The sequence below is a fragment of the Coralloluteibacterium thermophilum genome, assembly GCF_042654365.1.
Taxonomy (GTDB): Bacteria; Pseudomonadota; Gammaproteobacteria; order Xanthomonadales; family Xanthomonadaceae; genus Coralloluteibacterium; species Coralloluteibacterium thermophilum.
Genome location: NZ_JBHSGG010000026.1, coordinates 1 through 56,294, shown reverse-complemented (window position 1 = coordinate 56,294; position 56,294 = coordinate 1). Strand labels below are relative to the sequence as shown.

Below are 56,294 nucleotides of genomic sequence, written 5' to 3'. Positions count from 1 at the left end.
GGCGAGGGGATCGACCCGGATGCCATCGCGCGCATCCGCGCGCCGCCGGTGTTCTCGCAGGAGGTCTACGACGCGCTGTCGCCCGGCGCGACGCTGCTGGTCACCGACGCCCCCGCCCGCGCGCGCGTGGCCGGCACGGAGCTGACCGTGCTGCGCGGCGACGCCATTCCCGGCGTCACGCCGGTGTCGTCCCCGGTGGAGGTCCGCGACGTGCTGGTGCCGCAGGAGTGAGCGTCGAGGCGGGTTCCCGTCGCCGCGTTCCACGCCTCTCCACTCACTCCTCGGACAGCCGGCAGAGCAGCCCGAACAGGCTGCGCAGGTCCTGTGCGTTGTGCTCCCCGACGCGGCGGAGGTCGCGGGCGCTGCCGCCGCGGAGGTAGTCGAGCCAGGCGCGCGGCGCCTCGGCGCCGGGCAGGTCGTCCTCGCGCACCACGCCGAGCAGGCTGCGTTCGGCGGTCGCCAGCCGGCAGTTGGGCCACACGCCGCGCCAGCGCCGGCGCACCGGGTGCAGCAGGTCGAGATGGGCGAGGCCGGCGAGCGGATTGGGCAGGCGCGCGAGCCGGTAGCGGGTCGCCAGCAGGGGGGCGTCGTAGCTGCGGCCGTTGTAGCTCACCACCACCGTGTCGGGACGCAGCCAGTCCGCGAAGGCGCGCAGCATCGCGGTCTCGGCGGCCAGGGTGGTGATGGTGAGCTGGCGCAGGCGCAGCATGCCCTCGTGCCAGTCGGCGGCGCCGATCATGAAGGCGCGCGTCCCGGTGCCGCCGGCGAGGCCGGTGGTCTCGGTGTCGAAGGACAGGAAGCGCGCGCAGTCCACCGGCCCGACCGGGTGCGGAGCGCTGTTGGCGCCGGGCGGCGGCGGCCGCGGCGTGCCGCGCACGCGGCAGGCGTCGATGTGGGGCGGCGGCGGAGCCCAGGCGAAGCGCTGTTCGAGATAGCGCAGCCCGGGCGCGATCTCCTCGCCGTGCAGGGTGCGGTCCGCTGCCCGCTGCGGCCGTTTCGCCGGCGCGAGCAGGCGGTCGCGCTGGACGAGCAGGCGGCGCAGTTCCTCGGGCACGGGCGGGCGTCGTGCCGGTGCAGGCGGGCGCGGCGGCGGCACGGCCTGCGGGCGCGGGACGTCCGCGGCCTGGAGGTCCGCGCCGGACGGCACGGTCGCGGCGACGCGCGGTGCCGGCGTCGCCGCCCGTTCGCCCAGCGCGCCGCCGCCCGCCTGCTGCCGCAAGGCCCGCAGCCGTCGTGCGAGTTCGCTCACGGGATCCTTCCCCTCAGGCCGCCAGCAGCGCCAGCACCTGGCCGGCCAGCGCCTTGGGCGTGGCCGCGGGATCGGCGCCGTCCTCGTCGGCCGCGAGCACCGGCCCCACGCAGCCCGGGCAGCCGGCGCGGCAGTCGCAGCGCGCGACCAGTTCGCGCGCGCGGGCGAGGATCTCGTCGCGGCGCAGGAACAGCGGTTCGGACAGGCCGACGCCGCCGGGGAAGTTGTCGTACAGGTAGGCGGTCGGCACGAAGCGCGCGTCGTCGTCCATCGCCAGCGCCTGGCCGTCGGCGTCCCGCAGCGTGCCGCGGCCCTGGCCGTCGCGGTCGGCGAACCAGGCGCCGTCGCCGCTGCCGACCGCCTTCTGCAGGTCGCGCGCCTCGGCCATCACCGACACCGTGGCGACCACGTGCAGCGCGTAGGCGGCGCCGAGGAAGCCGTCGAGCGCGCGCTGCCTGGAGGCGAAGGCCGCCTCGAGCACGTCCTGCGGCAGCGCCCACCACACCGCCGTGGTGTGCAGCTCCTGGTCGGGCAGGTTGACCGGTCCGTAGCCGATGTTCTCGTGGGTGTAGTAGCGGATCTTCTTGTAGCCCGACACGCGCCGCACCACGTGCACCTCGCCGTGGTGGGTGGTGCCGCGGCCGGACTTCGCACCGTCGAACTGCTCGAGCACCTTGAGCCGGGTGTAGTCGATGGCGTCGGTGTAGTAGTCGACGTTGGTGCGGGTGACGTAGGCCTTGCGACCCTCCCAGTCCAGCCGCTCCACCTGGAACGGCGCGCTCTGCACCATGTGGATGGCGCCCTCGTAGAGGGTCAGCGCGGCAGCGGAGTAGTCCACCTCGGCGATGATGGTCTGCCGCCCCTCGGTGCGGTCGACGACGACGAAGTTGCCGTCCGCCACCGAGCGCAGGCTGACCGCCTGCGCCGGGTAGCTGTCGGCGATCCACTCCCAGCGGTCGCCCTCCTGGTGCAGCACGCCGGACTCGCCCAGCACTTCGAGGAAGTCCTGCGGGTCCAGCGGACCGAAGCGCTCGCCGGCGAGGAAGGGCAGTTCGAAGGCCGCGCAGCGGATGTGGTCGAGCAGGATCAGCGCCTGGTCGGCGTGGATGCGCGCGTGCTCCGGCGGCGCGCCCTGGAAGAACTCCGGGTGGCGCACGAGGTACTGGTCCATCGGGTCGCTGGACGCGACCAGCACGCCCAGGGAGGGCTGCTGGCGGCGGCCGGCGCGACCGAAGCGCTGCCAGGTCGCGGCGATGGAGCCCGGATAGCCGTTGAGCACGACCACGTCCAGGCTGCCGATGTCCACGCCCAGCTCCAGCGCGGAGGTGCTGACGATGCCGTCGATGTTGCCGGCGCGCATCTCGCGCTCCGCCGCGCGGCGCTCGGTCGGGAGATAGCCGCCGCGATAGGCGCGGATGCGCGGCGGGCGCCGCGGGTCGTGGTCGAACACGTCCTTGAGGTACTTGGTCAGCACCTCGACCATCAGCCGGGTCTGGGCGAACACCAGGGTCTTGAGGCCCGCGCGGATCGCCAGCCGCGCGATGCGGTTGGACTGGGAGCGCGCCGAGGCGCGCAGGCCGAGATCGGGATTCACCACCGGCGGGTTCCACAGCAGCACGTGCCGGTCGCCGCTGGGCGCGCCGCTTTCGGTGACCGCCGCGCACTCGGCCTCGATCAGCGCCTCCGCGTGCGCCTGCGGATTGCCGATGGTGGCCGAGCACAGGATGAACTGCGGGTCCGCGCCGTAGAACGCGCACACCCGCTTGAGCCGGCGGATCACGTTGGCCACGTGCGAGCCGAACACGCCGCGGTAGGTGTGGACCTCGTCGATCACCACGTACCGGAGGTTCTCGAAGAACTGCGCCCACTTGGTGTGATGCGGCAGGATCGCCTGGTGCAGCATGTCGGGATTGCTGACCACGATGTCGCCGTGCAGGCGGATCGCCGCGCGCGCGTCGCCGGGCGTGTCGCCGTCGAAGGTGAAGGCCTTCACGCCCAGGTCGCCGGCGCGGTTGAGGTCGAGCAGCTCGGCCACCTGGTCCTGCGACAGCGCCTTGGTCGGGAACAGGTAGAGCGCCTTGCCCTCGCCGCGCATGGTCGCGGCCACCACCGGCAGCGTGTAGCAGAGCGACTTGCCGGAGGCGGTCGGCGTCACCACCACCACGTTGCGGCCGGCCTGCACCGCGTCCCAGGCCTCGGCCTGGTGGCTGTAGAGCCGGGTGATGCCGCGCGCCGCGAGCGCGGCGGCCAGCGCCGGCGGCAGGGCCTCCGGCAGCGGCGCGTAGCGGCCCTCCCGCCCCGGCGTCGAGATGACGCCGGTGATGCGGTCGGCGTACTTGCCCTGCAGCCGGTGCGCCAGGGCCCGGCCATCGAGACGGGCGTCGCGACGGGCCAGCGCCGCGTCGCGGTGGGGTGGGGCGGTGAGTGCGGACATCGGCGGCGGCGCGGCGGGAACGGCGCGCCGTTGTAGGGCATGGCCGTCTCAGGGCGTGAGACGGCTTCGTCGAGGAGTGCGTGGAGAGGAGTGAGAAACGAGGCGGACGGCCGTCCTGCTGTTCCGGGCGGACAGGGAGTGCGGTCCGAGGACGCGCCACCGGCTCATCCTCGTTTCTCACTCCTCACTCCTCACTCCTCACTCCTCACTCCTCACTCCTCACTCCTCACTCCTCACTTCTCACTCCTCACTCCTCACTTCTCACTTCTCACTTCTCACTTCTCACTTCTCACCTCCCACTCCCGCCCTCGCTCCTCCCCAAGGGCGTCACGCGACCGCAACCGGTCGCGCACGGCGGATTCACCGCCGATCCGTAGCCTGACGTCCACTTCGGGGCGCGCCCCGATCCCTCTTACGGAGCCACCTCTCATGACCGCATCCCGCGACGATCTTTCCAGGGAAGAGCGCAGGCAGGAGGCCCGGGACATGAACCGGGACCCCATCACCAAGGCGCCCGGCGCCCATCCCGTCGGCGTCGGCGTGGGCACGGCCGCGGGCGGTGCCGCGGCGGGCGCTGCGGCAGGTGCGTTCTTCGGACCGATCGGCGCACTGGTCGGCGTGGTCGCAGGCGGTCTTGCCGGCGCCGCGGCGGGCAAGGGCGTCGCAGAGCGCCTCGACCCCACCGCGGAGAAGGAATACTGGCGCGAGGCCCATCGCGACCGGCCCTACGTGGTCGAGCGCAAGGACGGCGACTACGACTACGACCGCGACTACGCCGCGGCCTACGGGCTCGGCCTGCAGGCGCGCGAGGCGGATCTCGACCGCAGCTGGGACGAGAGCCTCGAAGGCGACCTCGGCCGCCGCTGGGAGGCCGAGCGGGGCGAGTCGCGGCTGTCCTGGGACGAGGCGCGGCCGGCGGTGCGCGACTCCTGGGAGCGCAGCGACCGCACCTACCGGACCTACGACCTCGTCGACCGCTACCACGAGAGCCGCTACGCCGAGAGCGACTACTACGACAGCGCCTACGACTACGACGACTACCGCCCCGCCTATCGCTACGGCGCGGAGGCGGGCGGCCGCTACGGCGACCGCCAGTGGGACGACGATCTCGAGCGCGAGCTGGCGCAGAACTGGGAGTCGCGCCGCGGCAAGTCGCGGCTGACCTGGGACAAGGCCAGGGCGGCGGTCCGCGACGCCTTCAGCTCGCGCGAGAACTACAACTCCTATTCCTCGCCCGACTACAGCAAGCAGAGCGACTACCGGGCGGGCGACGAAGGCACGGTGCGCGATCCGCTCAGGGTCGGCGGCAACTTCGATCCGCGCCGCTAGGAACACACACGCCAACGCGCCGGGGCGGTAGCCGGCGCACCAAATACCGGCCGTGCCACGCACGGCCAGCGGAAGGGCCCGCCCGCCGTTTCGGGGGCGGGCGGGCCCGGCACCCCGGAGAGGGTGGGCGACGGGGAGACCATCGCCACCGCACAGGACACGCCAAGGCGTCGGGGCGGTAGCCGGCGCACCAATACCGGCCGTGCCATCCACACGGCCAGCGGAAGGGGCCCGCCCGCCGTTTCGGGGCGGGCGGGCCCGGCACCCCGGAGAGGGGTGGGCGACGGGGAGGTCATCGCCACCGCACAGAACACGCCAACGCGTCGGGGCGGTAGCCGGCGCACCAAATACCGGCCGTGCCGCGCACGGCCAGCGGAAGGGCCCGCCCGCCGTTTCGGGGGCGGGCGGGCCCGGCACCCGTCCACACATTGGCGTCGGACGGCGGTGCGGGGACGGACGCGCTCCAGCCATGTCCACCCGGCGTGCATCGCGCGCGGACAACGCGGTCAGCGGGTGGCGGGGCATCGCGGACATGGGGAGGCGTCGCACAAGCTGCAGGAACGGCGGACACGGCACGTCGCTGCTCGCGGATCGTCAGGCGTGCCCGATGCGCCCGCAGGTGCGATCAGCGGACCGCGTCGCGCGCTCCGCCGGCCGGAAGCGCCGCGTCGGATGGCCCCAGGCATACGGCCGTGGCGTTCGCCAGCACGTCCACCCGCCGCTGCCGCAAGGCGTCGATGCCCAGGATCGCCGCCGGCCGGTCGGCCAGGCCCAGCACCGCGAACACCGGCAGCGCGCTGATCCGCACCTCGGTCGGCGGCAGCTGCCAGTCGCCGATGGCCAGCGTGGGCAGGGTGTAGAGCCAGGTCTCGATCACCTGTTCGGCGATGCCGCGGGTGCCGGCCTCGCGACGGCGCAGGCGCCCATCGTCCTCGGCGACGCCCAGCGCGCGCGCCGCCGGCGGGTTGAGGACAGTCTGCGCGGCTCCGGTGTCGACCACGCCGATCACCGGCACGCGGTCTCCGCCATCGCGCAGCTGCGCCGGCACGAACGCGAAGCGCTGCAGGCCCGCCGCGCGCTGCGGCAGCGCGTTGTCCAGGCAGTCCGTGCGCGGCAGGCTGCCCGGCGGCGCCAACAGCACGTGCCCGGCCGGCAGGTCGAAGCGCAGGTCGAACCGGGCCATCAGGTCGTTGCCCAGGATGCCTTCGACCGGCGGCGCGTCGCCTTCGGCGACCTTCGACAGGTCCATCGCCAGCAGTTGCGCCTGCCACCGGAGATCGCCGGACGACAGCGCCTGCAGCGCGGTGACGTGGGTGGCCGCCGTGCTGCCGCCGGCGCCCTGCACCTGCATCCGGCGCGGCGTGGCATCGAGCAGGCCCAGGCGCTCGGCCAGCGCGGCATCGACGACGCTGGCGCCGGCGGCGGTGTCGACCACGAAACTCAGCGGGCGGTCGACGCCGTCGATGCGCACCTGTACGCGCGGATGCTTGCCCACCAGGTGCATCGGGATGCGGTGGCCTTCCGGCGCCGGCGTCGATGGCGACGGCGCGGCAGCGCAGACGGCGGCCTTCGACAGCGACAACAGGCAGATGGGCAGCGCGAGACGGAGCGACATGGCGGAACCTCGTGAAAGGGGCCGCCACTCCATCGCAGTCCGGTATCGGCACGATGTCGGCGCACGCGCCGTTGGTTGCGGCGCTGATACAAGCGCGATACATCCGCGGGCGACAATGGCGGCATGGCTCCCGAGACCGCCCGCATCGTCGTCGTCGACGACGACGCCAGCATCCGCGACGCGCTGTGCGACTACCTGGCCCGCCACGGCTATGCGGTGCGCGCCGCCGATGGCGCGGCCGCGCTCGACCGTCTGCTGGCGCAGGCGCCGGCAGACCTGGTGGTGCTGGACTGGATGATGCCGGGCGAGGACGGCCTGTCGGTGTGCCGGCGTCTGGCCGAGGCCGACGTCGCGGTGCTGATGCTCAGCGCACTGGATACCCCGCCGGACCGCGTGATCGGGCTGGAGGTGGGCGCCGACGACTACCTGGCCAAGCCGTTCGAGCCGCGCGAGTTGCTGGCTCGCGTGCGTGCACTGCTGCGGCGCGGCGCGCAGCTGCGCAGGCAGGCGGCGGCGCCGGCCGAGGGCTACGCCTTCGCCGGATGGACCCTGCAGATCGAGGCACGCGCACTGCGCGCGCCGGATGGCGCCGAGGTGACCCTGACCGCCGGCGAGTTCGCACTGCTGCGCGCCTTCGTGGAGCGCGCCGGCCGCGTGCTCGACCGCGAGCGCCTGATGGCGCTGACGCACGGCGACACGGCGGAGTCCTTCGACCGCGCCGTCGACCTCGCGATCAGCCGCCTGCGTCGCAAGCTCTCCCAGGCCCATCCCGGGGCGGACGCCCTGATCCAGACCCTGCGCGGCGAAGGCTATCGCTTCGCCGCCACGGTGCGGCGCCTGTGAGCCGGCCGCGCGGCATCCTGGCCTTGGTCGGCGGCCTGGCGCTGGCCACCCTGGTGCTGGCACAGGCGGTGGCCCTGGCGGTGGTCGGCTGGTGGCCGGCTCCCCCGGCACCGACCATGGTCCCGGCCGAGGCGGTCGCGGCCCTGGCCGGCACCGCGCCCCCGGCGCCGGGGCTGCGGGTATGGACGCAGGCCGACGCCCCCAGCGGCACGCCGGTGCCGTGGCTGGCGGACCTTGCCGCCGACCGCCTGCAGCGGCCCGCGCCGCAGGTGCGCGCGGTGTGGCAGCGGACGCCGGAGGTGGGCCTGCAGGTGATCGACAGCGGCCAGCTGACGCCCGCCGGGCGGATCGACGCCCAGCGCCAGACGCAGGTGCGCGCGGCCCTGCTGGCGGCCGGGCTGCAGGTGCCGGCGTTCCAGCTCGCGGCCGTGCAGCCCGACGGAACCTGGCGGGTGGTCGGCAGCGTGGACGCCGGGCGCGGGCAGTGGCGCCGGCAGGTGCTGCTGGCGCTGGCGCTGGGCGCACTGCTGATCGCGCCGCTGGCCTGGTGGATGGCGCGCAGGCTCACCGGGCCCCTGCGGCGCCTGGCCGAGGCCAGCGCCCGCATGGACCTGGGCGCCGACGCGCCGGCGGTCCCGGTGGAAGGCGCCGCCGAGGTGCGTGTGCTGGGCCGGGCGATCGCCGATGCGCGGCAGCGCCTGCGCGCGCAGGCCGACGACGTCACCGCGATGCTCGCCGCGGTCGCGCACGACCTGCGCACGCCGCTGACCGGCCTGCGCCTGCGCGCGGAGTCCGCGCCGCCGCCCGAGCGCGAACGCATGGTCGCCGACATCGAGCGCATGCAGGCGATGATCGCCCAGGTGCTGGCCTACGCCCGCGGCGAACTCGCCCCGCTGCAGCGCGAGACCGTCGACGTGGCCGCACTGGCGCAGGAGCTGGCCGCCTCCGCCACCGCGCTCGGCCAGGCGGTCCAGGTGCAGGCCGACGCGCCCGCCATCGTGCAGGGCGACGCGCTGGCCCTGCGGCGCGCGGTGTCCAACCTGATCGACAACGCCGTGCGGTACGCCGGTGCGGCCGAGATCGTCATCCACGGGGACGAGAGCCACGTGCGCATCGACGTGGCCGACCGCGGGCCCGGCATTCCCGCCGACGCGCGCGCGCGCCTGGTGCAGCCGTTCCAGCGCCTGGAGCGCTCGCGCAGCCGCGACACCGGCGGCACCGGGCTCGGCTTGGCCGTGGCCCGCTCGACCGCGCAGCGCCACGGTGGCCGCCTGGACCTGCACGACCGTGCAGGGGGCGGCCTGCTGGCGCGACTGACGTTGCCGCGGGACGCGCTGCGCGCAGGCTAGTCCCGCGGCTGCGCCCGCAGCCGGAGTGGCGCCGCTCCGGCCTCGCACCCCGTCCACACCGGCCCTGCACACTGGGGCGCCCGGCGCCCGGCGCCCGGGCATGGGACAATGCGCGGCCGCAGGTCGCTGCGACCGTCTCCCGCCCTACGCCCGTGGCCGATTCCCCGACGCCGGCGCCGCCCGCGCCGCCGCGTGCCCTGACCGACGCCGACAAGGACGCCATCCGCGCGTCCTACGCGCGCCTGCGCGAATCGCTGCCCGGCTACCGCGTGCGCGCCTCGCAGGGCCAGATGATCGCTGCGGTGGCGCGCGCCCTCGGCCGCGAGGGCGGGGTGGCCGCGATCGAGGCGCCGACCGGCACCGGCAAGTCCATGGCCTACCTGCTCGCCGGCCTGCCGCTGGCGCGGGCGGCGAAGAAGAAGCTCATCGTCGCCACCGCGACCGTCGCCCTGCAGGAGCAGCTCGTGCAGCGCGACATCCCGCAGTTCCTGCGGGTCACCGGCAACGACGCCAGGGTGGTGCTCGCCAAGGGCCGCCAGCGCTACGCCTGCGTGCGCAACCTGCAGGAACTGGCCTCCGGCGCGGACGCCCCGCAGGGCGGGCTGGACCTCGGCGCCTACGGCGAGGTCGCGGCCTGGAGCCGTCCGCCGCGGCCGGGCGAACCGGCCACCGTCGCCGCCCTGCTCGACGCCCTGGTCAAGGGCAGCTGGGACGGCGACATCGACCGCACGCCGCTGCCCGTCGAGGACGAGACCCGGCCGCTCATCACGACCACTGCCGGCGGCTGCGCCGGGCGCCGCTGCGCCTACCTCGCCCACTGCCCCTTCGTGCTCGCGCGCAACGCACTGCGCGAGGCGGACATCGTCGTCGCCAACCAGGACCTGGTGCTGGCCGACCTGATGATCGCCGGCGACGAGGAGGAATCCGGCGGCGTGCTGCTGCCGGCGCCGCAGGAGGCCTTCTACGTCTTCGACGAGGCCCATCACCTCGCCGGCAAGGCCATCGACCGCGGCGCGGCGGAGGTCCACATCGCCGATGCGCGCCGCCGGCTGGCGCGGCTGCGCGCGCAGCTCTCGCCGACCTACGCGCTGGTGGACAAGGACCGCATCGGCAAGCTGGCGCTCGACGAGATCGACCGCACCCTCGCCGAACTCGACGTCGCCCTGGACGACCTCGACCTGACCATCGACACCTCGTGGACGCCCTCGATGGACGAGGACCCGCCGAGCTGGCGCGCGCCGCTCGGGGTGCTGCCCGACGACTGGCGCCGGGCCGCGGAGCATCTGCGCGAACTCACCGCCAGGGTCGTGCGCTGGGTGTCGGCCGCCGCCCGGACCGTCGCCGAGAGCCGGCACGAATCGACCGGCAGCGAGGCCGTCGCACGCGAGCTGGGCCTGGCGCGCGAGCGCGTCGAGCGCCAGCACGCGGCCTGGTGGCTGTGGTCGCTGGAGGACAACCCGGACTACGCGCCGACCGCGCGCTGGGTCACCCGCGGGCGCGACGGCGGCCTGGTCTGCCACGCCTCGGCGGTCTCGGCGGCGCCCGTGCTCAAGCGCGCGCTGTGGCCGCAGGCCGCGGGCGTGGTGCTGACGTCGGCCACCCTCTCCGCCGGCGGCGACTTCCGCGCCTTCGCCGCGCAGGTGGGCCTGCCCGACCACGCCGAGACGCTGAGCCTGGCCTCGCCCTTCGATCTCGAGGCGCAGGCCCGCCTGGTGGTGCCGCGCCTCAAGACGATGCCGGACGACCGCGAGGGCCACGCGCGCGAGGTCGCCGCCTGGCTCGAGGACGGGCTCGACTGGCGCGCCGGCAACCTGGTGCTGTTCACCTCGCGGCGCAAGCTGGAGAGCGTCCTCGACCTGCTCCCGGCGGCGCGGCGCGCCACGGTGCGCGCGCAGGGCGCCAAGGCCAAGCAGGCCCTGCTCGACGAGCATGCCGAGGCCGTGGCGGCGGGCGAGGGCAGCACCCTGTTCGGACTGGCGAGCTTCGGCGAGGGCCTGGACCTGCCCGGCAGGCTCTGCGAGACCGTGGTGGTGACCCAGCTGCCGTTCGCGGTGCCCACCGACCCGGTGGACGCCACCTATGCCGAGTGGCTGGAGTCCAACGGACGCAACGCCTTCGTCGAGGTCAGCGTGCCCAATGCGATCCGCACCCTCACCCAGTACTGCGGGCGCCTGATCCGCAGCGAGGACGATGCCGGGCGCATCGTCATCCTCGACCGCCGCATCGTCGCCAAGCGCTACGGCGCGCAGATGCTGCGCGCGCTGCCGCCCTTCGCCCGCGAGATCGCGCGCTGAGCTGCGGAATCCGTCTCTGTGGGAGCGGCTTCAGCCGCGATGCTTCCCCTTCCGGAACGAAACGGGTCGCGGCTGAAGCCGCTCCCACGGGTATCCTTGCCATGATGTCCGACGCCGTCCTCCAGACCTTCGTCGAGCGCCATCGCCGCCTGTTCGTGCTGACCGGGGCGGGGTGCAGCACCGCCTCGGGCATTCCCGACTACCGCGCCGCCGACGGGAGCTGGAAGCGCACCCCGCCGGTGACCTTCCAGGCCTTCATGGCCGAAGCGCACACCCGCAGGCGCTACTGGGCACGGAGCCTGGTCGGCTGGCGCCGCTTCGGGCGCGCGCAGCCGAACGCCGTGCACCACGCGCTGGCGCGGCTGGAGGCCGACGGTCGCTGCGCGCTGCTCGTCACCCAGAACGTCGACCGCCTGCACCAGGCGGCCGGGAGCGTCGACGCGGTCGACTTGCACGGTCGGCTCGACCGGGTGCGCTGCATGGCCTGCGAGGCGCGTCTGCCGCGCGCGGCGTTCCAGGTGGAGCTGGAGGCGCGCAACCCGGCCTGGGCGGCGCTCGATGCCGCGGACGCGCCCGACGGCGATGCCGACCTCGAGGGCGTGGACTTCGACGGCTTCCGGGTGCCGGACTGCCCGCACTGCGGCGGCCTGCTCAAGCCCGACGTGGTGTTCTTCGGCGAGAACGTGCCGCGCGCGGACGTCGAGCGCGCCTTCGCCGGCCTGGGCCGCAGCGACGCCGTGCTCGTGGTCGGCTCGTCGCTGATGGTCTATTCCGGCTTCCGCTTCGTGAAGAAGGCCGTCGACCTCGGCCTGCCGGTGGCCGCGGTCAACCGCGGCCGCACCCGCGCCGACCCGCTGCTGTCGCTCAAGGTCGAGGACGACTGCGCGGCCGCGCTGGGCTTCCTCCTCGCCCACGCGGCGCCGGGGGCGTCCTCCGCGGCGTGAAGGGCGCGGCGCGGGACATCGGGAGCGGGACACGAGGCAGGACGCCGTCGCGTCCGCCTTTCCCGCACCGGCCTCGCGCCGGCGCGTCGCGGCTGGCAGACTGCGCGCCCCGCGCTCCGGCGCGCGCAGCGAATGGAGGTCCGGCATGAGCGACAGCGACATCGTCGTCCGCGACAGCAACGGCAACACCCTGGGCGACGGCGACGCGGTCACGCTCATCAAGGACCTGAAGGTGAAGGGCACCTCGGTCACGCTCAAGCGCGGCACCTTGGTGAAGAACATCCGCCTCACCGACGATCCCGACGAGATCGAGTGCAACGTCGAGAAGGTCAAGGGCCTGGTGCTGCGCACCGAGTTCCTCAAGAAGGCCTGACCGGCCCGCTGCGGACCGCGCCCGCTTGAAGTCCCACGCCCGCATCGCGACCTACCGCCGCCTGCGCGAGCAGCCGCTCTGGCGCCTGCTCGCGGCCGACCACGCGCCGGAGATCCTCGGCCTGCTGCAGAGCCTGCTGTTCGAGGGCGAACGCCGCCTGCCGGCCTCGGCCCTGCACGAGCGCCTGCAGCACGAGCTGGACGCGCTGGCGGGCGCCGATCTCCCGCGCGAGCTGGCGCGCACCGCCCAGGCCTACGTCGCCGACTGGCTGGCGCAGGGCTTCCTCGAACGGCGCCTGCCGGACGGTGCGGCGGAGGAGGAGTACGAGCTTTCCACCCAGGCGGTGCAGGCGCTGCGCTTCGTCGCCGGCATGGACGCACCGCGCGCGGCCGCGACCGAGAGCCGCCTGTCGCTGGTGATCGACGAGCTGGTCCAGCTCGCCGAGCAGACCGAGAGCGATCCCGCCGCGCGGCTGTCGGCGCTCTACGCCGAGCGCGACCGCATCGAGGCGGAGATCGCGCGCGCCGGCGAAGGCCGGGTCGCGCCGCTCGACGGCAAGCGCGCGCTGGAGCGCGCCCGCCAGGTCATCGCCCTGGCCGACGAGCTGACCGAGGACTTCCGCCGCGTGCGCGACGACTTCGAGCGGCTCAACCGCGAGTTCCGCGAACGCATCATCGACGACGAGGGCGAGCGCGGCGACGTGCTCGAACGCCTCTTCGCCGGCATCGACGTGATCGCCGAGAGCGACGCCGGGCGCAGCTTCGACGCGTTCTGGCGCCTGCTCAACGACCCGGAGCGCAGCGCGCGCCTGGACGCCGCGCTCGACGCGGTGCTCTCGCGCGGCTTCGCGCGCCGCCTGACCCGCGAGGAGCGCGCCTTCCTGCGCGGGCTGACGCGGGTGATGCTCGAACGCGGCGGCCACGTCCACGACGTGCTGCAGCACGTCGCGCGCAGCCTGCGCGGCTTCGTGCAGCACCGCGGCTACCTGGAGCAGCGCCGCCTCAACCAGCTCCTGCGCCAGGCCCAGGCCGAGGCCCTGCAACTGCGCGAGGTCCTGCCGCCGACCCGCGCCACCGGCCACACCCTCGCCCTGACCACCAGCCGCCTGCGCTCGCTGTCGCAGTGGCGCCTGCACGATCCGCGCGCCGCCGCCGTGGACGGCAGCGTGCAGGCCGGCGCCGGCGCCGCGATCTCCCTGGACAGCGTCGGGGAACTGGTCGCCGCCTCCGAGATCGACTTCCGCAGCCTGAAGGCCGACATCGCCGGCCTGCTCGAACGCCACGACCGGCTCTCCATCGCCGAGGTGTTCCGGCAGCGCCCGCCGGCCCAGGGCCTGGGCAGCGTGATCGGCTGCCTCTCGCTCGGCGTCCGCCATGGCGAGGTCGCGCCCGACGCCACCGAGACGGTGGCCTGGGAGGGCGCCGACGGCACCTGGCGGCAGGCGCGCATTCCCCTCCTGTGGTTCACCCGGGAAAAACGTCATGAACTGGTCTGACCTCGAAGACGCCGAACCGGCCTCCGCGCCGCAGGACGCGTCGCCGGCGGAGGCCGCGCGCGCGCTCTACCCCGGCGACCGCGGCGACCTCGCCCTCGACGCGCGCCGCGCCCTGTGCCAGCTGCTGGCCGGGCCCAGCGTCGATGCGCAGCGCCACCCGCAGCTCTGGCCGGCGCTGCTGGGCCACGAGGACGCGCTGCGCGCGCGCCTGTCGGAGCTGTTCCTGGAACTGGTGATCGACCGCGACACCGGCGTGGCCTTCACCCGCCAGGCCGACACCGGCGAACTCGACACGCCCATCCTGCTGCGCACCGCGCCGCTGACCTTCATCGACTCGGTGCTCCTGCTGCACCTGCGCCAGCAGCTCGCGGAGGCCGACGCGCAGGGGCACCGCGCGGTGGTCGCCGAGGCCGGGCTGGTCGAGGCGCTGACCGTGTACGAGAAGAACCTCTCCACCGACCGGGCCGGCTTCGAGCGCCGCGTCGGCGCCGCCATCGTCAAGATGAAGGAGAGCCACGTGCTCACCCGGCTGCGCGGCAGCGAGGACCGCTACGAGGTCTCGCCCGCCCTGAAGCTGCTGTTCCCGGCCGAGGACGTGCAGGCACTGACCGCGGTGTACCGGACCTTGCGCGAATCCGGCACGGCCGCCGGACAGGACCCCGACGCATGAAGAAGACGCGCACGCCCGCCGCGCCGGTCGAGGCGCTGTTCCTCGACGACCTGCCCGATCCGCGCGCCGAGCAGTTCCGCATGCGCCGCCTGCAGGTGCACAACTGGGGCACCTTCAGCGGCCTGCACACGGTGCCGATCGCCGAGCGCGGCTTCCTGTTCGTCGGCCGCTCGGGTTCCGGCAAGTCCACCCTGCTGGATGCGATGTCCGCCCTGCTGGTGCCGCCGGCCCTGGTGGACTTCAACGCGGCCGCGCGCGAGGCCGAGCGCAGCGGCCGCGACCGCAACCTCGTGTCCTACGTCCGCGGCGCCTGGGCCGACCGCACCGACGCCGACTCCGGCGAGATCGCCACCCAGTACCTGCGCCGCGGTGCGACCTGGAGCGCGCTGGTGCTGGAGTACCGCAACGCGCTCGGCCGCACGGTCAGCCTGGTGCGGCTGTTCTGGATCGCCGGCGCGGGCTCCGCCGCCGCCGACGTGCGCAAGCACTACATGGTGTGCGAGCGGCGCTTCGACATCGCCGGGGAGCTGGAGGGCTTCGACCTCGACCTGCGCCGCCTCAAGGCGCGGCTGGGCGAGGACGTGCACCACTTCGAGAACTTCGCCGGCTACGCCGAGCGCTTCCGCCGCGTGCTCGGCATCGGCAGCGAGATGGCGCTGAAGCTGCTGCACAAGACCCAGTCCGCCAAGAACCTCGGCGACCTCAACCATTTCCTGCGCAGCTTCATGCTGGAGGTGCCGGACTCCTTCGCGGCGGCGGACCGCCTCGTGGCCGACTTCGCCGACCTCGACGCCGCGCACCGCGCCGTGGTCGCCGCGCGCGAGCAGGTGGACGTGCTCGCGCCCGCGCGCGAGGACCACCAGGCCCTGCTGGCACTGCGCCGCGCCAGCGGCGAACTGCTCGAGCTGCGCGCCGGCATCGACGCCGTCCGCGAGCAGCGCCGCCTCGCCCTGCTCGACGCGCGGCTGCAGGACCTGGCCACGCGCGACGCCGCGCTGGAGGCCGAGGAAGGCCAGCGCGCGGCCACGCTCGCCAACCACGAGGCCCTGCTCGCCGACCTCGAACGCCAGCACCTGGAGCAGGGCGGCGACCGCATCGTGCGCCTGGAGCAGGAGCTGGCCCGGGTCGAGGCCGAGCGCGACGTGCGCACCGCGCGCCGGCGCAAGGCCGAGGACGCCTGCCGCGAACTCGACTGGGACCTGCCTGGCAGCGCGCAATCCTTCGCCGAGGCGGCCGCCCGCGCGCGCGACCTGCTGGAGACCGCCCGCGCCCGCACCGAGGCGCTCGACGAACGCATCGCCGAGCGGCGCATCGCCAAGCGCGACGACGAACGCCGCTTCGCCGAGGTGCGCGCCGAGATCGCCGCGCTCGAACAGTCGCCGTCCAACATTCCCTCGCGGATGCAGGCGCTGCGCGCGCGGCTGTGCGAGGCGCTCGGCCTCCAGCCCCAGGCGCTGCCCTTCGCCGGCGAGCTGATGCAGGTGCGCGAGGACGAGGCGAAGTGGCGCGGTGCCGCCGAGCGCCTGCTGCACGGCTTCGCGCTCTCGCTGCTGGTGGACGAGCGCCACCATGCGGCGGTCGCGCGCTGGGTGGACGAGACCCACCTGGGCACGCGCCTGGTCTACCACCGCATCGGCCGCGACGACGCGCTGATGCCGCGCCGGCCGGGCGAGCGCTCGCTGGTGCACAAGCTCGAACTGGCCGACCACCCGCACCGCGAGTGGCTGCAGGGCGAGCTGGCGCGCCGCTTCGACTACGCCTGCGTCGATTCGCCGCGCGCGCTGGCCCAGGCCGAGCGCGCGGTCACCCGCGAGGGACAGGTCAAGCACGGCGGCAGCCGCTACGAGAAGGACGACCGCCACGCCATCGGCGACCGCAGCCGCTGGGTGCTGGGCTTCGACAACCGCGAGAAGCGCGCGCTGTTCGAGAAGGAGGCGCGCGAACTCGCCCGCCGCATCGGCGCCTGCGAGAGCGAGGTCGCGGCGATCGGCGCCGAGCGCCAGCGCGACCTGCTGCAGGTGCGCGCGGCGCAGACCCTGGCCGATCTCGCCTGGGACGACATCGACGTCGCCCCGCGCCTGCAGCGCATCGCCGACATCCGCGGGCAGCTCGACGCGCTGCGCTCGGGCGACGCCACCCTGCGCGCCCTGGGCGAGCGCATCGAGGCCGAGCGCGCCGCGCGCGAGGCGGCGCGCCGCGGCCTGCTGGAGATCCAGGGCGAGCGCGTGGCCCTGGCGCGCGAGCGCAGCGAGGCCGCGACGCAGCGCGCCCGGTGCGCGGAGGCCGCGACCGTGGCGCCGACCCCGCTGCAGGCCGAGGGCCTGGCCGCGCGCCTGGGCGACCTCACCGCGCTGCCGCTGACCCTGAACAACATCGAGAGCCGCTTCCGCGAGATCGACCGCGCCCTGGTCGCCGAGATCGGCGAGCGCGCGCAGGAGGACAGCCGGCTGGCGCAGCGCATCGAGACCGCCTTCCGCGAGTTCCGTCGGCGCTGGCCGGAGGACGCGGGCGACTTCACCCCCGACCTCTCGGCGGCGGACGACTACCTCGCGCGCCTGCGCCGGCTCGAACTCGACGGCCTGCCGCGCCACGAGGCGCGCTTCTTCGAGCTCCTGCAGACCCGCAGCAAGCAGAACCTCACCGTGCTGCAGCGCCACCTCGGCGAGGCGCGCAAGGCCATCGGCCAGCGCCTGGACGAGGTCAACGCCAGCCTGGAGCAGGTGCCCTTCAACCGTGGCACCGTGCTCACCATCGAGCTGACCGACCGCCGCCTGCCCGAGGTGCTGGAATTCCAGCAGCGGCTGCGCGAGGTGCTCGCCCACCACCAGACCGAGGACCGCGCGCTGGCCGAGGCGCAGTTCGGCGTGCTGCGTGCCCTGGTGGCGCGCCTGGGCGCGGACGATCCCGAGGCCCGGCGCTGGCGCGAGCAGGTGCTCGACGTGCGCCTGCACGTGGAGTTCCACGGCGTGGAGATCGACGCCCAGACCCACGCCCAGGTCGAGGTCTACCGCAGCGGCGCCGGCAAGTCCGGCGGCCAGCGCCAGAAGCTGGCCACCACCTGCCTCGCCGCCGCCCTGCGCTACCAGCTCGGCGGCGAGGACGGCGGCCTGCCGCGCTACGCCGCCGTGGTGCTCGACGAGGCCTTCGACAAGGCCGACAACGAGTTCACCGCACTGGCGATGAACATCTTCGAGAACTTCGGCTTCCAGATGATCGTCGCCACGCCGCTGAAGTCGGTGATGACGCTGGAGCCCTTCATCGGCGGCGCCTGCTTCGTCGAGATCAGCGGCCGCCACGACTCGGGCACCCTCCTGATCGAGTACGACGACGCCGGCCGCCGGCTCAAGCTGCCCGAGCGTGCCCGCCGGGACGATGCGCTCGCCTGAGGCCCTGCGCGCGCGCCTGCGCGCGACCTGGCGCAGCCGCCACCGGTCGTGGCTGGGCGGGGGCGGTGTCTGGCCGCACGATCTGCCCGTCCCGAGGCCGAGCGGCGAGGCGATCCTGCGCGACTGGGCAGGCTTCGACGCCTGGCTGCGGGCGTGGCAGGCGATCGACGACGCCGGCATCGGTGAGGTCGAGTGGGATGTCGTCACGCCGCGGCGGGTCGGCCCGCAGCGGGTCCCGATGCGTTGGCATTTCGCCGATGCCTGCGCTGTCGCCGCGGCGGTGGGCGAGGCGCAGGCGTGGGCGCGTGCCGACGTCCGCTTCCGCATGCTGCGTGCGCGCTGGTCGGGGCTGGCGCCGGACCCGGCCCGGCTCGACGCTGCCCTGCGGCGCAGCAGTGCCGCCCTCGCGGAGTACGCCGACGACGACTTCGCCCGGCTTGCGGACGTGGTGGACTGGCTTTGCCGGCATCCGCAGTCGGGCCTGTTCGAGCGGCAGCTCCCGGTCGAGGGCATCGACAGCAAGTGGCTGGGCCGCCGTCGCGGGCTCGTCCGCGACTGGGTCGCCGCGGTGCGTGGCCTGGATCCCGGCCTCGACTTCCACGCCGTCACGGGGCTGCGCCCGCCGCCGGCCCGGATGCGCCTGCGCCTGCTCGATCCCGCCCTCCGTGCCGCCGCCGGCGGTCTCGGCGACATCGAGTCGCCGGTGGCGGAACTGGCCGCCCTCGCCATCGACCCGGCCTGCGTGGTCGTCGTGGAGAACCGGGACACCGGGCTGGCGTTCGAGGATGTCGAGGGCGTCGCCGTGCTGATGTCGCGCGGCTATGCGGTGGACGTGGTGGAGCGACTGCCCTGGCTGGCCGCGGCCCGGATCGTCTACTGGGGCGACATCGACACGCACGGACTCGCCATCCTCGCGCGGCTGCGGGCCCGCCTGCCGGACGTCCGTGCCGTGCTGATGGACGAGGACACCTTCCTGGCCCATCGCATCCTCTGGAGCGAGGAGGTCGCGCCCGACCGCGTGTCCGCGCACCCGACGCTCCGACCGGAGGAAGCGCGGCTGCATGCCGACCTTCTCCATGGCCGCTGGGGCCCGGGCCGGCGCCTGGAGCAGGAGCGGATCCCCTGGGACCATGCCTGGCCCCGGATCGTCGCAGCCCTGGGCGAGGGGTAGCGCAGCCGCCGCCGCACCGCCGGCACGTGGCCGGTGCAGGTCGATCACACCGGGAAGGCGCGCCCTTCACCCGTCGCACAACAGGCGACCGGCAAGGTCTGGATGGCGCGTCGCCACGCGGCGCGCGACGGCGGTCATGGAGGAGCAGCGATGGGTGCGTCCGCGTCCCGCACCGGAATGCAGACGCCGCGGCGCGGCCGGGCCGTGCCGGCGGACCCGCGCCCTGCGGTCCTGGGCATCGGCGGCATCGGGCGCGCGCCGGACGCGCGCCGGAGGTAGGGCATGGCACGCAGGATTTCCGCGGCAGACCTGGACATCGCGATCGAGAGCGGCAGCGAGGCGGCGCTGTTCCGCTGGTTCGTCGCCAGCTTCCTGTTCGGCAAGCGCATCGGCCAGCAGATCGCGGCACGGAGCTGGCGCGCGCTGGTGGAGACGCACGGCCTCGACAGCGCGGAGAAGATCCGCGCCACGCCGCACGCCGAGCTGGTGCGCATCCTCGACGAGGGCGGCTACGCGCGCTACGACGAGTCCACGGCGCGCCGCCTCGTCGACATCTGCACCCGCCTCGTCGAGGACTACGACGGCGGCATCCTCGGCCTCTACGAGGCCTCCGACGGGCGCGCCGACTTCGAGCGCCGGATCCGCGCCTTCCGCGGCGTGGGGCCGGTGACCCTGCGCATCTTCATGCGCGAGGCCGGCCCGGTGCTGTTCGACCTGCCGCGTTCGCGCGAGGGCGGCGCGCGGCCCGGTCGCGCCGCCTGAACCCATCGCGTCCCCCGGAAGGCAGCGCAGGGTCCGCGCGCACCGGCGCGTGCCTTCGCATCGCCTCGACCCCCGCGACGCGCTCCGCCGACGCGCGACTGCGGACGAAGGCATTGACGTTGCGCTCGCCGCGCGGGGACTAGGGTCGGCGTTCCCCGGCGGTGCGCAGGGCGCACCGCATCACGCACGACGGAGAACCTGCATGGCCGCTTCCCCCCGCACCGAAGAGCTGGTCGCCGCGCGCGCGTCGAGCGGCGACGTCCCCATCAACGTCCAGGGCGTGGAGCGCACCGCCTCGCTCGCGCTCGGCACCATCGCCGCCCTGGGCGGCCTGCGTCGCGGTGGCGTGGGCGGTCTGCTGCGCCTCGCGGCCGGCGCCGCGCTGATCCACCGTGGCGTCACCGGCCGCTGCGCCCTGAAGCGCGCGCTGGAGGGCGGGAGCCGCCCCTACGCCGCGCAGGTGCGCGAGGAGCAGGGCTGGTCCTCGGCCAAGGTCGCCACGCGCAGCGTCACCATCGCCAGGCCACGCGCCGAGCTGTACGCCCTGTGGCGCGACTTCTCCAACCTGCCGCGCTTCATGGAGCACCTCGAGGACATCGAGGTGATCGACGACACCCGGTCGCGCTGGACGGTCAGCGGCCCTGAGGGGCACATCGTGTCCTGGACCGCGGAGATCACCGAGGACGTCGAGAACGAGCGCATCGCCTGGCGCTCGGACGACGCGGCCGAGATCCGCACCAGCGGCTGGGTGGCCTTCCGCGACGCGCCGAACGGGCGCGGCACCGAGGTGCAGAGCGTGATCGCCTACGAACCGCCGGGCGGCACCTTCGGCCACCTGCTGGCCAAGCTGTTCCGCACCGATCCCGAGACGCTGGCGCGCGACGACCTGCGCCGCTTCAAGCAACTGGTGGAGACCGGCGAGATCGCGACGTCGGAGATGCGCAGCGAGGAGGCCGCACCGCGGCCGGCCGGGCACGATCGGGCGCTGGTGGCCAGTGGCGACGCCGTCGCCGAGGCCGACCGGAAGGAGGGACCCTGATGCGCGCCCTCGTCTGGAACGGCCCGAACCTGCTCAACGTCGAGACGGTCCCGGATCCCGGGATCGTCAATCCCAGGGACGTGGTCGTGCGGACCATCCTGTCGTCGGTGTGCGGGTCGGACCTGCACCTGGTCGACGGCTACGTGCCGGCGATGAAGCCGGGCGACATCCTCGGGCACGAGTTCCTCGGCGAGGTGGTCGAGGTCGGCCGCGCGGTCAGGAACCTGAAGAAGGGCGACCGCGTCATCACCATCTCCATCATCGGCTGCGGCGAGTGCCAGTACTGCCGGCGCGAGGAGTTCAACTGCTGCGACAACTCCAACCCCAAGCCGAGCGCGACCGAGATCGCCTACGGGCATGGCTGCACGGGCATCTTCGGCTACAGCCACGCCTTCGGCGGCTACGCCGGCAGCCACGCCACCTACGTGCGCGTGCCGTATGCCGACGTCAACGCCTTCAAGGTGCCCGAGGACATCCCCGACGAGAAGGCGCTGTTCGTGTCGGACGCGGCACCCACCGGCTACTTCGGCGCCGACATCGCCGACATCGAACCGGGCGACACCGTGGCCGTGTGGGGCTGCGGCGGCGTCGGCCAGATGGCCATCCGCAGCGCCTACCTGCTGGGCGCCGAGCGCGTCGTCGCCATCGACCGCTTTCCCGAGCGCCTGAGGATGGCCGAGGAGAAGGGCGGCGCCATCACCCTCGACTACACCCGCTTCGACGTGCACGAGGCCCTGCTGGAGCTGACCGGCGGGCGCGGCCCCGACCGCTGCATCGACTGCGTCGGCATGGAGGCGCACGGTACCGGCATCCAGGATCTCTACGACAGGACGAAGCAGCAGCTGCGCCTGCACACCGAGCGCGGCACCGCCCTGCGCCAGGCGATCCGCGCCGTGCGCAAGCGCGGCACCGTCTCGGTGCTGGGCGTCTACGGCGGGCTGATGGACAAGTTCCCGATCGGCGCCATCGTCAACAAGGCACTGACCGTGAAGTCGGGCCAGATGCCGGGCCAGCGCTATGCGCCGCGCCTGTTCGAGCACATCCGCAGGGGCGAGCTGGACCCCTCCTGCCTGCTCACCCACCCCATGAGTCTCGAGGACGGCCCCCGCGGCTACGCCCTGTTCAAGCACAAGGACCAGGGCTGCATGCGGAGCGTGTTCCGGCCGTGAGCCGCGTGTCGGAGGAGTGAGGCGTCGGGAGTGAAAAACGAGGAAACGCGCGGCTGCCCTGCGCTGTTCCTCGCGTTTCAGTACTCACTCTGCGCCGCCGCCTCCGCGCGTTCCTCACGTCCCCGCACACTCCTCAGGCGCCTGACCGCCCCCTCCCCTGCGAAGCGGGGAGGGTTGGGGAGGGGGCGCTTCTGCCTTGTGCGGCTGTCCTTCCCGCCCTCGAACCAGCCAGCATCGCAGGTGAGTGCGAGAGCAGGCGAGCGTTGTCCGCGGGAGCGTGTCCGGTCGCCGAACGAAGACAAGCACGCGCTGCGCGCGCTCACCCCCATCCCAGCCTTCCCCCGCAGGCGGGGGAAGGAGCGCGTCGTGCGAGGAGTGCGGCATGAGGAGTGGGAAACGAGGGAAACGCGCGACTGCCCGCGCTCGTTCCTCACGTCTGTACTCACTCGCCGCGACTGCCTGCGTTCGTTCCTGGCGTCTCTGTGCTCACTCTGCGCCGCCGCCTCCGCGCGTTCCTCACGTCCCCGCACGCTCCTCAGGCGCCTGACCGCTCCCTCCCCTGCGAAGCGGGGGAGGGTTGGGGAGGGGGCGCTTCTGCCTTGTGCGGCTGTCCTTCCGGCCTCGAACAAGCCGGGCATTGCAGGCGCGCGGGAGAGCAGGCGAGCGTTGTCCGCGGGAGCGTGTTCGGTCGCCGCATGAAGACAGGCACGCGCTGCGCGCGCTCACCCCCATCCCAGCCTTCCCCCGCAGGCGGGGGAAGGAGCGTCGTGCGAGGAGTGCGGCATGAGGAGTGGGAAACGAGGGGAAGCGCGCGGCTGCCTGTGCTCGTTCCTCGCGTCTCTGCGCACACTCCGCGCCGCTGCCCGCGCCCGCTCCTCACGTCCCCGCACACTTCTCAGGCGCCTGACCGCTCGCTCCCCTGCGTGTACAGCCCGGACACGAGGTGGAAGCGTCACCCTCACCCATCAACTCCTTGGCCATCGTTCTTTGCCACGTCCTACAAAGCGCCGGCAGCTCCCTCCCCTGCGAAGCGGGGGAGGGTTGGGGAGGGGGCGCTTCTGCCTTGTGCGGTTGTCCTTCCCGGCCTCAAACCAGCCGGCCATCACAGGCGCGCGGGAGAGCAGGCGAGCGTTGTCCGCGGGAGCGTGTCCGGTCGCCGCATGAAGACAGGCACGCGCTGCGCGCGCTCACCCCCATCCCAGCCTTCCCCCGCAGGCGGGGAAGGAGTCGGTCGCGCAGACGTGGAGGTTCTCTCGGCGAGGTGCGGGGGATGAGGAATGGAAGCGGGAGACGGTGCGGGATGCTCGTTCTCGTTTCTCACTCCTCCCCACTCACTCCTCAGCAGCCGCTACTTCGCCAGGAAGCGCATCGCCGCGGCGAGGCCGTCGGGCGTGAGGGGATACATGTGGTCGTCGACGAGCTGGCGCACCATGGCGGTGGACTGGGTGTGGTCCCAGCGCTCGCGGGGCACCGGATTGATCCAGGCCACCTTGCGGAAGTGCGCGTGGATGCGGCCGAACCAGGTCGCGCCGGGCTCCTCGTTCCAGTACTCGCTGCTGCCGCCGGCGTGGCTGATCTCGTAGGGACTCATCGCGGCGTCGCCCACGAACACCACCCTGTGCTCCGGGTGGTAGCGGCGCAGCACCTCGAAGGTGTCGACGCGGCCGGTGTCGACCCTGCGCTCGTCCTTCCACACGAAGTCGTAGACGAAGTTGTGGAAGTAGAAGTGTTCCAGCCGCTTGAACTCCGACTTCGCCGCGCCGAACAGCGCCTCGGCCGCGTGCACGTGGTCGTCCATGGAGCCGCCGATGTCGAGGAACAGCAGCACGCTCACCGCGTTGTGCCGTTCCGGGCGCATGCGCACGTCGAGCAGGCCGCCGCCGCGCGCGGTCGCCGCGACGGTGGCGTCGAGGTCGAACTCCTCGGCCGCGCCCTCGCGGGCGAAGCGGCGGAGCCGGCGCAGGGCCATCTTGATGTTGCGCGGCGAGAGCGCGGCATCGCCGTCGAGGGCGCGGAACTGGCGCTGGTCCCACACCTTCACCGCGCTGCGCCCGCCGCCCTGCGGACCGACGCGCATGCCCTCGGGGTGGTAGCCGCCGGCGCCGAAGGGGCTGGTGCCGCCGGTGCCGATCCACTTGCTGCCGCCGGCGTGGCGCTCCCTCTGCTCGGCGAGGCGCCTGCGGAACTCCTCCATCAGCCGCTCCAGCCCGCCGAGCGCCTGCACGCGCGCCTTCTCCTCGTCGCTGAGGTCGCGCCCGAGCGCCTGGCGCAGCCAGTCCTCGGGGATCGCGGCCTCCGGTCCGGCGTGCGCCGCCACGCCCTCGATCCAGCGCCCGAAGGCGCGGTCGAAGCGGTCGTAGTGGCGTTCGTCCTTGACCAGCACCGCCCGCGCCAGCGGGTAGAACGCCTCGGGCTCGGCGAGCGCGAGGTCGGCCTCCAGCGCCGCCAGCAGGTCCAGCCACTCCCGCGGCGTGACGGGAACCCGTTCGGCGCGCAGCGCGTGGAAGAGGTTGAGGAACATCAGTTTCCCGCGCCCGCGCCGATACCTGCACGCAGCGGTCGGTACGAAGCGCGGCCCCCCGGAGCCGCAGCTGACGCCAGGTCCCGATTCCCGATTCCCACTTCCCGCCTCACCTTCCCCGCCGATGCAGAAACGCCAGCCTCTCCAGAAGATGCTGGTCCTGCTCGTTCTTGATGAGGGCGCCGGCGAGGGGTGGGAGGGCGCGGGCGGGGTCCTTGTCGGCGAGGGCCTCGGCGCTCAGGCGGTCGGCCATCAGCAGGCGCAGCCAGTCGATCAGTTCCGAGGTCGAGGGCTTCTTCTTGAGGCCGGGCACCTCGCGCAGCTCGAAGAAGGCGTCCAGCGCGCGGTGCACGAGGCGCTGGTCGATGTCCGGGAAGTGCACGTCGACGATGGCCTTGAGCGTCGCCGCGTCCGGGAAGGCGATGTAGTGGAAGAAGCAGCGGCGCAGGAAGGCGTCGGGCAGCTCCTTCTCGTTGTTGCTGGTGATGAGGATGATCGGCCGGTGCCGGGCACGCACCGTCTGCCCGGTCTCGTACACGTCGAACTGCATGCGGTCGAGCTCGTGCAGCAGGTCGTTGGGGAACTCGAGGTCGGCCTTGTCGATCTCGTCGATCAGCAGCACCGCGCGGCGTTCGCTCTCGAAGGCCTCCCACAGCTTGCCGGGGCGGATGTAGTTGGCGACGTCCTGCACGCGCGGGTCGCCGAGCTGGGAGTCGCGCAGGCGGCTCACCGCGTCGTACTCGTAGAGGCCCTGCTGCGCGCGCGTGGTGGACTTGACGTGCCAGGTGATCAGCGGCGCGTCGAGCGCGGCGGCGACCTCCTCGGCCAGCAGGGTCTTGCCGGTGCCGGGTTCGCCCTTGATCAGCAGCGGTCGCTGCAGCGCGATCGCGGCGTTCACCGCGAGCCGCAGCTCGGGCGTGGCGACGTAGCGGGCGGTACCTTCGAACTGCATGCGCGACATCCTGGCGGCCGGAAACCCGCCATCGTACTGGAGGGCCCGCGGCGCGCGCCGCCGCGGCCGCTCACTCCGCCGGCAGCGGGTTGCCCGGCAGGCGGTTGTGGATGGCGGTCGCGGCGATCGCCGCGGCGCCCACCGCGACGCTGATCTGGTTGAGCGCGCTGACGACGTCGCCGGCCGCGTACAGCCCCTCGACCGAGGTCTGCAGGTGCGCGTCGACCAGCAGCTCGCCGGCCTCGTCCGCCTCCGCGCCCACCGAGCGCGCCAGCGCGGCCTTGGCGTCCGCACCGAGCACCGGGTAGAACGAATCGAAGGTCGCGGCCTTGCCCGGGCCGCGGACCTGGCAGGCGACCGGCGCGCCGTCGTCGCCGTAGAGCAGGCGGATCGCCGTCGGCGGCGGCAGCACCGCGATGCCCAGCGCCTGCGCCCGTCCGGCGTCCGCGTCGGACAGCGTGCCCGGCTCCGACAGCACCGCCGAGACCCGCCGCGAATAGGTGCGCAGGAAGGCCGCGTGGCCCACCACGCCCTTCGGCGGGCCGTAGACGCCGATGCGGTGGTCCTTGGCCTCGTAGCCGTCGCAGATCGCGCAGATGCGCACCACCCCGGCGGCGATGCCGCGGTCGAGGTCCGGGATCGGCGGCATGCGGTCGACCAGGCCGGTCGCCATCAGCACCGTGCGCGCCCGCCAGCGGCGCGCGCCCGCCTCGGCGAGGAAGCCGGCCTCGTCGCGCGCGAGCCGTCCGATGCGGGCGTCCACCGGCTCCACCCCGTACTCCGCCGCCTGACGGCGCAGCTTGTGCAGGAGGTCGGTGCCGGAGATGCCGAAGGGGAAGCCGGGGCAGTTGTGGCTGACCGGGATGTAGTGCGCGCGGCTCTCGCCCGCGCTCACCAGGGTGACACGGCGCCGGAAGCGCGCGAGGTAGGTGGCGGCGGTCAGCCCCGCGGGGCCGGCGCCGATGATCAGGCAGTCGAGGGGCGTGTCGGACACGGGAGCGGCCGGGCGGGGCGGAGCGGCCGATGCTCCCCGCTCTCGCGCCAGCGCCGCGTGGAGATCCGCTCAGGACGCGCTCACCCGTTCTGGGCGAAGGTGTGCGTCCCTCTCCGCGACCGATGCCGCCATGCCCGCGACCCGCTCCGCCGCCCTCGTCCTGGCCCTCCTCCCGCTCGCCGCCACCGCGCAGGACGCGGCGCGCGATCCGCGGTTCGTGCAGTGCCTGGACACGCTGCGCGGCGAGGCGGGCGGCCGGGGCGTGCGCGGCGAGAGCTTCGACCGCTTCATGGCCGACGTCGTGCCCGACCGCAGCGTGCTCGACCTCCTGGACGCGCAGCCCGAGTTCACCACCCCGATCTGGGACTACCTCGCCGGCCTGGTGGACGAGCAGCGCGTCGCCGACGGCCGCGCCATGCTCGCCGAGCACCGCGAGGTGCTGCAGCGCGTGGAGCGCGAGTACGGCGTCGATCCCGCGACGGTGGTGGCGGTGTGGGGCGTGGAGAGCGACTACGGCCGCACCTTCGGCAGGCGTCCCCTGCTGCAGTCGCTCTCGACGCTGGCCTGCGAGGGACGGCGCCAGCCGTTCTTCCGCGGCGAGCTGTTCGCCACGCTGAAGCTGCTGCAGGACGGCGACCTCGCGGACCCGGGCATCACGGGCTCCTGGGCCGGCGCCTTCGGGCACACCCAGTTCATGCCCTCGACCTACCAGCGCATCGCGGTGGACTTCGACGGCGACGGCCGCCGCGACCTGGTGAACAGCATTCCCGACGCGCTCGCCTCGACCGCGAACTACCTCCGGACCTCCGGCTGGCGCAGCGGCGAGCCCTGGGGCATCGAGGTGCGCCTGCCGGCCGGGATGAACACCACCGGCCACGGGCGCCGCAACAAGGAGCCGCTGTCGGCCTGGGCGCAGCGCGGCATCGTCCGCTTCGACGGCAGCCCGCTGGTGCAGGGCGCGCTCGGCGAGAACGCCCGCGCCGGCCTGATCATCCCCGCCGGGCGCGAGGGCCCCGCCTTCCTGGTGTTCCGCAACTACGACGCGATCTACTCCTACAACGCCGCGGAGAGCTACGCGCTCGCCATCGCCTTCCTCGCCGAGCGCCTGCGCGGCGGCCCGGCCCTCCCCCAGGCACCCTGGCCGACCGACGACCCCGGCCTGTCCCGCGTCGAACGCCGCGCGCTCCAGCAGCTCCTGCTCGACCGCGGCCACGACATCGGGGAGGTGGACGGCATGATCGGCACCAACACCCGCCGCGCCATCGCCGCCGAACAGGCGCGGCTCGGCATGGAGCAGGACGGCCGCGCGGGGCGGAGGATCCTGGAGGCGTTGCGCGGGAGGTGAGCTGGGGACGGAGCGGGCGAGGTGGAGCGGGCAGGGAAATCGGGCATCGCTCAACGCGCCGCTGATGCGCGGCCCCGCAAGCTGCCGGGGCGTTTCCCGCCCCGAGTCCATTGCCCCGAGGCCGCTCCATGAGCTTCTCCCCCGAACCCATCGGCTGGGCCGCCACCGCCATCCTGCTCGCCACGCTCGGCCGCCAGGTCTGGGTGCAGTACCGCGAGCGGACCGGGGCGGGGGTGTCCTCGTGGCTGTTCGTGGGGCAGCTCGCGGCCAGCACGGGCTTCGTGGTCTACAGCTGGCTGCTGGAGAACTGGGTCTTCCTCTTCAGCAACGTGGCGATCCTGCTGGTCGCCATCGCCGGCCAGCTCGTCTACCGCCGCAACCGCCGCGCCGAGCGCGGCTGAGCGCCGCTCAGGCGCGTGCGCCGCGCGGCGCGCGGGAGACCAGGGCGAACACCAGGCCGCCGAGCGCCAGCGCGAGCGCCATCAGCAGGGTCCCGCCGAGCCCGCGGGTCGCCGCGATCAGCGTCGGCATGGGCGCGAGCGCGTCCACGATCCGGACCCCGACGAGGAAGCCCAGCCCGGCGCCGAGCGTGCACAGCAGCACGCGCCCGCGGCCGGCGCGGCGCGCGATCCAGGTGGCCACCGGCAGGGCGAGCAGCAGCACCGCCAGCGCGATGGGCGCGAGCGTGCGGGTGAAGCCGGCGAGGTCGTCGAGCGTCGTGCGCAGGCGGTCGCCGGCGGGGATGTCCAGGCCCAGCGCCGCCAGGGCGGCCAGGTTCACCTGGGTCTCCACCAGCGAGCCGAGCACGGTCGCGGTCAGTACGGCGAGGACGAAGGCGACGAGGATGCGGCCGGGTCGGGTCATGAGGTCTCCTGCATTGGCGGTGCCACGACGCGCCGGGCTGCTATGGTCGCGCATCCCGAACATGGAGGCACCGATGTCGTCGCGTACCGTCGCGCTGTTGCTGTGCATGGCATGTCTGGCCTTCGCGCCCGCGCAGGCCCGCGATGCCTACCGGATCGAAACGGTGGCCGAGGGGCTGGAGTATCCCTGGTCGCTCGCCTTCCTGCCCGGCGGCGACGTGCTGGTCACCGAGCGCGTCGGGCGCCTGCGGCTGATCCGCGACGGCCGGCTGCAGCCCGCCCCGGTCGAGGGCGTGCCCGGGGACATCCACGTCGGCCGCCAGACCGGGCTGATGGAGGTCGCGCTCGATCCGCGCTTCGAGGAGAACGGCTTCGTCTACCTGACCCATGCCTACGGCACCACGCCCGCCAACAACACGCGGCTGGTGCGCGCGCGCTGGGACGGCGAGCGCCTGCACGGCGCGCGCGTGCTGTTCGATGCCCTGCCGGCCAAGGCCGGGGACTCGCACTACGGCGGCCGCATCGCCTTCCTGCCCGACGAGACCCTGGTGCTGACGCTGGGCGACGCCTTCGTGCTGCGCGAGGAAGCGCAGAACCCCGCCAACCACCTCGGCAAGCTGGTGCGGCTGACCCGCGACGGCGCCGTGCCCGGCGACAACCCCTTCGCCGATCGCAGCGACGCGGCGCGCGAGATCTACAGCCTCGGCCATCGCAACGTGCAGGGCATAGCGGTGGTGGACGGCCAGGTCTGGGCGAGCGAGCACGGCCCGCGCGGCGGCGACGAACTCAACCGCATCGTGCCGGGCGCCAACTACGGCTGGCCCCTGGTCACCCACGGCGTGGACTACACCTGGGCGCGGATCTCGCCCTATACCGAACTGCCCGGGATGGAGCAGCCGGTGGTGCAGTGGACGCCCTCCATCGCGCCCGCCGGCCTGCTGCACTACACGGGCGGCCTGTTCCCGCAGTGGCGGGGCGACTTCTTCCTGCCGACCCTGGCCGAGAAGAGCGTGCGCCGCGTCCGCCTGCGCGACGGCGCCGAGGCAGGACAGGAGGTGCTGTTCGCGGAGCTGGGCGCCCGCATCCGCGACGTCCGCCAGGCGCCGGACGGCGCGCTCTGGCTGCTCACCGACGAGGAGGCCGGGCGTGTGCTGCGGGTCGTGCCTGTCGCTGGAGAAGCGAACGAGGAGGAGTGAGGAACGAGGGGGGGGCAGATGCGCGTTCCCTCACTTCCCACGTCTCATCTCTCGCTGCTCACCGAGCGCGCTCCTTCCCCCGTTTGCGGGGGAAGGCCGGGATGGGGGTGAGGGAGACGGCGACGGCGTAGAGCGCTGCCGGAAGCCGTCATGCGCACGGCGGCGTGGCGCGGTGGTCCGGGCGTGCGCCACGGGCAGGACGCCCGGGGCGCGACGCCGTGGTCCTCCTCAGAACTGGTAGCGTGCGCGCAGGCCGTAGCTGCGGGCGTCGTTGAGGAAGCGCACGTTGATGCCGGAGCCCACCAGTGCCTTCTGCGACACGTCGTTGTCGAGCAGGTTGCTGCCCCACGCCTCGAACCGCCATGCGCCGCTGAGCGTGGTGAAGCCGATGCCGGCATTGAGCGTGGTCTCGCCGCGCTGGCGGTCGGGGAAGCCGGCGGTCGCCGCATCCTCGATCCGGTCGACGGTGCCGGCGGTATCGGAGATGTAGACCACGTCGCGGTTGTTGTACTGGGTCAGGTAGTACGCGGAGCGGTAGGCGGCCAGCAGCTGCCAGTCGAACGTGCCCGCGGCGACCTCGATCGTCTGCTGCAGGCGCACGTTGAAGGTCAGCTTCGAGGCCAGCGGCAGTTCGTTGCCCGACAGGTCGATCAGCGAGGTGATGCCGCCGGCATCGTGGTTCTGGCTGCGCACGTCGGCGACCGTGCCTTCCTTGATCTCGCTGTTCAAGTAGAGCGCGTTGAGGTTGAGCATGAAGCCGCCGCCGAAGCGCATCACGCTTTCCGCCTCGACACCCCAGATGGCCGACTCGCCGACGTTGCGGTTGACCAGCGAGAAGCCCGTCGCCTCGCCGTCTTGGTTCACCGCGATCACTGCGAGGTCCTGGAAGACCTGGTCGGTGTAGTCGTAGTAGAAGGCGCTGATGTTGAACGTCGACGGCCGGCCGAACCAGCGGTGGCTCGACTTGCTGCCGATCTCCCAGGCCACGATGGACTCCGGGCGGAAGGTCTCGGGGATGTCCTCGGGGTCGAAGGTGTCGTTGAAGCCGCCGGCCTTGTGTCCGCTGGAGACGGTCGCGTAGACCATGTGGTCGGGCGAGAGGTCGTGCTCCACGCCCACGCGCCAGTCGGTGAAGCTGAAGCGGCTCTCGCCGAATTGCTGGCCGGGAATCCCGCTGACCTGGACCCACGACTCGTAGGGGCAGTCGATGGTGTCGCCGCCGATGTCGGGGCGGTCGACGCAGCCGAAGTCGCCGCCGTTGGCGACGCCGCCGATCTGCTGGCCGATGGTGTCGTTGCCGCCCTCGCGCAGGATGCCCTGCAGGAGGAAGCGCGCCAGATCGGCCTGCGAGGTCAGGCCGCCCACGTCGAAGTTCGGGCGCTTGAGCAGGGCCGGCTCGAAGCCCGGCGTGCCCAGGCGGGTGGCGAAGTCGCCGCCCACGCCCGGAAGGCCCAGCGCCCAGTTGCCGCCGATGCCGTAGCGCGACTTGAACTCGCGGCTGTAGCGCAGGCCGCCCTTGAGGCGGGTGCGCTCGTCGAGGTCGAAGGTGCCGTCGGCGAAGATCGCGCTGGAGCGGCCCTTGACCTCGGGCATGGTGAACTCGGTGCCCGAGTACCAGCGGCCCTTGTCGACCAGCGACAGGTAGCCCACCTGCTGGTCTTCCTCGAAGTGGAACAGGCCGGTGGTCCAGCGCAGGCGGGTGTCGTCGGCGGAGGACAGGCGCAGCTCGTGCACCTGCGACTGCGACTGGGTCTGCCAGTAGTTGGTGGAGTAGAGGTCGTAGTCGATGCCGTCGGGATTGGTCGGCGAGACCGGCGCGATGTTGCGGCCCGGCCAGTAGATGCCGTCGCTGGCGGCGTTGGTCTGCTGGTAGTCGACGTCGCGGTAGCTGGCGTTGTACTCGAGCGCGACCGGGCCGAAGTCGTAGCCGATGCTGGTCATCGCGCCCCAGTTGGTGCTGTCGAGCACGCCCTGCGGACCGCGGTAGATGACCTTGCGCAGGTCCAGGTCGTCGGGCGTGTAGCCGGCGCGCGCGGCAGTGTAGATGTTGGCGCCCGGGTAGCCGGTGCCGCCTTCCTTGCCCATGTCCGCCATCGCGAAGACCGTCAGGCCCTCGCCTGCGTCGTACAGGAACGACACGCGTCCGCCCTGCTCGTCCTGGATGCCCGCCGGCTCGAGGTGCTGCGAGGCGCCGGCATTCTCGAAGGAGGAATCCTTCTCGACGCTGTAGCCGGCCACGCGCAGGCCGGCGACGCCGCCCATCGGGAGGTTCAGCGCGAACTCGCCGGCCTGGTGGCCGCGGTTGCCGACCTCGAGCTGCGCGTAGCCGCCGAAGTCGTGGAAGTCGGGGCGGCGGGTGACGATGTTGAGCGTGCCCGCGAGCGCGTTGCGGCCACGCAGCGTACCCTGCGGTCCCTTGTTGATCTCGACCCGCTCGAGGTCGAAGAACATGCCGCCGAGGCCGCGCGGACGCGGGATGTAGGCGCCGTTGATGTGCGGTGCCGCGCCGGGATCGCCGAGCTCCGTGTTGTTCGCGGAGCCCACGCCGCGGATGAAGATCTCGAGGTTGCCTTCCTGGTTGGACATGCTCATGCCCGGAACCAGTGCCTGAAGGTTGCGCAGTTCGTTGTTGATGCCGAGCTGGCGGATCTCGTCCTGCTCGATGGCCTGCGCCGTGCCCGCGTACTTCTGCAGGTCCTGCTCGCGCCGCTCGACGGTGACGATCACCGTATCGAGCGTCCGCGCCTGCGCCTCGCCTTCGGAGGTCGCGGCCTGTTGCGCCTGGGTCGCAGGAACCCAGGCGGCGAGTGCGGCGGCGATCGTGGTCGCGAGCGTGCGGTGCGGGAGGTGCTGGCTCATCGTGTTCTCCAAGCGTGTGATGCGGAGTCGGCAGGACAGGCCGGCCGGTTCGGGAGCGCTTGTACGGATGCATGACAGCGCTGTCAAAAAGAGCGCGTTCCGGGACGGGGCGCCACCGCGGATACGAAGCGGATCAATGCCTTGCGGGAAGGTCCTGCTGCGATGCGCCATCGCGGTTGCGCGTCCGGTCGCGACCGGACACGTCAGGAGAGCTGTCCTGGCGTCGCCGGAGCGGCAGCGCTTCTATCGGCCCTGCGGGATGTGGGACGCGCCGCGACGCCGGCGGCTACCAGCGCCGCATCATTCCCCAGAGCAGGTCCCAGACGTTGCCGAACAGTTCCGGGACCAGGCGCGGCAGGAGCAGGCCGAGCAGGGAGACGGCGAGGACGAAGGCATAGAGCGCGCAGGCCGGCAGCAGGCCGGGCAGCAGCCATGCGAACAGCAGCGCGGTCGCGGCGGAGAAGGGGATGGAGCCGACCGCGGCGGCGATGCGGTCGCCCGGGGTCGCGGGATCGTCGTCGTGGATGCGGCCCACGCGCGGCTCAGCCTGCCGCCGGGCGCCAGAGGTCGACCGCGAACTCGTCCTCGTAGGGCGGAACGTTGCACTCGATGACGTCGCCCGGGGCGATCTTGAGGGTGACGCCGACGATGTCCGCGCGCACCGGCAACTGGTAGCGCTGGCGGTCGACCAGCACGGCGGCGTGCACCGCGGCAGGCTTCACCGTCGCCAGCCAGGCGAACACGCGGAACAGCGAATGCCCCTGGTAGAGCACGTCGTCCACCACGATGACGCGGCGACCGGCCAGGGTGGCGGCGGCGTCCTGCGGCGCCTTCAGATGGGTCTCGGGATGCATCAGTTCGAGGGTGTCCGCGTAGCGCTTGACCTCGAGGTCGAGCCGCTCGACCGGCGCGGCCGGTGCGAGCGCGCGCACGCGGTCGAGCAGGCGGTCGGCCAGCGGCGCGCCCCGCCGCAGCATGCCCAGCAGCACGGTCGGCGTGTCGTCGAGTAGGGCGACGGTCTGGCGCGCCATGTGGTCGAGCACGGGCGCGAGGTCGGCCGTGGAGTAGAGGCGGTAGCGGTCGTCGGGCATGGGCGGCGGCAAGGCGGGTGGCAGGACAGTGTAGTGAGCCCCCCGCACGCGGGGCCAACGCGGCAGGGGCTATGCTGCGCGCGATGAGCCAGTCCCTCCCGCACGCCCCCGCCACCGCGCGCAACCGCGACCCCATCCTCGCCGGGCTGCGCGCACCCTTCGCGGACCGCCGCCGCGTGCTCGAGATCGGCAGCGGCACCGGCGAGCACGCGGTGCATTTCGCCGCAGCGCTGCCGCACCTCGCGTGGCAGGCCTCCGACGTCGCCGACAACCTGCCGGGCATCCGCGCCTGGATCGACAGCGCCGCACTGCCGAACACGCCGCCGCCGCTGGTGCTCGACGTGACCCAGGGCGACTGGCCCGCCGGGCCGTTCGACGCCTGCTTCAGCGCCAACACCCTGCACATCATGAGCTGGAGCGCGGTGCGCGCGATGTTCATCGGCCTCGACCAGACGCTGGCCGCGGACGCGGTGCTGGCGATCTACGGCCCGTTCAATCGCGACGGCCGCTTCACCAGCGACAGCAACGCCGCCTTCGACGCCTCCCTGCGGGCGCGCGACCCGGAGCAGGGGCTGCGCGATGCCGCCGAGGTGGATGCCCTGGCGCGCGCCATCGGCATGCAGCCGCTGGCCGACCTGCCGATGCCGGCCAACAACGCGCTGCTGATCTGGCGGCGTACGGCGTGAGCGCGCGCGCCGCCGCCTGTCCCTGCGGAAGCGGGCGCGGCCATGCGGCCTGCTGCCGTCCGCTGCACGAGGGCGCGGCCGCGCCGGATGCCGCGGCCCTGATGCGCGCCCGCTACTGCGCCTACGTGCTGCGCGACGCGGCCTATCTGCGCGCGAGCTGGCACCCGGCGACCTGCCCGGCGGACCTCGATCTCTCCGACGGGCCCGCCTGGCTCGGGCTCGACGTCCGGCGCCACGTCGAACCGGCGGACGCCGCCGTGCGTGCGCAGGTCGCCGCCGTCACCGCGACGTCGCCGGCCGCGGGCGACGTCGCCGTGGTGGAGTTCGTGGCGCGCTTCCGGGTCGGTGGCGGACGCGTGCAGCGCATGCAGGAACGCAGCCGCTTCGCACGCGAGCACGGGCGCTGGCTTTACGTGGACGGCGACGTCGCCTGAGCGGCTCCGGTCTGGCCGTCCGCGGTGGGAGGCGTGGGCCGCGGGCGCCGCGGCGCCCACGGCCCGCCCCGAAGGGCGACCCGCGCTAGTTGCAGGCCACCTCGGTGACGCGGTCGTCCGCGTCGAGCAGCACGTTCAGGCGGTCGCCGCGGAAGTCCATGGTCACCGCGTCGTCGGGACGCACCACGCGCACCGTGCGGGCGTTGGCGGCGGTGCGTGCGCGCTCCTGCATGCCGTCGTTCCAGGCCTGGCCGACCAGGTCCCGCGCGCCATCGGCGTCGCAGTCCTGGGTCAGGCCCGGGGCGTCGGCGGCGGGCGTGCCGGCGGTGCCGCCCGCGGGGGCGGTGGCGACGTTGCCGGCGTCGGTGGACGCGCGCTGTTCCGGGGCCGGCGGCTCGGGCGAGCAGGCGGCGAGCGCGAAGGCGGCGAGGGCGGCGGCGGAAACGAGGATCGGGCGGGCAGTCATGGGTGGGCTCCTGCGTGTGGGAGCCCCGAGTGTCTCCCTTGCGCCTTGCGCTGGGGTGAACGACCGCGGCGCCGCCGCCTCACGCCATGGCGTGTTCGAGGATGCGCGCGCCGGCCTCGCGCACGTCCCGGGTGGCGGTGTTCTCCACCACCGATTCCAGCGGGCACGGGCAGCGCCGGCGCATGTAGTCCACGTCGCAGGCGAAGCGGTCGACCAGGAAGTCCACGAAGGCGCGGACCTTGGGCGAGAGCGTCCGTCCGCGCGGGAACACCACGCTCAGGTCGTAGGTCGGCCCCACCCAGCCCGCCAGCACGCGCTGCACCAGGCCCTGCTCGACCAGCGGGCGCGCCGAGATGTCGGTGCCCAGGACCAGGCCCTCGCCGCACAGCAGCGCGCCCTTCAGTCCGGCGGGATCGTTGGTGACCATGATCGGCTGGATCGGGAAGTCGCGCGTCTCGGTGCCGTCGCTGAGCGTCCAGGCGAAGCGGCCGTTGTGGCGGTTCTTCGCCAGCGCCATGGTGCGGTGCTGGAGCAGGTCGTCCGGATGCAGCGGCTCGCCGTGGCGCTCGATGTAGTGCGGGCTCGCGAACACCTGCGTGCGCAGCGTGGCGAGCTTGCGCGCGACGAGGCTGGAATCGGGCAGCTCGCCGAGGCGCAGCGCCACGTCGATCTCGTCGGTGATGAGGTCGAGGCTGTCGTTGCCGAGGATCATCTCCACCCGCAGCTCCGGATGCTCGGCGTGGAACTCGCCGAGCAGCGGCGTGATCCAGGAGATGCCGATCGAGTAGGGCGCGGTGAAGCGCAGCCAGCCGCGCGGCCCTGCCTGCAGCTGCGCGACCGCGCTCTCGGCCTCGTCGAGCTCCAGCGCGATGCGCTGGCAGTGCTCGTGGTAGACGGCGCCGGCTTCGGTCAGGCCGAGGCGCCGCGTGGTCCGGTGCAGCAGCTGCGCGCCGAGGCGGGTTTCGAGTTCCTGCACCTTGCGGCTGACCGTGGTCTTGGGCAGGCCGAGCGCACGGGCGGCAGCGATGAAGCTGCCTTGTTCGACCACCTTGACGAAGATCAGGGTGTCGTTGAGATCGCGGTTCATGGGCGGGCTCCGGGGAGCGGCCCGGGGATTGGACCGCAGGCGGGATATTTATTCCCCGAATGACCGGCTAATCAAGTGCCGGGGCGGGGCCTAGGCTTGCCTCCGTTCCGACAGGGCAGCGACCGCGACGCGGTTCGCGCCGGGCTTGACCTCGAGTGCGCTCGAGGTCCGACGCTGCTCTGCCGCATCAGGAGAGTCCGCCCATGCCCCAGCATCGCACCCCGCGTCGCGCCACGATCGTGTCGGCTTCTTCGGCCGAAACGGCGGCAGTGCGCCGCTTCCTGCCCGATGCCGCATTCCGCGCGGTGTTCGGCGGCGGGGCTGCCGCGCCCGGTCCGGGGACGGCAGCCGCCCCCGGCCTGCGCGCCCGCCCCGCCGGCACGTCGCCCGCGTCGCAGCCGATGATTGTCCCTGCTCAGGGAGAAAAAATCCCGGAGGCGGGACAATGAGCGGCGACATCCTGGTCCTGGGTGCGACCGGCACCGTGGGCCGCGGGGTCGTCTCGGCCCTGCTCGAAGCGCATTACCCGGTCCTCGCAGTGGGCCGCAATGGCGAGCGCCTCGCCGCGCTCAAGGCGCACTGCGCGGCCTTCGAGGGACTGGAGCTGCTGCCGGGTTCGGTCGCCAGCGACACCGACGGCGCCGCCCTGGCGGCCGCGCTGCGCCAGCGCCGCCGCCCGCTGCGCGCGGTGGTGGCGAGCCTCGCCGGGCCGCTGGAGCGCGGCCGCCTGCTCTCGCGGCCCGCGGACTTCCTGCGCCGCCGGCTGGACGAGGACCTGATCCCGCACCTCGCGGCCGCCCGCCACCTGCTGCCGCTGCTGGCCGAGGGCGGGCGAGGCAGCGACTACATCGTGGTCGGCGGGCCCGGCGCCGATCATCCGTGGGCGAGCTACGGCCACGCCTCCATCGCCGCCTCCGCCATGCGCATGCTCGTGCGGGTGCTGCATGCCGAGGCCAAGCCCCTGGGCGTGCGCGTGCAACTGCTCTCGATCAGCCAGCCGGTGCGCACCGAGGACAACGCGCGCTACGCCTGCGCCCAGTGGCCGAGCGCCCGCGCGGTGGGCCTGCGCATCGCCGGCCTGCTGGCCGAGGACGCGCCGCCGCGCCCGGTCGTTCCCTTTCCTCCGCCCGGCGGCGTCCACGCCGGCCCGCACGCGCCCGGCGCTGCGGCCTGACCGTCGCCATCCCTTTTCGTACACGAGGTTCCGTCATGTTCCCCACGTCCCGTCGTTCCGTCCCCGCCCCGGCGATCTTCCGGCGCCTGCTGCTCGCCACGGCGCTCGCCGCCGGTCTCGCCACGCTCGCCGGCTGCGCCCCCGGCCAGGCCGAGGAGGCCGCGCCGCCGCCGCCCGAGGTGGGCGTGATGGAGGTCGCCCCGCGCGAGGTCAGCCAGTGGGACGAGGTCAGCGGCCGCATCGAGGCGGTCGAGAGCGTCGAGCTGCGCCCGCGCGTCTCCGGCTACATCGAGCGCGTGCACTACACCGAGGGCCAGCTGGTCGAGAAGGGCGAGGTGCTCTTCACCATCGACGCGCGCAGCTACCGCGCCGCGCTCGCGCGCGCCGAGGCCGAGCTGGTCCGCGCGCGCACCCAGGCCGAACTGGGCCGCAGCGAGGCGGCGCGCGCGCAGACCCTGGTCGACCTGCAGGCCATCTCGCGCGAGGAGTTCGAGCAGCGCAGCGCCGCCGCCGCGCAGGCCACCGCCAACGTGCAGGCGGCGCAGGCCGCGGTCGAGGCCGCGCGCCTGGATCTCGAGTTCACCCAGGTGCGCGCGCCGGTCTCCGGCCGTGCGGGCCGGGCGCTGGTGACCGCCGGCAACCTGGTCAGCGCCGACAACGGCGCGGTGCTGACGACGGTGGTCTCGGTGAACCCGGTGCACGTGCACTTCGACACCGACGAGGCGACCTTCCTGCGCTACGCCGCCATGGCCCGTCGCGGCGAGCGGCCGAGCGAGCGCGACGGCCGCGTGCCGGTGCAGGTCGGGCTGGTGGGCGAGGAGGGCTTCCCGCACGTCGGCGAGATCGACTTCCTGGACAACCGCGTGGATCCCGCCACCGGCACCATCCGCGTCCGCGCCGTGCTCGACAACGCCGACGGCCGCCTCACCCCCGGCCTGTTCGCCCGCGTCCGCGTGCTGGGCAGCGGACGCTTCCAGGCACTGCTGATCGACGACAAGGCGGTGCTCACCGACCAGGACCGCAAGTACGTCTACGTGGTGGACGCCGAGGGCACCGCGCAGCGCCGCGACGTGCGGCTGGGCCGCATCGTCGACGGCCAGCGCATCGTCGAGGCGGGGCTGGCACCGGGCGACCGGGTGATCGTCAGCGGCGTGCAGAAGGTGTTCTTCCCCGGCATGCCGGTGCAGCCGGTGCCGCTCGCGACCGACGAGGCGCCCGCCGTGGCCCGCGTCGACTGATCCCGCGCGCCGCGCGCGGCGCGCCCTCTCCTCATGTCCGCAAGCCCGGCGCAGACCGGGCCCGACCTCCCTTTGCTCCCGTTCGAGGCGCCACCCATGGACTTCTCACGCTTCTTCATCGACAGGCCGATCTTCGCGGCGGTGCTGTCGATCGTCATCTTCCTCTGCGGCGCCATCGCCATCCCGATGCTGCCGGTGAGCGAGTACCCCGAAGTGGTGCCGCCGAGCGTGCTGGTACGCGCGGTGTATCCCGGCGCCAATCCCAAGGTGATCGCCGAGACCGTGGCGACGCCGTTGGAGGAGGCGATCAACGGCGTCGAGGACATGATGTACGTCAAGTCCGTCGCCGGTTCCGACGGCGTGCTGCAGATGACCGTCACCTTCCGCCCGGGGACAGACCCCGACGACGCCGCGGTGAAGGTGCAGAACCGGGTCTCGCAGGCGCAGGCGCGCCTGCCTGAGGACGTGCGCCGCCAGGGCGTGACCGTGCAGAAGCAGTCGCCGGTGTTCCTGATGGTCGTGCATCTGACCTCGGAGGACGGCCGCTACGACTCGCTGTACCTGCGCAACTACATGCGCCTGCACGTGAAGGACGCGCTGGCGCGCATCCCCGGCGTGGGCGACGCGCAGCAGTTCGGCGGCGGCGACTACGCCATGCGGATCTGGCTGGACCCCGACCGCGTGGCCGCGCGCGGGATGACCGCCGGCGACGTGCTGCGCGCGGTCCGCGAGCAGAACGTGCAGGTCTCCGCCGGCCAGCTCGGCGCCGAGCCCATGCCCAACGGCAGCGACTTCCTGCTGCCGATCAACGCCAAGGGCAGGCTGGAGACCGTCGAGGAGTTCGAGGGCATCGTGCTGAAGAGCGGCCCGTCGGGCGAGATCGTCCGCCTGGCCGACGTGGCCCGGGTCGAGCTGGCGGCGGGCGACTACACCCTGCGCGCCCGCCTGGATGGCAAGAACGCCGCCGCCATCGGCATCTTCCAGGCGCCCGGCGCGAACGCGCTGGAGATCCGCGACGCCGTCGTCGCCACCATGGACGAGATCCGTCCGACCCTGCCCCCGGGCGTGGAGATCCAGTCGGTCTACGACACCACGATCTTCGTGCGCGACTCGATCAAGTCGGTCATCACCACTCTGCTGGAGGCGGTGCTGCTGGTCGTGCTGGTGGTGATCCTGTTCCTGCAGACCTGGCGCGCGTCGATCATCCCGCTGCTGGCGGTGCCGGTGTCCATCGTCGGCGCGTTCGGCGTGCTCTACCTGCTGGGCTTCTCGATCAACACGCTGACCCTGTTCGGCCTGGTGCTGGCGATCGGCATCGTGGTCGACGACGCCATCGTGGTGGTGGAGAACGTCGAGCGCCACATCGAGAACGGCCTGCCGCCGCTGGAGGCCGCGCACGCGGCGATGCGCGAGGTGTCCGGGCCGATCATCGCGATCACCCTGGTGCTGTGCGCCGTGTTCGTGCCGATGGCCTTCCTGGACGGCGTGACCGGCGAGTTCTACAAGCAGTTCGCGGTCGCCATCGCGATCTCCGTAGCCATCTCCGGCATCAACTCCCTGACCCTGTCGCCGGCCCTGGCCGCGCGCCTGCTCCGGCCGCACGACGCGCCCAAGGACGCACTGACCCGGGGCATCGACCGCGCCTTCGGCTGGGTGTTCCGGCCGTTCAACCGCGTCTTCAACCGCAGCTCGGAGCGCTACCAGGGCGCCATCGGCCGCGTGCTCGGCCGGCGCGGCGCGGTGTTCCTGGTGTACGCGGGCCTGCTGCTGGCCACCGGCACCATGTTCAGCACGGTGCCGCCGGGCTTCATCCCGGTGCAGGACAAGCAGTACCTCATCGCCGGCGTGAAGATGCCCGAAGGCGCGTCCATCGAGCGCACCGACGCGGTGCTGAAGCGGATGGCCGAGATCGCGCGCGACGTGGAGGGCGTGTCCAACGAGGTGGCCTTCCCCGGCCTGAACCCGCTGCAGTTCACCAACACGCCCAACAACGGCGTGGTGTTCTTCGTGCTCGATCCGTTCTCGAAGCGCTCGCGCAGCGCGGAGGAGATCGTCGCCGAGCTCAACCAGAAGTTCGCCGGCATCCAGGAGGGCTTCACCTTCGCCTTCATGCCGCCGCCGATCCAGGGCCTGGGCAACGGCTCGGGCTGGTCGCTGTTCATCCAGGACCGCACGCGGCTGGGCTACGGCGAGCTGCAGAACGCGGTGCAGGCCTTCCAGGGCGCGGCGGCGCAGACGCCGGGTCTCGGCTTCCCGATGAGCAGCTACCAGGCCAACGTGCCCCAGCTCGACGCCGACGTGGACCGGGTGAAGGCCAAGGCCCAGGGCGTGCCGCTGACCGAGCTGTTCGACACCCTGCAGACCTACCTCGGCTCGGCCTACGTCAACGACTTCAACATGTTCGGCCGGACCTGGCAGGTGATCGCCCAGGCCGACGGCCAGTTCCGCGGCAACGTCGAGGACATCGGCCGCCTGCGCACCCGCAACGAGCGCGGCGAGATGGTGCCCATCGGCTCGGTGGTCGACATCCGCGAGACCTATGGCCCCGACCCGGTGATCCGCTTCAACGGCTTCCCCGCGGCCGACGTGCTGGGCGACGCCGACCCGCGCGTGCTGTCCTCCGGCCAGGCGATGGCCAAGGTCGAGGAACTCGCGGCGCAGGTCCTGCCCGCCGGCATGGGCATCGACTGGAGCGACCTCAGCTACCAGCAGGCCAACCAGAGCGGCGCGGCGTTCATCGTGTTCCCGCTGGCGGTGCTGCTCGCCTTCCTGGTGCTGGCCGCGCTGTACGAGAGCTGGACCCTGCCGCTGGCGGTCATCCTGATCGTGCCGATGTGCCTGCTCTCCGCGCTGCTCGGCGTGTGGGCGACCGGCGGCGACAACAACGTGTTCGTGCAGGTCGGCCTGGTGGTGCTGATGGGCCTGGCGTGCAAGAACGCGATCCTGATCGTCGAGTTCGCCCGCGAGCTGGAGCACCAGGGTCGGACCATCGTCGAGGCCGCGCTGGAGGCCTGCCGCCTGCGCCTGCGCCCGATCGTCATGACCTCGATCGCCTTCTGCGCCGGCGTGGTGCCGCTGATGCTCTCCAGCGGCGCCGGCAGCGAGGTCCGTGCCGCGACCGGCGTCACCGTGTTCGCCGGCATGGTCGGCGTGACCCTGTTCGGCCTGTTCCTCACCCCCGTGTTCTACGTCGTGCTGCGCACGCTCGCCGAGCGTGCCGGCCGCCGCGGCCCGGCCGCGGACGCGCCCGCCGTCGTGCCCGCACACCACTGATCGACCAGAAGAAAAAAGAAGGACCACCACCATGCACAGCAACACCGGAAAGATCGCGCTCGTCACCGGCGCCACCCGCGGCATCGGCCTGCACACCGTCCGCCAGCTCGCCGAGGCCGGCGTGCACGTGCTGCTCGCAGGGCGGGACCGCGATCGCGCCGACGCGGCCACCGCCGCGCTCCGCGCCGAGGGCCTGTCGGTCGAGGCCATCGCGCTCGACGTGACCGACGCCGACAGCATCGACGCCGCCGTGCGCACGGTCGAGGCGCGCCACGGCCGCCTGGACATCCTGGTCAACAACGCCGGGATCATGATCGACGACGTCGCCCTCCCGCCGTCGCGGCAGAGCCTGGAGACCTGGCGGCGCACCTTCGACACCAACCTGTTCGGCCTGGTCGCGGTGACCCAGGCCTTCCTGCCGCTGCTGCGCGAGGCGACGGCAGGCCGCATCGTCAACGTCTCCAGCATCCTCGGCTCGGTGACCCTGCACGCCCAGCCGGGCTCGCCGATCTACGACTTCAAGGTCCCGGCCTACAACGTCTCCAAGAGCGCGGTGAACGCGTGGACGGTGCAGCTCGCCTACGAGCTGCGCGACACGCCGATCAAGGTCAACACCATCCACCCCGGCTACGTGAAGACCGACATGAACGCCGGCCAGGGCGAGCTGGAGGTGCCCGATGGCGCGCGCACCAGCGTGCGGATGGCGCTGATCGGGCCGGACGGCCCGAGCGGCAGCTACGTCCACCTGGATCAGGCGCTGCCGTGGTGAGGCAGCGCGCCCGCGACCGTGCCGGTCGCGCCACCGACCTGCGCCGCGCGTTTCGCGCGCGGCGCCGAGGAGCCCTTGCGATGATCCTTCCGACCCTCCCCGGCCCGGCGCTGCGCCGCGGCCTCCTCCTGGCCTTGCTGCCGCTGGCGCTGGCCGCCTGCACGGTCGGCCCGGACCATGTGCGTCCCGATCCGCCCGCGCCGGAGCGCTTCCTGCGCGACACGCCGCACGGCGCACACGCGCGCACCCTCGACGCCGCCTGGCGCACCGACGGCCAGGCCGCCTTCTGGCGCGCCTTCGGCGATCCCCTGCTGGAAGTGCTGGTCGACGAAGCGCTGCTGGCCAACCACGACCTGCGCATCGCGCTCGCGCGCTACGACCAGGCCAACGCCCTGCTGCGCGGCGCGCGCATGGACCGCCTGCCGACCCTCTCGGCCTCGGCCAGCGGTGGCGACGTGCGCGCCAGCGCGGCGCAGGCGCCGGGGCTCGATCGCGCGGCCCGCGATGGCGAGCAGTACGAGGCGGGCCTGCGCGCGCTGTGGGAGCTCGACTTCTTCGGCCGCATCCGGCGCGGCATCGAGGCGCGCAACGCCGACGCCGAGGCGAGCGCCGCCGACCTCGCCGCGGTCCAGGTGGCCGTCGTCGGCGACCTCGTCGAGGCCTACATGCAGCTGCGCGGCTTCCAGGCGCAGCTGCGCGTCGCCCAGGACAACGCCCGCAACCAGGCCGACACGCTCCGCCTCGTCGAGGCCCGGGCCGACGCCGGACGCGACGCGCCCTTCGACGTGGCGCGCGTGCGCGCCCAGCTGGAATCGACCCGTGCGCGCATCCCGGCGCTGGAGGCCGCGGTCGCGGTCACCGCGCACCGCATCGCGGTCCTGACCGGCAACACGCCGGAGGCGCTCGCGCTGGAGCTGGAGGAAGCCATGCCCCTGCCGCCGCTGCCGGACGTTGCGCTCGACGCCACGCCGGCCGAGCTGCTGCGCCGCCGGCCGGACGTGGTCGCCGCCGAGCGTCGCCTGCACGCGGCCACCGCGCGCATCGGCGTGGCGACCGCAGACCTGTTCCCGCGCTTCACCCTGGGCGGGCTGATCGGCAGTCAGGCGCTGTCGGTGTCCGACCTGTTCGAGCGCGACAGCGAGACGCGCGCGATCACGCTGGGCATCGACGGCAGCTTCCTCGACGTCGGGCGGGTGCGCGCGCGCATCGCGGCGGCGGACGCGGCGGCCGCCGCCGACCTCGCCGCCTACGAGGGCACCGTGCTCCGGGCGCTGGAGGAGACCGAGAACGCGCTGGTGCGGCTGTCGCGCGCCGAGCGCGAGCGCGTGCACCTGGAAGCGGCCGCGGAAGCCAGCGGCAGCGCCGCTCGCACCGCGCGGGTGCGCTTCGAGAACGGCGCCAGCAACGTGCTCGACGTGCTCGACGCCGAGCGCGTGCGCCTCGCCGCCGAGGACGCGCTGGCGCAGGGCCGGACCCGCAACGCCAGCGCGGTGGTCGCGCTCTACCGCACCCTGGCCGGCGGCTGGCCGCAGCAGCTGCCCGCACGGCACGAGGTCGCGGAGCGCTGAGCGCCGCGACCCGCGGCCCGGGTCAGAGTTCCTCGGAGATGGTCAGCGTGTACTCGCCACCGTCGCCGAGGTGACCGACGTAGATGCCGTACTCGCCGGGCTGGAAGCGGTCCACGATGCGGGCATCGAGGGCGCCCGCGCTGTCGTCGTCGCAGACGACCTTGCCCGGGCCGACGACGACGAGGGTGGAGTCGGTGGTGCTGTCCACCGAGATGCGCAGGTTCACCGGCGAGGTGATGGTGAGGCGGTGGTCCGGCGTGCTGTCGATCATGCCGGTGCAGTGGCTGCCGTGGGTCGAGGCGTCCACCGCGCCGCCGGTGCGGCCGCTGGCGGTCTGCGGATCCGGGGTGAAGCCGGCGCCCAGGGTGAAGTCGCCGTAGCGGTTGTCCTCCGGCCCGCCGCCGATGCGCTCGCTGATGCTGAGCGTGTAGCGCCCGCCTTCGCCGAGGTGGCCGACGTAGACCTGGTAGTCGCCCGGCGTGAGCCGCGCATCGACCTGGGCGTCGAGCGCGCCGGCACCGTCGTCGTCGCAGAAGACGCCGGCCGGGCCGACGACCACGAGGGTCGAATCGGTGGTGCTCTCGGTGCGGATGCGCACGTCCACCGTCGAGGTGACCCGGATGGTGTGGTCGGGCGAGGTGTCGATCCGCCCCGTGCACCGGCTGCCGAAGCGCGCGGCGTCCGAGTTGCCGCCGGTCTGGCCGCTGCCGGTCATCGGGTCGGGCGTGAAGCCCGCGCCGATGGTGAAGTTCTCGTAGTCCGCCAGCGCCGGCGTGCTGGCGCATACGAGCGCGGCGGCCACCAGGCCGCCGCGGAAAGACGTGACGCGCATCGCTTGTCCCCTGTGCAAGGCCCCGGCGGTCGCAGGGGTTGCGCAGAGTCTGCGCCGGCCGTGGCCGGCGTCAAGATCGCCGCGCCGGCACCGGCCGTGGCGGAGGAGCGGTTTCAGCCGCGACCCGCGGAGGGAACCGGATGTGGGAGCGGCTTCAGCCGCGACGGGCGTGGATCGCCGCCGAAGCCGCCCCTACGGATGCGCGGCGGGCATTGCCTCCATGCGCACCCGGGGCCGCGCCGGCGAGCGCCCGCGATGGACGCGGGCACAGCCCGGTCAGGCCGCTCAGGCCGCCGCGTCCGCCGCCGCCTTCGGCGCCCGCCACTGCGCCAGCAGGCTCTCGCGGCGCTTCGCCGCCTTCGCCATGTTGGCTTCCTTGACGTGGCCGAAGCCGCGGATGCGCTCCGGCAGCGCCGCGATCTCCACCGCCAGGCCGAGGTTGCCGGCGTCGAGCGTGCGCAGCAGTTCGTCGATGGTCTCGAAGTACTCCGCCACCAGCCGGCGCTCCTCGCGGCGCTCGTGGGTGTAGCCGAACACGTCGAACGGCGTGCCGCGCAGGCCCTTGAGCTTCGCCAGCAGGCCGAATGCGCCGTAGACCCAGCCGCCGTACTCCTTCTTGGTGAGCCGGCCTTCCGCATCCTTCTTCGCCAGCAGCGGCGGGGCGAGGTGGAAGCGGAGCTTGACGTCGCCCTCGAACTGCTCGGCGATCTTCCTGCGGAAGTCGCTCTGGGTGTACAGGCGCGCGACCTCGTACTCGTCCTTGTAGGCCATCAGCTTGAAGGCGCTGCGCGCCACCGCCGCGGTGAGCGCGGTCGAGCCCGCCGACGCCGCGGCCTCCGCCGCGCGCACGCGCGCGACGAGGTCCGTGTAGCGCCTGGCGTATCCCGCGTTCTGGTAGTCGGTGAGGAAGCGCTCGCGGCGCGCGATCGACTCGTCGAGCGAATGCGACAGCGCCGCGTCGTCCAGCGGATCGGCATGGATGCTGGTCGCGACCGGGATCGCCTTGGGCGAGGCGAGCCCGGCGGCCTCGCGCACCGCCTCCGGGTCGATCGCCGCGAGCCGGCCCCAGGCAAAGGCGCGCTGGTTCATCTCCACCGCGGCGCCGTTGAGCTCGATCGCGCGCATCAGCGACTCGAAGGACAGCGGCACCAGGCCGCGCTGCCACGCCACGCCGAGCATGAACAGGTTGGACGCGATGGCGTCGCCCATCAGCGCCGTCGCGAGCTTGGTGGCATCGACCTGGACCGGCTCGCGCCCGCCCAGCGCCACGCGCACCGCCTCGACGATGCCCCTGCTGGGGAACTGCAGGTCCGGCTTCATGGTGAAGCTGCCCGGCATGGCCTCGTAGGTGTTCAGCACAACCTCGCTGCGCTCCGGGCGGATCTTGGACAGCGCCCAGTAGTCGTTGACCACGACCATGTCGCAGCCGAGCACCAGGTCGGCCTCGCCCGCGGCGATGCGCACGGCGTGGATGTCCGACGGCCTGGCCGCGATGCGGATGTGCGTGGTGACCGCGCCGCCCTTCTGCGCGAGGCCGGTCTGGTCGAGCACGGTCGCGCCCTTGTTCTCCAGGTGGCCGGCCATGCCGAGCAGGGCGCCGATGGTGACGACGCCGGTGCCGCCGACGCCGGTGACCAGGATGTTCCACGGCCGCGAGAGGTCGGTGCGGAACGTGGGGCTCGGCAGGTCGGCCAGGCGGTCGGCCGCGGCCGTGCCCTTCTTCCTGCGCAGCTCGCCCCCGTGCACGGTGACGAAGCTCGGGCAGAAGCCCTTCACGCAGGAGTAGTCCTTGTTGCAGTTGGACTGGTCGATCTCGCGCTTGCGGCCGTACTCGGTCTCCTTCGGCAGCACCGACACGCAGAAGGACTTCTCGCCGCAGTCGCCGCAGCCCTCGCACACCAGCGAGTTGACGACCACGCGCTTCTTGGGGTCCTCCATCTTCCCGCGCTTGCGGCGGCGGCGCTTCTCGGTGGCGCAGGTCTGGTCGTAGATGAGGACGGAGACGCCCTTCACCTCGCGCAGGCGCTTCTGCACGGCCTCGAGCTCGTCCCGGTGCACGAACTCCACGCCCTCGGGGAAGATCTCGGGCCTGGACCACTTCGCGATGTCGTCCGACATCACCACGATGGTGCGCACGCCCTCGGCGCGCATCTGGTGCGCGATGTCGGGCACGGTGAGCGTGCCGTCCACCGGCTGGCCGCCGGTCATGGCGACCGCGTCGTTGTAGAGGATCTTGTAGGTGATGTTCACCCCGGCAGCGATGGACTGGCGGATCGCCAGCGAGCCGGAGTGGAAGTAGGTGCCGTCGCCGAGGTTGGAGAAGACGTGCTGCTCCTCCGAGAACGGCGCCTGGCCGGCCCAGGTCACGCCCTCGCCGCCCATGTGGGTGAAGGTCTCGGTGCGCCGGTCCATCCAGGTGACCATGTAGTGGCAGCCGATGCCGCCCAGCGCGCGCGAGCCCTCCGGCACCGCGGTCGAGGTGTTGTGGGGGCAGCCCGAGCAGTAGTGCGGCACGCGCGGGAAATCGGCGCGCGGCAGGGCCAGCTCGCTCTCCTTCGAGGCCATGAAGCGCAGCTGCGCCTCGATGTGCTCCGAGGTGTGGAAGCGCTTGAGTCGCGAGGCGATGACCTGCGCGATCGTCGCCGGGGTCAGCTCGTTCGTCGACGGCAGGATCCAGTTGCCGGCCTCGTCGTACTTGCCGACCACCGAGGGGCGGTGCGCCCAGTTGAACATGTACTCCTTCATCTGCGACTCGATGAAGGCGCGCTTCTCCTCGACGACCAGGATGTCCTCCAGCCCCTCCGCGAAGGCACGCAGGCGGATCGGCTCCAGCGGCCAGGTCATGCCGACCTTGTAGACGCGGATGCCGATGTCGGCGCAGGCGCGCGCGTCCAGCCCGAGGTATTCGAGCGCCTGAAGCACGTCGAGGTAGCTCTTGCCGGTGGTGACGATGCCCAGCCGCGCACGCGGCGAATCCACCACCACGCGGTCGAGGTTGTTGGCGCGCGCGAAGGCCTGCGCCGCGGCGACCGCGTAGCGGTGCAGGCGCATCTCCTGGTTCAGCGGCGGGTCCGGCCAGCGGATGTGCAGGCCGCCCTCCGGCATCTCGAAGTCGTCAGGCGTGACGATCTGCAGCCGGTGCGGATCCACGTCCACGCTGGCCGACGACTCGACCGTCTCGGCGATGGTCTTGAAGCCGATCCAGCGGCCCGTGTAGCGGCTCATCGCCCAGCCGAGCAGGCCCATGTCGAGGATGTCCTGCACGCCGGCCGGGTTGAGCACCGGCATCATCGCGCTGACGAATTCCAGCTCGGACCCGTGCGGCAGGGTCGAGCTGCGGCAGGCGTGGTCGTCCGCGGCCAGCGCCAGCACGCCGCCGTAGGGGTTGGTCCCCGCCGCGTTGGCGTGCTTGAACACGTCGCCGGTGCGGTCCACGCCCGGGCCCTTGCCGTACCACATGCCGAACACGCCCTGGACGGTCGACTTCGGGAACAGCCCGGTCTGCTGCGAGCCCCACACCATGGTGGCGCCGAGGTCCTCGTTGAGGCCCGGCTTGAATTCCACCTTCGCCTCCGCGAGGTGCTTGCGCGCACGCCACAGCTCCAGGTCGAAGCCGCCCAGCGGCGAACCGCGGTAGCCGGAGATGAAGCCCGCGGTGTTCAGCCCCGCGGCCTGGTCGCGCAGCCGCTGCATCAGCGGCAGCCGCACCAGCGCCTGCACGCCGGAGAGATAGATGCGCCCCGCCTCGCGCGTGTACTTGTGTTCGAGCGAGTAGTCGCGGTCGATCGGCGTCCTGGCCGTGGCGGGGGAGGTGAGTTCGGCAGTCGAGGTCATGGGCACGTGGCTGCGGCACGCACGGATGCGCGCCAGGGCTTCGAAGGGCAAGTCCCGGATTCTAGCAGGTGGGCCGCAAGCGGTCGGGCCGCGGGTGAGCGGCATGCGCGCCGGTTGTGCCGAATGCGGCAGGGTGCAGCACCGTCGTGCCAGCGCCGGACTGTGGAATTGGAGCGTAGGGTTTGGCAGCGGGATACGGTGGTAAAAGTCATTCTGCTGCGGGCAAAGTCCGCAGACCTCCTGGCGCGCTGCGGCTGCGTTAGGCTGCCGGGTTATGCGCCGATTCGGCGCCTAATGGTAGTTAGGCCACATGGACACAATCAGAGCAGACGGAACGTATGCGGCAGAATGATCTTTCGCGCTCCCAATACATCACTTACCGCAATGGCGTGCCCGCAGGTGCTCCCCGCAGCATGCGCAACATGCTGCACCGCTCATTCGGCGCACCAACTTTCGCGGGCTTCTGGCGCCATTGGAATCCTATTTTTTGGTTACGTACTTGGCCGCTACGTATTTTCCCCGCTAAAGCAGCTTCCTGCCCTCCGCATTGGCGCTTGTTGCGACCTTCGTTTTCTGTGGCGCCATCCATGACTTGGTCACTATGGCCGTCCGTGGCTCTCCAGAATTCCTGTTCACGCAGTGGTTCTTTCTACTTGGCACCGGTGCCTTGGTCGGCCGTGCCACTGGGCTGGATTTCTCAGGGCAGCCCTGGATCGCGAGGGCCGCAATCAATCTCGCGTATCTTCTAGTGTGTTTGGCCATCACGCTCGCCATTGGCCATTTCATGGCGTAGGCTTGTGGCCTAACAATTCATTCAAACCGAACCCGCTTCGCGGGTCGGCTTAATTCAGGCGTTGGGCAGCAATGGCAGATAAGACGGAGGTTCAGCGTCGTAAAGAACTCCGCAGGGCAGCGGAGGCCAAGCAGCGTGCATCCGAGGAGGCAGGTCTGCCTGTTTCAAAAGAGACGCTTTGGGCACTGTTCGACTACTTGGATGAATCTCTCGCCGACGGTTGCGATCATTCTTTACGGATCACGGAGCAGTTTTTGAGCTCTCGCAAGATCCAGTCGGAATTGGTAGTTCCCTGGCTTGGAGAGTACGGCGGATTCTGTGATTGCGAGGTCCTATTCAATGTAGAGGAGCGGTGGGGCAGGCAATGACGGGCTTGCTGCCTAACAGTTTCATTCAAGCCGATGCCGCTTCGCGGCGCGGCTTAACTTAGGTGTTAGTCTTCAATCAAGCACTTACGCGCCTGTGGCATAAGAATGACGCCTCCGCGACGGGTCAGTGACGTATACGCGGATCGCTTTCTCGCTCACGATCCACCCGCCAAATCCAAGGGCGACGAGAATGATCACTCAAAAGCTTCGACTCAAGAGAGGCTGGTCTCAGCAGCAGTTGGCTGAGATCAGCGGCACCAGCCTCCGCACAATTCAGCGCATAGAGGCTGGCGCTACGCCCAGCTTAGAAACCATCAAGTCCTTGGCTGCGGTCTTTGAAGTATCCATCGAAGACTTAGGAGAGCCGGAAATGACTTCTGCCGAAAATAAGGTTTCACCCCAGGAAGCGCTGGCCATGAAGCAGGTCGATGACCTGCGAGGATTCTACATTCATGCCACTATTTATCTCGTCGTATGCGCGGTCATCATGATCGTCCTTTGGATCCTGTCTCCGGAAAACCTGTGGGCAGGGCTGCTAGTATGGCTGGGCTGGGGTGCCGGTCTACTGATACACGCCGTGGGAACGTTCTTGTTGGATGGCTCATGGGAGAGGCGTCAGGTTGAGCGCAAACTCGGCCGTCCTTTGTAGCCTCATTTCCTCGGCGCGCTCGGGGTACGGAGTTGAAGGCTAACAATTCATTCAAGCCGAACCTGCTTCGCTGGTCGGCTTAATCCCGTTAGGCGGCACAGAAAGTATGCAGCAACTTGACGACTTCTTTGATGCGGCAACCGCGTTCTGCGCGTGGGCGGAGAGCGCTCCAGGCGTGCCAGATGATGAGGTCGATACGGCGATCAAGATGCTCTCTAAGCTGCTTGCGCTAGTGCATGAGCTGCCGGAGCTATTCGATGAGGAGGATGCGCCCGAGCTAACTCATGAGGAGTGGCAGGTCGTGCACAAGCGTTTTCTCGACATGCTTCCATTCAACTATTACGCGTCCTACTCGGAGCCACATGACACAAACGACCCATCACCGGGCATTGGGGATGTGGCCGACGACCTTGCAGACATTTGGCGAGATCTCAAGGGCGGATTAGCGCTCTACCATAAGGGCAACGATGCCGCCGCAGCTTGGGAGTGGCGAGACTCCTTCAGCATTCACTGGGGTCGTGATGCGACCAGTGCCCTGTATGCTCTTCAGTGTTGGCGGTCGTAGACTCGTGCGGGTGCGGCCTGACAGTTCATTCAAGCCGAACCGGCTTCGTCGGTCGGCTTAATTCAGGCGTTAGGCGTCAACACGCACTTCATCCGAAGTTGTGACCCAGTGAGGAGGTGTCGTGAAAGTTAGAACAACCGTACTTTGTCTTCCCGTTGCTGATCTTCACAAGACACTTGACTTCTATAGAGGTACTTTTGGGCTCTGTGATGCACAGATTGACGGCGGCATGGTCGCGCTTGAGATTCCTAATCTCTCCCTCTTTCTTATGACGAAGGGGAGTTATGAGTCGTATACCAAAAAGGCGAACCGTGACGCTCTCATGCCTGGATCATCTGCGCCAGCGGTCATAAGCTGCGCAGTCGAGACCAAAGAAGATGTAGATCAAGCGCTACGCAAGGCTGAAGTGTGCGGAGGCGCCAGCGCGGGGCCGGCGGCAATCGACCCAGAGTCCGGAGGATATATTGGATATGTCACTGATCCAGACGGGCATCTTTGGGAGCTTGTGTGTCCTTATCAGAAATGACTCTTGTAGGCAGACGCCTACAATTCGTCCAAGCCGGCGCCGCTTGGCGGCGCGGCTTGACTCACGTGTTAGACCTCCCGGGACGATCTCATTTCTCGTCAATGAATGAGCAGGCGCCATGACGATGCCTAAGGAGCATCTGGAATATCACAAGGGCGGAACCGTTCGTGCGCGAGGCCAGACCCTGAACGGTGAAGTCACCGGGTACTGGGAGTGGTTCAGGACGGATGGGACCAAGATGCGCTCCGGCTACTTCGAGGCAGGAAAGCAGGTGGGTGAATGGACGACCTATGACAAGGCAGGCGCGGTCTATAAGGTTACGAAGATGAAGGCAGTGCCTTGAAGGGTGAAGGCGCGGTGACGTCTAACGGATCGTTCGACACGAGCACCTACCGGTAGCACGTCGGTCAACTCGGACAGTGGGCTTACCAATCAATGCCGCGGCTCATAGCTTCTCTTTTCTTGCCTGTCGCGGTGGCTGGATGTGTTTCGCTCGGTCCTGCGGATGGCTTTTTCTACGCAGTCGGTTCGGCACCGTCTGATGCCAGCTGCCTCTTGGACGTTGCGGCGACCGGTTCCGGCCGAGGCGGTGAGGTACGTGCTGTTTCTGGGGATTTCCGTGAACGCTTTATCATCGGTCCGTCTCGGCAGGGGCACCGCATCACACTGGCCTGCAACGGCTCCGTCGTCTCTGCCCGCGTGTTCAGGTACGGCCGAGATGTTCGTATAGGCGGGGAGCTCGCCGTCAGCGGCGATGCTCCTTGACAGCTCATTCAAGCCGAAGCCGCTTCGCGGGTCGGCGTAAATGTTGGCCTTCAATGGAGAATGTCCGGATGCTCAAGGAGGTCGGCGGCGTGCCCATCCGGGCGAAGCACCGCGCGTCTTGCCATTGCGGTTCCGTGGAGCTGGAACTTCACCTGCCGAATGGCATCGAGAATCCCCGCAGGTGCGACTGCTCCATCTGTCGGCGCAAGGGAGCGGTGGTCGCGTCCGTGCCGCTTTCTGCCATCCGCATCCTGAAGGGCGCGGAGCACCTGCGGCTCTACCAGTTCAATACGCGTACCGCCAAGCACTACTTCTGCGGCATCTGTGGCATCTACACGCATCACCAGCGGCGTTCCAACCCGGAACAGTACGGGTTCAACGTCGGCTGTCTCGAGGGCATCGACCCGTTTGCCATTCCCGACGTGCCGGTCAACGACGGCGTCAACCATCCGGTGGACCGGCATGAGCCCTGACGATGCAGCCCGCCCGGCGTCGGGCGAAATCATGAGACATCGGCGCCCGGTCGGCCTGATCCTGCCCGGAGATCGCGAGTGCATCCATCGGTAGAACGCATGTGGGCCGACTACGCAGCTGGCCATCCCGAGCCCGCGGCGCTCGCTGCGGCCCCGCCTCCTGCGTGGCACTTCTGCGACAACGAGGCGGATGCCGACACGTGCGCGCGTCTGGTCCTGGCGGGCGTGAAGCGCGCGACGTCGCCGTCCTTGTGGTCCTTCGAGAGCAGCGGCGGGGCGCTGCCCGTCCCGGGCGATCTGAACATCGTGACGGACTGGGGCGGCAGGGCCGTGTGCGTCATCCGTACCGTCGGAGTAAGGATCCTGCGGTTCGACGAGATCACCGACGCTCACGCCGAAGCGGAAGGCGAGGGCGACGGTTCGCTCCGCTGGTGGCGCGAAGCGCACTGGAACTACTACCGTCGCGAGCGCGAGGGCACGGGCCAGGAGCCCCGACCGGACATGCCCGTCGTCTTCCAGGAATTCGAGTGCGTGTTCCCCGCCGCGCCATGACGGGATCAGGGCCAGTTCCTCCACCCGTGGCGGTATGAAGCGGCGCTGCGGCACCACCGCACGGATGCCGGCCGGGACGTGCGACCAGATCGTGCCTTTCCGCATCTCTCTGGTTTTTGCCGGATGGACTCTCCATGCGCCTGCTCATCAGCTGTCTGCTCATGCTCCTGCCTACGTTTGCCGCGCGCGCCGAAGAGGCCGTGTGGCTGCTTTCCATCGATCGCTGGGGCAATTCCGAATACCGCGCCCTGACGCTGTCTCGCGACGGCACCCATCTGAGCGGGAGCTTCCGCGGCCGCACCGTCAGCGGCCAGCTGGAGGGCGAAACCCTGCTGTTCACCGCCGGCGACCCCGCCGAGGATGGCCACCGCTTCGAAGGCCGCATCCGCGATGGCGTGCTGGATGGCCGCGTCGAATATCCGGACACGAACGATCCGCATCGACGGGTGTGGCATGCCGTGCGCGGCCGCCTGCTGGAGCCGCCGCCGGCCAGCGCCGGGGTGCGCAGGTTCGAGCCCCGGACCTTTTCCAATGCCTTTACTGCGGACGCGCCGCCGGCGCTCATCATCCGCCCGGGAGAGATCATCGCCACATCGACGGTCGACTCCGGGGGCGTGGACCGCGACGGAACGACCCGGGCCCTCTACGGCAATCCGCAGACGGGTCCGTTCCATGTGTGGGGCGCACAGCCGGGAGATGTCCTCGCAATCAAGCTGCGAACGATCCGCCTCAACCGCGACTTCGCCGACAGCCTGGACGGATTCACGCCGCGCGCAACGAGCCAGGGCATGGCCGCACGCATGGGCGCGCTGGGAAAGCGGGTGCGCTGGAGACTGGATCGCGATGCGGGGACGGCAACGCTGGAAGATGCGCCAGCCGCATTGGAGGACTACGTAATTCCCGTACGCCCGATGCTGGGCGGCATCGGCGTAGCCCCGGACTTCGGGTTCGCGCCGTTCTCCACGGGAGACACCGGCCATTTCGGCGGCAACATGGACTACAACGGCATGGTGGAAGGCGTCACGGTGTATCTGCCCGTCTTCCAACCCGGCGCCCTGCTCTATCTCGGCGACGGGCACGCCGTGCAGGGCGATGGCGAAACGACGCAGTGGGCGCTGGAAACCTCGCTGGACGTGGAATTCAGCGTCGAGATCCTCCCTCCCAGACCGCTGGCCACGCCACGCATTGAATCCGATGACGCGATCGCAACCCTGGGCCAGGCCGGCTCACTCGACGAGGCTGTGCGCTTGGCGACGGCAGGCATGGTGCAGTGGCTGCACCAGGATTACGGTCTGGACGACCGCGAGGCGTCGCTGGTCATAGGTACCGCGGCAGAACTGCGCATCGCCACGCTGGCCGGCCGCAATGCAGGTGTTGCCATGCGCCTGGGCAAGGACATGCTGCGGATGCTGAAGGCCGGCCACCGGGACTCGGCCTGACCGGCCGGAGTCCCTTGGCTACGGAGCGCCTGCGCCGCTTCCGGCCGAAAGCCTGCATTCGCCTCAGCCGGGCACCGGTCCTGCGTCTGCTCAGGCCGCCTGCAGTCGTGCCACCTGTTCCAGCGCCGCGGCCACGGCGCGTTCGGCCACGTCCGGTGCGATACGCACGCCCTCGGCACGTACCACCTCGATGTCGGTGACGCCGAGGAAGCCGAAGAAGGCGCGCAGGTAGCTCTCCTGATGGTCGTTGCCTGCGCCGGGCGCGCCGGGACCGTAGAAGCCGCCGCGCGCCGAGGCGACGATCACGCGCTTGTCGCCCAGTAGGCCCTCCGGCCCCTGCGGGCCGTAGCGGAAGGTCCTGCCCGGCGCGGCCAGCGCGTCCAGCCAGGACTTGAGCTGGCTCGGGACGCCGAAGTTGTACATGGGCGTGCCCACGACGATCACGTCCGCCGCCAGTACCTCGTCGAGCGCCGAGCTCAGCGCCGTGGCGTCCGGTTCGCTTCCGTGCGCGGCCTCGATCATGGCCGGCGACAGGTGCGGCAAGGGTGCCGCCGCGAGGTCGCGGTAGACGATCCGCGCATCGGGCCGCAGGTCGCGCAGGCGCCGCACCACGGCCGCCGAAAGCCGGCGGCTCACGGATTGCTCGCCCTGGATGGAGGAGTCGATATGGAGAATGTGCATCGTCGTTCGCCGAAGAGAGAGTGCGCGGTTCAACGCGGTGGAACAGGGGTTTTCCGCGATGCGCGGCAATCTATCGGCGTATAGTGGGTGCAACAAGAACGATGGTTTTCCATACCTGGTCGGCCCTGAAGAACCCCTCATAGCCAGCAGCCATGCGGCCTGTGGCGCCGAGGGGTCGT

At 71.8% G+C, this 56,294-nt stretch carries 47 protein-coding genes and 2 pseudogenes (1 of these 49 running past the window's edge); 34 read left to right on the top strand and 15 right to left on the bottom strand.

What is annotated here, in order from left to right; all coding sequences use genetic code 11:
* A protein-coding gene (locus ACFO3Q_RS09700) for a L,D-transpeptidase (RefSeq protein WP_377004473.1) crosses the window boundary here: on the top strand, window positions 1–231 show its 3' end. It extends 852 nt beyond the left edge of the window; 231 of the gene's 1,083 nt are visible here — the last part of the coding sequence; its start codon lies off the left edge, out of view; it ends in the stop codon at window positions 229–231.
* A gap of 43 nt (window positions 232–274) precedes the next feature.
* Here ACFO3Q_RS09700 and ACFO3Q_RS09695 read toward each other — a convergent pair whose 3' ends face one another.
* Together ACFO3Q_RS09695 and ACFO3Q_RS09690 are read right to left on the bottom strand one after the other, a co-directional pair.
* On the bottom strand, window positions 275–1,249 hold the full coding sequence (locus ACFO3Q_RS09695; protein WP_377004472.1) for a ribonuclease H-like domain-containing protein: 975 nt from the start codon (window positions 1,247–1,249) through the stop codon (window positions 275–277).
* Between the two features lie 13 nt (window positions 1,250–1,262).
* Window positions 1,263–3,683 carry a DEAD/DEAH box helicase gene (locus tag ACFO3Q_RS09690; protein ID WP_377004471.1) on the bottom strand — a complete coding sequence of 807 codons (2,421 nt, stop codon included), beginning with the start codon at window positions 3,681–3,683 and terminating at the stop codon, window positions 1,263–1,265.
* A 429-nt stretch (window positions 3,684–4,112) separates the two neighbouring features.
* On the opposite strand from ACFO3Q_RS09690, the pseudogene ACFO3Q_RS09685 reads away from it, so the two are divergent.
* Window positions 4,113–4,898 (top strand): annotated as a pseudogene (locus tag ACFO3Q_RS09685) (hypothetical protein); the annotation flags it as partial.
* 739 nt (window positions 4,899–5,637) lie between these two features.
* Here the strand turns inward: ACFO3Q_RS09685 and ACFO3Q_RS09680 are convergent.
* Window positions 5,638–6,627 carry an aspartyl protease family protein gene (locus ACFO3Q_RS09680; protein WP_377004470.1) on the bottom strand — a complete coding sequence of 330 codons (990 nt, stop codon included), beginning with the start codon at window positions 6,625–6,627 and terminating at the stop codon, window positions 5,638–5,640.
* A gap of 123 nt (window positions 6,628–6,750) precedes the next feature.
* On the opposite strand from ACFO3Q_RS09680, the gene ACFO3Q_RS09675 reads away from it, so the two are divergent.
* From ACFO3Q_RS09675 to ACFO3Q_RS09620, 12 genes and pseudogenes are all read left to right on the top strand, one after another.
* The gene (locus tag ACFO3Q_RS09675) at window positions 6,751–7,470 is read left to right on the top strand and encodes a response regulator (RefSeq protein WP_377004469.1); all 720 of its coding nucleotides are present in this window, start codon (window positions 6,751–6,753) and stop codon (window positions 7,468–7,470) included.
* A complete protein-coding gene (locus tag ACFO3Q_RS09670) occupies window positions 7,467–8,819 on the top strand; it encodes a HAMP domain-containing sensor histidine kinase (RefSeq protein ID WP_377004468.1) in 1,353 nt (450 codons plus the stop codon). The genes ACFO3Q_RS09675 and ACFO3Q_RS09670 overlap by 4 nt, the downstream gene beginning before the upstream one ends.
* A 152-nt stretch (window positions 8,820–8,971) precedes the next feature.
* Entirely contained in the window at window positions 8,972–11,113 is a 2,142-nt protein-coding gene (dinG, locus tag ACFO3Q_RS09665; protein ID WP_377004467.1) for an ATP-dependent DNA helicase DinG, read from the top strand.
* Window positions 11,114–11,217: 104 nt separating this feature from the next.
* Window positions 11,218–12,057: an NAD-dependent protein deacetylase gene (locus ACFO3Q_RS09660; protein ID WP_377004466.1), complete on the top strand. Its 840-nt coding sequence runs from the start codon at window positions 11,218–11,220 to the stop codon at window positions 12,055–12,057.
* A 130-nt stretch (window positions 12,058–12,187) separates the two neighbouring features.
* Window positions 12,188–12,430, top strand: a pseudogene (locus tag ACFO3Q_RS09655) (alkylphosphonate utilization protein); the annotation flags it as partial.
* Between the two features lie 25 nt (window positions 12,431–12,455).
* On the top strand, window positions 12,456–13,925 hold the full coding sequence (locus ACFO3Q_RS09650) for a DUF3375 domain-containing protein (RefSeq protein ID WP_377004465.1): 1,470 nt from the start codon (window positions 12,456–12,458) through the stop codon (window positions 13,923–13,925).
* Complete coding sequence (locus ACFO3Q_RS09645) at window positions 13,912–14,595, top strand: DUF4194 domain-containing protein (protein WP_377004464.1); 684 nt, start codon at window positions 13,912–13,914, stop codon at window positions 14,593–14,595. Before ACFO3Q_RS09650 ends, ACFO3Q_RS09645 begins: the two co-directional genes overlap by 14 nt.
* Complete coding sequence (locus ACFO3Q_RS09640) at window positions 14,592–17,981, top strand: ATP-binding protein (protein ID WP_377004463.1); 3,390 nt, start codon at window positions 14,592–14,594, stop codon at window positions 17,979–17,981. Before ACFO3Q_RS09645 ends, ACFO3Q_RS09640 begins: the two co-directional genes overlap by 4 nt.
* Window positions 17,968–19,152, top strand: coding sequence for a Wadjet anti-phage system protein JetD domain-containing protein (locus ACFO3Q_RS09635; protein ID WP_377004462.1), 1,185 nt, complete (start codon window positions 17,968–17,970; stop codon window positions 19,150–19,152). Before ACFO3Q_RS09640 ends, ACFO3Q_RS09635 begins: the two co-directional genes overlap by 14 nt.
* Window positions 19,153–19,434: 282 nt before the next feature.
* Window positions 19,435–19,914 (top strand): HhH-GDP family DNA glycosylase, encoded by a 480-nt coding sequence (locus tag ACFO3Q_RS09630; protein ID WP_377004461.1) that lies wholly within the window; start codon window positions 19,435–19,437, stop codon window positions 19,912–19,914.
* Between the two features lie 202 nt (window positions 19,915–20,116).
* Complete coding sequence (locus ACFO3Q_RS09625; protein ID WP_377004460.1) at window positions 20,117–20,953, top strand: SRPBCC family protein; 837 nt, start codon at window positions 20,117–20,119, stop codon at window positions 20,951–20,953.
* Window positions 20,953–22,122 (top strand): zinc-dependent alcohol dehydrogenase, encoded by a 1,170-nt coding sequence (locus tag ACFO3Q_RS09620; protein ID WP_377004459.1) that lies wholly within the window; start codon window positions 20,953–20,955, stop codon window positions 22,120–22,122. The genes ACFO3Q_RS09625 and ACFO3Q_RS09620 overlap by 1 nt, the downstream gene beginning before the upstream one ends.
* A gap of 1,348 nt (window positions 22,123–23,470) precedes the next feature.
* Here the strand turns inward: ACFO3Q_RS09620 and ACFO3Q_RS09615 are convergent.
* From ACFO3Q_RS09615 to ACFO3Q_RS09605, 3 genes are all read right to left on the bottom strand, one after another.
* Window positions 23,471–24,643: a vWA domain-containing protein gene (locus ACFO3Q_RS09615; protein WP_377004458.1), complete on the bottom strand. Its 1,173-nt coding sequence runs from the start codon at window positions 24,641–24,643 to the stop codon at window positions 23,471–23,473.
* Window positions 24,644–24,752: 109 nt separating this feature from the next.
* Window positions 24,753–25,595 (bottom strand): AAA family ATPase, encoded by an 843-nt coding sequence (locus tag ACFO3Q_RS09610; RefSeq protein WP_377004457.1) that lies wholly within the window; start codon window positions 25,593–25,595, stop codon window positions 24,753–24,755.
* 70 nt (window positions 25,596–25,665) lie between these two features.
* On the bottom strand, window positions 25,666–26,589 hold the full coding sequence (locus ACFO3Q_RS09605; protein WP_377004456.1) for an NAD(P)/FAD-dependent oxidoreductase: 924 nt from the start codon (window positions 26,587–26,589) through the stop codon (window positions 25,666–25,668).
* Window positions 26,590–26,719: 130 nt separating this feature from the next.
* Between ACFO3Q_RS09605 and ACFO3Q_RS09600 the strand changes: the two genes are divergently transcribed.
* Both ACFO3Q_RS09600 and ACFO3Q_RS09595 read left to right on the top strand, forming a co-directional pair.
* Entirely contained in the window at window positions 26,720–27,934 is a 1,215-nt protein-coding gene (locus ACFO3Q_RS09600; protein WP_377004455.1) for a lytic murein transglycosylase, read from the top strand.
* A gap of 128 nt (window positions 27,935–28,062) precedes the next feature.
* Complete coding sequence (locus tag ACFO3Q_RS09595; RefSeq protein ID WP_377004454.1) at window positions 28,063–28,335, top strand: hypothetical protein; 273 nt, start codon at window positions 28,063–28,065, stop codon at window positions 28,333–28,335.
* Between the two features lie 7 nt (window positions 28,336–28,342).
* Here ACFO3Q_RS09595 and ACFO3Q_RS09590 read toward each other — a convergent pair whose 3' ends face one another.
* Entirely contained in the window at window positions 28,343–28,798 is a 456-nt protein-coding gene (locus ACFO3Q_RS09590; protein WP_377004453.1) for a hypothetical protein, read from the bottom strand.
* A gap of 73 nt (window positions 28,799–28,871) precedes the next feature.
* Here ACFO3Q_RS09590 and ACFO3Q_RS09585 point away from each other — a divergent pair, with 73 nt between their 5' ends.
* Entirely contained in the window at window positions 28,872–29,993 is a 1,122-nt protein-coding gene (locus ACFO3Q_RS09585) for a PQQ-dependent sugar dehydrogenase (protein WP_377004452.1), read from the top strand.
* Window positions 29,994–30,221: 228 nt separating this feature from the next.
* Here ACFO3Q_RS09585 and ACFO3Q_RS09580 read toward each other — a convergent pair whose 3' ends face one another.
* From ACFO3Q_RS09580 to ACFO3Q_RS09570, 3 genes are all read right to left on the bottom strand, one after another.
* Window positions 30,222–32,852 carry a TonB-dependent receptor gene (locus ACFO3Q_RS09580; protein ID WP_377004451.1) on the bottom strand — a complete coding sequence of 877 codons (2,631 nt, stop codon included), beginning with the start codon at window positions 32,850–32,852 and terminating at the stop codon, window positions 30,222–30,224.
* Window positions 32,853–33,138: 286 nt separating this feature from the next.
* Complete coding sequence (locus ACFO3Q_RS09575; protein ID WP_377004449.1) at window positions 33,139–33,387, bottom strand: hypothetical protein; 249 nt, start codon at window positions 33,385–33,387, stop codon at window positions 33,139–33,141.
* A 7-nt stretch (window positions 33,388–33,394) separates the two neighbouring features.
* A complete protein-coding gene (locus ACFO3Q_RS09570; protein WP_377004448.1) occupies window positions 33,395–33,943 on the bottom strand; it encodes a phosphoribosyltransferase family protein in 549 nt (182 codons plus the stop codon).
* A gap of 83 nt (window positions 33,944–34,026) precedes the next feature.
* On the opposite strand from ACFO3Q_RS09570, the gene ACFO3Q_RS09565 reads away from it, so the two are divergent.
* Together ACFO3Q_RS09565 and ACFO3Q_RS09560 are read left to right on the top strand one after the other, a co-directional pair.
* Window positions 34,027–34,629, top strand: a complete 603-nt coding sequence (locus ACFO3Q_RS09565; protein ID WP_377004447.1) for a DUF938 domain-containing protein — start codon at window positions 34,027–34,029, stop codon at window positions 34,627–34,629.
* A complete protein-coding gene (locus tag ACFO3Q_RS09560) occupies window positions 34,626–35,063 on the top strand; it encodes a YchJ family protein (RefSeq protein WP_377004446.1) in 438 nt (145 codons plus the stop codon). Before ACFO3Q_RS09565 ends, ACFO3Q_RS09560 begins: the two co-directional genes overlap by 4 nt.
* Window positions 35,064–35,148: 85 nt before the next feature.
* Here ACFO3Q_RS09560 and ACFO3Q_RS09555 read toward each other — a convergent pair whose 3' ends face one another.
* Both ACFO3Q_RS09555 and ACFO3Q_RS09550 read right to left on the bottom strand, forming a co-directional pair.
* Window positions 35,149–35,529 (bottom strand): I78 family peptidase inhibitor, encoded by a 381-nt coding sequence (locus tag ACFO3Q_RS09555; RefSeq protein ID WP_377004445.1) that lies wholly within the window; start codon window positions 35,527–35,529, stop codon window positions 35,149–35,151.
* A gap of 79 nt (window positions 35,530–35,608) precedes the next feature.
* Window positions 35,609–36,616, bottom strand: a complete 1,008-nt coding sequence (locus ACFO3Q_RS09550) for a LysR family transcriptional regulator (RefSeq protein WP_377004444.1) — start codon at window positions 36,614–36,616, stop codon at window positions 35,609–35,611.
* Window positions 36,617–36,819: 203 nt separating this feature from the next.
* Here ACFO3Q_RS09550 and ACFO3Q_RS09545 point away from each other — a divergent pair, with 203 nt between their 5' ends.
* The 6 genes from ACFO3Q_RS09545 (at window position 36,820) to ACFO3Q_RS09520 (ending at window position 44,638) form a co-directional block, all read left to right on the top strand.
* A complete protein-coding gene (locus tag ACFO3Q_RS09545) occupies window positions 36,820–37,065 on the top strand; it encodes a hypothetical protein (RefSeq protein ID WP_377004443.1) in 246 nt (81 codons plus the stop codon).
* The gene (locus tag ACFO3Q_RS09540; RefSeq protein ID WP_377004442.1) at window positions 37,062–37,790 is read left to right on the top strand and encodes an SDR family NAD(P)-dependent oxidoreductase; all 729 of its coding nucleotides are present in this window, start codon (window positions 37,062–37,064) and stop codon (window positions 37,788–37,790) included. Before ACFO3Q_RS09545 ends, ACFO3Q_RS09540 begins: the two co-directional genes overlap by 4 nt.
* Before the next feature lie 35 nt (window positions 37,791–37,825).
* Window positions 37,826–39,028, top strand: a complete 1,203-nt coding sequence (locus tag ACFO3Q_RS09535; protein ID WP_377004441.1) for an efflux RND transporter periplasmic adaptor subunit — start codon at window positions 37,826–37,828, stop codon at window positions 39,026–39,028.
* Window positions 39,029–39,124: 96 nt separating this feature from the next.
* Window positions 39,125–42,301: an efflux RND transporter permease subunit gene (locus ACFO3Q_RS09530; RefSeq protein ID WP_377004440.1), complete on the top strand. Its 3,177-nt coding sequence runs from the start codon at window positions 39,125–39,127 to the stop codon at window positions 42,299–42,301.
* A 31-nt stretch (window positions 42,302–42,332) separates the two neighbouring features.
* Window positions 42,333–43,070, top strand: a complete 738-nt coding sequence (locus tag ACFO3Q_RS09525; protein WP_377004439.1) for an SDR family oxidoreductase — start codon at window positions 42,333–42,335, stop codon at window positions 43,068–43,070.
* Between the two features lie 80 nt (window positions 43,071–43,150).
* Window positions 43,151–44,638 carry an efflux transporter outer membrane subunit gene (locus ACFO3Q_RS09520; protein ID WP_377004438.1) on the top strand — a complete coding sequence of 496 codons (1,488 nt, stop codon included), beginning with the start codon at window positions 43,151–43,153 and terminating at the stop codon, window positions 44,636–44,638.
* Window positions 44,639–44,660: 22 nt separating this feature from the next.
* Here ACFO3Q_RS09520 and ACFO3Q_RS09515 read toward each other — a convergent pair whose 3' ends face one another.
* The gene (locus tag ACFO3Q_RS09515; RefSeq protein WP_377004437.1) at window positions 44,661–45,470 is read right to left on the bottom strand and encodes a hypothetical protein; all 810 of its coding nucleotides are present in this window, start codon (window positions 45,468–45,470) and stop codon (window positions 44,661–44,663) included.
* A 285-nt stretch (window positions 45,471–45,755) separates the two neighbouring features.
* Window positions 45,756–49,304 carry an indolepyruvate ferredoxin oxidoreductase family protein gene (locus ACFO3Q_RS09510; RefSeq protein ID WP_377004479.1) on the bottom strand — a complete coding sequence of 1,183 codons (3,549 nt, stop codon included), beginning with the start codon at window positions 49,302–49,304 and terminating at the stop codon, window positions 45,756–45,758.
* 864 nt (window positions 49,305–50,168) lie between these two features.
* Here ACFO3Q_RS09510 and ACFO3Q_RS09505 point away from each other — a divergent pair.
* The 8 genes from ACFO3Q_RS09505 (at window position 50,169) to ACFO3Q_RS09470 (ending at window position 55,434) form a co-directional block, all read left to right on the top strand.
* Window positions 50,169–50,465: a DUF2695 domain-containing protein gene (locus tag ACFO3Q_RS09505; protein WP_377004436.1), complete on the top strand. Its 297-nt coding sequence runs from the start codon at window positions 50,169–50,171 to the stop codon at window positions 50,463–50,465.
* Between the two features lie 190 nt (window positions 50,466–50,655).
* Window positions 50,656–51,114: a helix-turn-helix domain-containing protein gene (locus ACFO3Q_RS09500; RefSeq protein WP_377004435.1), complete on the top strand. Its 459-nt coding sequence runs from the start codon at window positions 50,656–50,658 to the stop codon at window positions 51,112–51,114.
* A gap of 106 nt (window positions 51,115–51,220) precedes the next feature.
* Window positions 51,221–51,679, top strand: coding sequence for a DUF5063 domain-containing protein (locus ACFO3Q_RS09495; RefSeq protein ID WP_377004434.1), 459 nt, complete (start codon window positions 51,221–51,223; stop codon window positions 51,677–51,679).
* A gap of 121 nt (window positions 51,680–51,800) precedes the next feature.
* A complete protein-coding gene (locus ACFO3Q_RS09490) occupies window positions 51,801–52,205 on the top strand; it encodes a VOC family protein (protein WP_377004433.1) in 405 nt (134 codons plus the stop codon).
* 118 nt (window positions 52,206–52,323) lie between these two features.
* Window positions 52,324–52,548 (top strand): toxin-antitoxin system YwqK family antitoxin, encoded by a 225-nt coding sequence (locus tag ACFO3Q_RS09485; protein ID WP_377004432.1) that lies wholly within the window; start codon window positions 52,324–52,326, stop codon window positions 52,546–52,548.
* A 490-nt stretch (window positions 52,549–53,038) separates the two neighbouring features.
* Window positions 53,039–53,443, top strand: coding sequence for a GFA family protein (locus tag ACFO3Q_RS09480; RefSeq protein ID WP_377004431.1), 405 nt, complete (start codon window positions 53,039–53,041; stop codon window positions 53,441–53,443).
* Between the two features lie 99 nt (window positions 53,444–53,542).
* Window positions 53,543–53,995, top strand: coding sequence for an ASCH domain-containing protein (locus ACFO3Q_RS09475; protein ID WP_377004430.1), 453 nt, complete (start codon window positions 53,543–53,545; stop codon window positions 53,993–53,995).
* 134 nt (window positions 53,996–54,129) lie between these two features.
* A complete protein-coding gene (locus tag ACFO3Q_RS09470) occupies window positions 54,130–55,434 on the top strand; it encodes an acetamidase/formamidase family protein (protein WP_377004429.1) in 1,305 nt (434 codons plus the stop codon).
* A gap of 90 nt (window positions 55,435–55,524) precedes the next feature.
* On the opposite strand, the gene ACFO3Q_RS09465 is transcribed toward ACFO3Q_RS09470, so the two are convergent.
* Complete coding sequence (locus ACFO3Q_RS09465; RefSeq protein ID WP_377004428.1) at window positions 55,525–56,115, bottom strand: FMN-dependent NADH-azoreductase; 591 nt, start codon at window positions 56,113–56,115, stop codon at window positions 55,525–55,527.
* Between ACFO3Q_RS09465 and ACFO3Q_RS09460 the strand changes: the two genes are divergently transcribed.
* The coding region (locus ACFO3Q_RS09460; RefSeq protein ID WP_377004427.1) for a hypothetical protein at window positions 56,108–56,294 on the top strand (187 nt) is incomplete at its 3' end. The genes ACFO3Q_RS09465 and ACFO3Q_RS09460 overlap by 8 nt on opposite strands.

What these genes read in the sequence shown, in the direction of transcription:
- ACFO3Q_RS09690 (WP_377004471.1), bottom strand. Translation starts at nt 3,683, where the DNA reads ATGTCCGCACTCACCGCCCCACCCCACCGCGACGCGGCGCTGGCCCGT.
- ACFO3Q_RS09680 (WP_377004470.1), bottom strand. Translation starts at nt 6,627, where the DNA reads ATGTCGCTCCGTCTCGCGCTGCCCATCTGCCTGTTGTCGCTGTCGAAG.
- ACFO3Q_RS09675 (WP_377004469.1), top strand. Translation starts at nt 6,751, where the DNA reads ATGGCTCCCGAGACCGCCCGCATCGTCGTCGTCGACGACGACGCCAGC.
- ACFO3Q_RS09660 (WP_377004466.1), top strand. Translation starts at nt 11,218, where the DNA reads ATGTCCGACGCCGTCCTCCAGACCTTCGTCGAGCGCCATCGCCGCCTG.
- ACFO3Q_RS09645 (WP_377004464.1), top strand. Translation starts at nt 13,912, where the DNA reads ATGAACTGGTCTGACCTCGAAGACGCCGAACCGGCCTCCGCGCCGCAG.
- ACFO3Q_RS09640 (WP_377004463.1), top strand. Translation starts at nt 14,592, where the DNA reads ATGAAGAAGACGCGCACGCCCGCCGCGCCGGTCGAGGCGCTGTTCCTC.
- ACFO3Q_RS09635 (WP_377004462.1), top strand. Translation starts at nt 17,968, where the DNA reads ATGCGCTCGCCTGAGGCCCTGCGCGCGCGCCTGCGCGCGACCTGGCGC.
- ACFO3Q_RS09630 (WP_377004461.1), top strand. Translation starts at nt 19,435, where the DNA reads ATGGCACGCAGGATTTCCGCGGCAGACCTGGACATCGCGATCGAGAGC.
- ACFO3Q_RS09625 (WP_377004460.1), top strand. Translation starts at nt 20,117, where the DNA reads ATGGCCGCTTCCCCCCGCACCGAAGAGCTGGTCGCCGCGCGCGCGTCG.
- ACFO3Q_RS09620 (WP_377004459.1), top strand. Translation starts at nt 20,953, where the DNA reads ATGCGCGCCCTCGTCTGGAACGGCCCGAACCTGCTCAACGTCGAGACG.
- ACFO3Q_RS09615 (WP_377004458.1), bottom strand. Translation starts at nt 24,643, where the DNA reads ATGTTCCTCAACCTCTTCCACGCGCTGCGCGCCGAACGGGTTCCCGTC.
- ACFO3Q_RS09610 (WP_377004457.1), bottom strand. Translation starts at nt 25,595, where the DNA reads ATGCAGTTCGAAGGTACCGCCCGCTACGTCGCCACGCCCGAGCTGCGG.
- ACFO3Q_RS09600 (WP_377004455.1), top strand. Translation starts at nt 26,720, where the DNA reads ATGCCCGCGACCCGCTCCGCCGCCCTCGTCCTGGCCCTCCTCCCGCTC.
- ACFO3Q_RS09595 (WP_377004454.1), top strand. Translation starts at nt 28,063, where the DNA reads ATGAGCTTCTCCCCCGAACCCATCGGCTGGGCCGCCACCGCCATCCTG.
- ACFO3Q_RS09590 (WP_377004453.1), bottom strand. Translation starts at nt 28,798, where the DNA reads ATGACCCGACCCGGCCGCATCCTCGTCGCCTTCGTCCTCGCCGTACTG.
- ACFO3Q_RS09585 (WP_377004452.1), top strand. Translation starts at nt 28,872, where the DNA reads ATGTCGTCGCGTACCGTCGCGCTGTTGCTGTGCATGGCATGTCTGGCC.
- ACFO3Q_RS09580 (WP_377004451.1), bottom strand. Translation starts at nt 32,852, where the DNA reads ATGAGCCAGCACCTCCCGCACCGCACGCTCGCGACCACGATCGCCGCC.
- ACFO3Q_RS09570 (WP_377004448.1), bottom strand. Translation starts at nt 33,943, where the DNA reads ATGCCCGACGACCGCTACCGCCTCTACTCCACGGCCGACCTCGCGCCC.
- ACFO3Q_RS09565 (WP_377004447.1), top strand. Translation starts at nt 34,027, where the DNA reads ATGAGCCAGTCCCTCCCGCACGCCCCCGCCACCGCGCGCAACCGCGAC.
- ACFO3Q_RS09555 (WP_377004445.1), bottom strand. Translation starts at nt 35,529, where the DNA reads ATGACTGCCCGCCCGATCCTCGTTTCCGCCGCCGCCCTCGCCGCCTTC.
- ACFO3Q_RS09550 (WP_377004444.1), bottom strand. Translation starts at nt 36,616, where the DNA reads ATGAACCGCGATCTCAACGACACCCTGATCTTCGTCAAGGTGGTCGAA.
- ACFO3Q_RS09545 (WP_377004443.1), top strand. Translation starts at nt 36,820, where the DNA reads ATGCCCCAGCATCGCACCCCGCGTCGCGCCACGATCGTGTCGGCTTCT.
- ACFO3Q_RS09540 (WP_377004442.1), top strand. Translation starts at nt 37,062, where the DNA reads ATGAGCGGCGACATCCTGGTCCTGGGTGCGACCGGCACCGTGGGCCGC.
- ACFO3Q_RS09535 (WP_377004441.1), top strand. Translation starts at nt 37,826, where the DNA reads ATGTTCCCCACGTCCCGTCGTTCCGTCCCCGCCCCGGCGATCTTCCGG.
- ACFO3Q_RS09530 (WP_377004440.1), top strand. Translation starts at nt 39,125, where the DNA reads ATGGACTTCTCACGCTTCTTCATCGACAGGCCGATCTTCGCGGCGGTG.
- ACFO3Q_RS09525 (WP_377004439.1), top strand. Translation starts at nt 42,333, where the DNA reads ATGCACAGCAACACCGGAAAGATCGCGCTCGTCACCGGCGCCACCCGC.
- ACFO3Q_RS09520 (WP_377004438.1), top strand. Translation starts at nt 43,151, where the DNA reads ATGATCCTTCCGACCCTCCCCGGCCCGGCGCTGCGCCGCGGCCTCCTC.
- ACFO3Q_RS09515 (WP_377004437.1), bottom strand. Translation starts at nt 45,470, where the DNA reads ATGCGCGTCACGTCTTTCCGCGGCGGCCTGGTGGCCGCCGCGCTCGTA.
- ACFO3Q_RS09510 (WP_377004479.1), bottom strand. Translation starts at nt 49,304, where the DNA reads ATGACCTCGACTGCCGAACTCACCTCCCCCGCCACGGCCAGGACGCCG.
- ACFO3Q_RS09505 (WP_377004436.1), top strand. Translation starts at nt 50,169, where the DNA reads ATGGCAGATAAGACGGAGGTTCAGCGTCGTAAAGAACTCCGCAGGGCA.
- ACFO3Q_RS09500 (WP_377004435.1), top strand. Translation starts at nt 50,656, where the DNA reads ATGATCACTCAAAAGCTTCGACTCAAGAGAGGCTGGTCTCAGCAGCAG.
- ACFO3Q_RS09495 (WP_377004434.1), top strand. Translation starts at nt 51,221, where the DNA reads ATGCAGCAACTTGACGACTTCTTTGATGCGGCAACCGCGTTCTGCGCG.
- ACFO3Q_RS09485 (WP_377004432.1), top strand. Translation starts at nt 52,324, where the DNA reads ATGACGATGCCTAAGGAGCATCTGGAATATCACAAGGGCGGAACCGTT.
- ACFO3Q_RS09480 (WP_377004431.1), top strand. Translation starts at nt 53,039, where the DNA reads ATGCTCAAGGAGGTCGGCGGCGTGCCCATCCGGGCGAAGCACCGCGCG.
- ACFO3Q_RS09475 (WP_377004430.1), top strand. Translation starts at nt 53,543, where the DNA reads ATGTGGGCCGACTACGCAGCTGGCCATCCCGAGCCCGCGGCGCTCGCT.
- ACFO3Q_RS09470 (WP_377004429.1), top strand. Translation starts at nt 54,130, where the DNA reads ATGCGCCTGCTCATCAGCTGTCTGCTCATGCTCCTGCCTACGTTTGCC.
- ACFO3Q_RS09465 (WP_377004428.1), bottom strand. Translation starts at nt 56,115, where the DNA reads ATGCACATTCTCCATATCGACTCCTCCATCCAGGGCGAGCAATCCGTG.